A 40,434-nucleotide genomic window follows, 5' to 3' on the forward strand; every position below is an offset into this window, starting at 1 on the left:
TGTCAGTCACTGAGTTTTCAACTGAACCACCGCTTTCGCAGGCAAGCCAGCTCCCACATTAGCCATGCATTGCCCACAGGATCAGCGCCTGGCACAGATCCCCTGTGGGAGCGGGCTTGCCCGCGAAAGCGGAGTGTCAGTCACTGAAGCTTTAACTGAACCACCGCTTTCGCAGGCAAGCCAACTCCCACTTTGGTTTTACCCGCCCTAGCGGATCTGGTGTTTGTGCAGCAACCGGTAGAACGTCGGCCGGGAAATCCCCAGCACGCGGGCCGCGACACTGAGGTTGTCGCTGTGCCGGTTGAGCACATCGCACAGCGCCTGGCGTTCGGCACGGTGCTTGTAGTCTTCCAATGTCGCCATCGGCGCCGAAATGACCTGCTGGCCCTGCAGCCCTAGGTCAACCGCTTCGATCTGCCGCCCTTCGGCCAGCACCAGGCCGCGCCGTACGCGGTTGGCCAGTTCACGCACATTGCCCGGCCACGGGTGTTGCCCCATCGCCACCAAAGCCTCTTCGCTGAAACTGCGCGGGCGCCGTCCGGTTTCCTGGCTGTAGAAACGTGAAAAGTGGTTAGCCAGCATTGCCACGTCGCCATGACGTTCACGCAACGGCGCGGTGACCACTTGCAGCACATTTAGGCGGTAATACAGGTCTTCGCGAAAGGCGCCCTTCTCCACCGCGGCCTCGAGGTTGACGTGGGTGGCAGCCAACACGCGTACATCCACCGGGATCGGCTGGCTGCCACCAACGCGTTCGATGTGTTTTTCCTGAAGAAAGCGCAACAGGTTGGCTTGCAACTCCATCGGCAGATCGCCGATTTCATCGAGGAACAGCGTGCCGCCGTTGGCCGCTTCAATACGTCCGATCTTGCGCTGGTGGGCGCCGGTGAACGCGCCTTTTTCGTGGCCGAACAACTCGGACTGGATCAGATGTTCAGGGATGGCGCCGCAATTGATCGCGACAAACGGCTTGGCGTGCCGCTGGGATTGGCGGTGCAAAGTCTTGGCCACTAACTCTTTGCCCGTACCGCTGTCACCGCGGATCAGCACCGGGGACTCAGTAGGCGCCAACTTGGACAACAACTTGCGCAACTCTCGGATGGGACGGCTTTCGCCCAGCAATTCATGGGGCTCATCCACCGGGGCGTAGCCCTTGCCACGCAGGCGCGCCATGCCGAACGCACGGCCCAGGGTCACCTGCACCCGGGACACATCGAAGGGCAAGGTATGAAAGTCGAAAAACCATTCGCAGACAAAATCGCCGACGTTCTGCAAACGCAGTACATCCTGGCTGAGCACGGCGATCCACTCGGTGCCGCTGCGACCAATCAACTCTTTGACTGCTTCAGGGCGTTCCAGGTGATCGCGTTGCAAACGCAGCAGGCCCACATCGCAGGAGCGCTCACCTACCGCCTCCAAGGCACAGCTGTCCACTTCCCAGCCGGCGGTGCGTAAACCGGGTAATAACCCGTGGCAATCGTCACAGGGGTCGACCACCAGTAAGCGGCGTTGAGCGGGTGTCGCAACCATGACTGTTCCTTGGCGCCAATATTGTTAAAGTTATTTAGAAACAACAGTTTGTGTCGACTGTTGGTAACCCTAGCAAGATCTTGACGCTTACCTTGTACCCTTTCGCTATAAGCGTGGGCAAAAAGCCATGCCTGTTTCGTAGCGCGCCAGAAGTTGCTCGCCAGTGAAAGGTTTATTGCGCTTTCAAAACAGCCGCTTACATGACGTCAATCAGGGAACGTTAAAATTTCTTGCCCTAGCATGTGACCCGCACCCCACCATCGTGCATCAGTACAAGTAACCCACCGCACGGTCAGCCCAACCGCCGGTACTCACTTGAATGGGCATACAGAGAGAAGACCCAAATGAACGCTCCGCTGCGCATCAACGAAGCTCTTTTGATTGCAGACCGTGCCTTCCAGCCTTTTCAATGCGTGGCCTGGCACGATGGCGTTGGCGCCCTCAGCCTGAGCGTCATCGACCGCACCAACACCCGCATCGGCAGCAAACAGTTGCCGTCGACTGCCTATACCGACCCGGCCCAACTTGAAAACCTGCTATTGCAGGCCCGTGCCGAGCTCGATAAAGATGGCCACCAGTTGCAACACTGGGCGATGCCAAAGTAATGCAATGCAGCAACTTCCAGCCCAAGTAAAACTTGAGCTGGAAGTTGTACAGTCATACGTGCACGCTTAACGTGCGGCGAGAATAAAGCGTTCGAACGCCTCGGCAGCGCCGTCTTCGACATTGCTGCCGGTGACCACATTGGCCTGGCGCTTGACGGTTTCTTCGGCCTGGCCCATGGCAATCGACAACCCCGCCACATGAAACATCGCCGGGTCATTGCCACCGTCTCCAATCGCAGCCGTTTGTGCAAGCGGTACGCCCAGGTGTTCAGCCAGGGTTTTCAAGGCTTCGCCTTTATTGGCCAGCATCGCGGTCACGTCCAGATACACCGGCTGCGAACGCGACACCTGGGCCAACCCCTGCACTTTCGGCTGCAATTGCGCTTCCAGCTCCACCAACAACTGGGTGTTGTTGCTGGCGGCGACGATCTTGTCGACCCTGTCCAGGTAAGGCTCGAAACTCTCCACCACTACCGGCCCATAGCCCAAGCCATCGGCTTCGCGCTGCACCATGGGCCCGGGCGGATCACGGCGCAGCCAGTCGCCATCGGCAAACACCCAGACTTCCACGTCCGGCTCGCTGGAAAACAGCGACAGGGTGATCAGCGCCGCTTCCGCCGGCAGATGATGAGCAACCAGGATGCTGCCATCTGGGTTGACCAACGTACCGCCATTAAAGCCAGCCACTGGCACATCGATGCCAAAGGTCTCGATCAAATGCCGCATGGCCTTGGGCGGACGCCCGCTGGCCAGGCTGAAAATCACCCCAGCCTCGCGCATAGCGCGAATGGCATCGGCGGTGCGTTGGCTGAGGCTGTGGTCGGGATGCAATAGCGTCCCGTCCACATCACTGAGGACAAACCGGACGGGATGAATCGTCACGTCACTCATCCGAGGCTATGCCAGGCGCGGCCATCGCGGGCCAGCAAGGCATCGGCCGCCGCTGGGCCATCTTCACCGGCCTTGTAGGCCTGGATACCATCATCTTCCTTCCACGCATCCAGGAACGGCTGCACCGCACGCCAACCGTTCTCGATGTTGTCGGCACGCTGGAACAAGGTCTGGTCGCCGGTCATGCAGTCGTAGATCAGGGTTTCGTAACCCGTCGACGGCTGCATTTCGAAGAAGTCCTTGTAGTCAAAGCCCAACTCGATATTGGCCATCTCCAGGGTCGGCCCAGGCTGCTTGGCCAACAGGTCGAACCACATGCCTTCGTTCGGCTGGATCTGGATTTTCAGGTAAGTGGGCTTGAGCTCATCGACTTCGGTATCGCGAAATTGCGCATAAGGTGCCTGTTTGAAGCAGATCACGATCTCGGTGTCGCGGATGCTCATGCGCTTGCCGGTACGCAGGTAAAACGGCACACCGACCCAACGCCAGTTATCAATCATCACTTTTAGCGCGACGAACGTCTCGGTGCTGCTGTCCGGCGCGACGTTGGCTTCTTCGCGATAGCCGGGCAATGGCTTGCCGGCGATTTCGCCAGCGGTGTATTGGCCGCGCACCGAGTTGGCCCGCGCATCTTCCAGCGACCAGGGGCGGATCGCACCGACCACTTTGGCCTTCTCACCCCTCACCGCGTCGGCACCAAAGGCTGCCGGCGGTTCCATGGCGACCATTGCCAGCAGCTGGAACAGATGGTTGGGCACCATGTCGCGCAAGGTGCCGGTTTTTTCGAAAAAGTTGCCTCGGGTTTCAACGCCTACCGTTTCAGCAGCGGTGATTTGCACGTGATCGATGTAGTGGTTGTTCCAGAACGCTTCGAACAGCACGTTGGAGAAACGGCTGACCAGGATGTTCTGCACCGTCTCCTTGCCCAGGTAATGGTCGATGCGGTAGATCTGCTTCTCGCTCATCACCTTGAGCAGGCAGGCGTTGAGCGCCTCGGCGGTGGCCAGGTCGGAGCCGAACGGCTTCTCGATAACCACGCGCCGAAAGCCCTCGTCCGTTTCATTCAACAAACCGGCACTGCCCAGGCGCTGCACCACTTCACTGAAGAAGCGCGGTGCAGTGGCGAGATAGAACACCGCATTGCCGGTGCCGCTGTCAGCGATCTTGCTGGCGATATCGGCATAGGTGCTGTCGTCGAGGAAATCGCCCTCGACGTAGCTGATGCCCTTGGCCAGTTGCGCCCACAACGCGGGGTCGAGGGCGTTCTCGGCATTGCCCCTGACTTTGCTGGAGGCTTCGGTACGAATGAAGTCCTCGAGTTTCTTGGCAAAGTCCGCATCGCTGATGGCGTTGTGATCAACACCGACGATACGCAGGCCATCACCGAGCAAACCGTCACGGCTGAGGTTGTACAGCGCCGGCATGAGCAGGCGCTTGACCAGGTCGCCATGGGCGCCAAACAGAAACAATGTGGTGGGTGGAGCAGGTTCGGCCTTGGGTTTCTTGCCGTTGGCGGTCATTTTTTGGAAGTCTCCACATGACCACCAAAGCCGAAGCGCATGGCAGACAGCATTTTGTCACCGTAGGTGCTCTGCTGGCGGGAACGGAAACGCGCGAACAGCGAGGTTGACAACACCGGAACCGGCACCGCCTGCTCCATCGCTGCTTCGATGGTCCAACGGCCTTCACCGCTGTCGGCCACGGAGCCCGAGTAGCCGTCGAGTTTCGGGTCGGTGGCCAGGGCGTCGGCGGTCAGGTCCAACAGCCAGGACGACACCACGCTGCCACGACGCCAGACTTCGGCGATGTCGCCAACGTTGAGGTCAAAGCGCTGGTCTTCCGGCAAGTTTTCCGAGTTCTTGGTCTTGAGGATGTCAAAACCTTCGGCAAACGCCTGCATCATCCCGTACTCGATGCCGTTGTGGATCATCTTGACGAAGTGCCCGGAACCCGCTGGGCCGGCGTGAATGTAGCCCTGCTCGGCACGTGGGTCGGCAGAGGCCGAACGGTCCTTGGTGCGCGGAATGTTACCCAGGCCCGGCGCCAGGCTTTTGAAGATCGGGTCGAGGCGATTCACGGTCTCGGTGTCGCCACCGATCATCATGCAATAGCCCCGTTCCAGGCCCCAGACGCCGCCCGAGGTGCCCACGTCCACATAGTGCAGGCCCTTTTCAGCCAGGGCCTTGCCGCGACGCACGTCGTCCTTGTAGTTGGTGTTGCCGCCGTCGATGATCACATCGCCGTCTTCCAGCAGTTCGCTCAGTGCGTTGATGGTGTCTTCGGTGGGCGCGCCCGCTGGCAACATGACCCAGACAGCACGGGGCTTTTGCAAGCCGGCCACCAGCGCTTTCAAGTCGGCAACACCGGTGGCGCCCTCCTCGCTCAAGGCTTTGACGAAGGCTTCGTTACGGTCGTATACAACGGTGGTATGCCCATTGAGCATCAGGCGCCGCGCAATGTTACCGCCCATGCGGCCTAGTCCGATAATCCCCAGTTGCATGTGCTGATGCTCCTAACTTCTAAAAAATGTGTGACATAGTTTATAGCGCAATGAGGCTAATGAGGGTTAGTCCAGAGCGGATCCGTGTAGTTTCATGGCAAAAAAGTTGCCATCGTTTCACCATCACCCCGGCAAAAGTCACACGACCACCAAAAATAAAAAAGTTCCCTTGCCGCGAAAAAGAATTCAAACTTGCTTCCGACTGTTGCCAGAAACCTGTTTCGGCACCGCGATCTACCGGCTATTTGCGAGGTAAGCAATGAGCACAGCACAGATGACCCGCCCGCCACAGACCCTCTACGTCACCCTCCGTCGCGATGAACTGCGCCAGTTGAAAGACGAGCGCGATCAGTTGCAACAGGAAGTCCTGCGCCTGCGCTTGCACCTTCAAGCCCAGCTCGATCAGCCGTCGGATGCCAAGCCAGCCCTGTGCTGATGCCCGCGCCGAACGCGTTGTAAGGCAATACCTACAGAAAACTCACAAAGTTTTCACATTCCCCTCTTGATACTCCCGCTCCGCGATGCCGCTCACTTCCTGGGCGGCCCGATGTTGCGCGTCTGTGCGCGACAATCTATTTCTGATGGGGCGCTGGATGGCGATGTTCAAACGCAGCACGACGACTGCGAAAGGCTTTGATTGGGCCGGCCTTGGCTGGTTATTCCTGTTTTTCTGGTATTTCTCGGGTATTACCCAACTTCTTATCCAACTGACCGGCACCTCCGGCTTCAGTGGCTTCCGCCAGGCCTTCTTCATGAGTGCGCTGTGGCTGGCGCCGATGCTGCTGTTCCCGCGTCGTACGCGCCTGCTCGCCGCCTTGATCGGCGTGGTGCTGTGGGCTTGCTCCATGGCGAGCCTGGGTTATTTCTTCATTTACCAGCAGGAATTCTCCCAGAGCGTCATCTTCATCATGTTCGAGTCGAACATCTCTGAAGCCGGCGAATACGCCACCCAATACTTTGCCTGGTGGATCGTGTTGGCGTTCATTGCCCACACCGCCTTCGCCATCTTCCTGTGGACGCGCTTGCGCCCGGTGTATCTGCCTCGCGGCCAGTCGATCGTGGCAGCCATTGCCATCGTCCTTGCGGTGGTGGGCTACCCACTGGTCAAGCAGATCGCCACCAGCGAAACCATGGAATTGGCCATCGATCGTTTTGAAACCCGCATCGAGCCTGCCGTGCCTTGGCAGATGATCGTCGCCTATCGTCGCTACACCGAGCAGTTGGACAACATGCAAGGCATGCTCACCAGTGCAAGCAAGATCCCGCCCTTGAACAACCTCAAGGACAGCATGGCCGGCCAGCCGTCCACACTTGTCTTGGTCATCGGCGAGTCGACCAACCGCCAGCGCATGAGCCTCTACGGCTACCCGCGTAACACCACGCCGGAGCTGGACAAGCTGCGCGACCAACTGGCCGTGTTCGATAACGTCATCACCCCGCGCCCCTACACCATTGAAGCGCTGCAACAGGTGCTGACCTTCGCTGACGAAGAAAACCCGGACCTGTACCTCAAGACACCGTCGATTGTCAGCGTGATGAAACAGGCTGGCTACAAGACCTTCTGGATCACCAACCAGCAGACCATGACCAAACGCAACACCATGCTCACGACCTTTTCCGAACAGGCCGACGAGCAGGTGTACCTGAACAACAACCGCAACCAGAACGCCCGTCAGTACGACGGCGATGTACTGGCGCCGTTTTCCAAGGCCCTGGCCGATACCGCCGAACGCAAGTTCATCGTGGTGCACCTGCTGGGCACCCACATGAGCTACCAGTATCGCTACCCGCAGACCTTCGACAAGTTCACCGACCGCCAGGGCGTGCCGGCGGGTGTCAGCGATGCGCAGTTGCCGACCTACAACAGCTATGACAACGCGGTGCTATACAACGACTTCGTGGTCTCCAGCCTGATCAAGGACTACGCCAAGACCGACCCCAACGGCTTTTTGCTGTACCTCTCGGACCACGGCGAAGACGTGTTCGACTCCGCCGGCCACGACACCTTGGGGCGTAACGAAGGCAAGCCGACCGCGCCGATGTACACCATCCCGTTCATGGCCTACGCCTCGCCCAAATGGCGCGAAAGTCACGACTGGAGCTTCGCCGGCGACTTGCAGCGGCCTTACAGCAGTTCGCAGTTGATCCACACCTGGGCCGACATGGCAGGCTTGAGTTTCGATGAGCTGGACCACAGCAAGAGCCTGGTAAGCGACAGCTTCAAGCCTCGCCCCCTATTGATCGGCAACCCTTACGAGACCAAGCAGAAGGCGCTGATCGACTTCAGCCTGATCAAGCCCAAGAAGGCCGACGGCGCCGAAGTGGTGGCCAAGTAAGCCAGGGTCTTGTAACAGAAAGATAACAATCATTCTCGTTTGAGCCTAAAGTTCCGCAGTTCCTTTCGTCTTTGAACCAAGCCCTCCCTGCCTGGGGAGGTATCAAAGACGACAAGGAGTCTGCAGCGATGTTTGCGCCCTTCACCCGTTCCATGACCTTCACCTTCGGCTTGTTCAGCCTGGCGCTGAGCCCGGATTCGCTGGCCGACACCGCCCCCGATACAGCCCCCGCCAAAGCCCTGGAACTGGGCGCCACCACCATCAGCGCCGACGGCCTGGGCGCCACCACCGAGCACACCGGCGCCTACACTACTGGCTCGATGAGCACCGCCACGCGGCTGAACCTCTCCGTCAAGGAAACCCCGCAATCGATCTCGGTGATCACACGCCAGCAGATGGACGACTTCAATCTCAATACCCTGACGGATGTGTTGCGCCAGACCACGGGCGTCAACGTTCAGCATTACGACTCCGATCGTGTCTACTACTCCGCCCGAGGCTATGGCATCAGCAACTTCCAGGTTGACGGGATGCTCAACACTTTCGGCTACATGAAGACCGACGCCGACACCATCATCTACGACCGCATCGAAGTAGTGCGCGGCGCGACGGGCCTGACCACGGGCGCAGGCGACCCTTCGGCCACCGTCAACATGGTGCGCAAGCGCCCTACCGCCCAGTGGCAGGCCAAGACCGGCATCAGTGGCGCCAGCCATGACAACTACTACAGCTACGTTGACGTGGGCGGCCCGCTGGCGTTCGACGGCAAACTGCGCGGGCGTAGCGTGCTGGCTTACCGCGACAGCAAGTCTTTTCGTGACAACTATGGGCTGCAGCGGGCAGTGGGCTACGGCATTCTCGAAGCTGACCTTTCCGACGATACCGTGCTGGCCGCAGGCTTTGATTACCAGGACAAACAGGTGCAAGGCACGTCTTGGGGCACCGTGCCCTACTGGAACAGCCAGGGCGGCAAGGCCAGGCTGCCCCGCTCCACCAACATGGCGGCGCACTGGAGTTCCTGGCCGCTGACCGACAAGACCACCTTCGCCACCCTCGACCATCGGCTCGGCGGCGACTGGCACCTGAAGGCCGCCTATACCCATCGCCAGAGCGACACCGATGGCAAGGTGTATTACGGCGGCGCCGGCTTCCCCAACCCCGACCGCAGCGGCATGACGGCTTGGGCCAGCCATATGCGCGGTACCTCGCACATGGAGGCCATCGACCTCAACCTGGCCGGCAGCTACACGCTGCTGGGCCGCGAACACGCGCTGATGATGGGCTATGGCGAAGCCGCCCAACGGGATGTCTCGCCCTTCATGCGCAGCGACCTGCCAGCCAGCTATTACCCCATTCAGGACTGGAAGCACATGGGCGGCATCGGCAAGTTCACCGACCAGGTGACCGACCTGAAGGGTGAGCACAGCAAGAAACAACAGAAAGCCGGTTACCTGGCCACAAGGCTGAGCCTCACAGACAGCTTGCACGCCGTACTGGGCAGCCGTTACGGCAGTTGGGAGCTGGAAAGCGCAGAGCCCAAATACGATGCCAACGACCAACTGACCGCTTCGGGCAAAACCAGCCAGACCCACAATGATATGTGGACGCCCTACGCCGGCCTGCTCTACGACATCACGCCGCAGTACACCGTCTACGCCAGCTATACCGACATCTTCAAACCCCAGGACTACCGTGATGCCAACAAGAAGTACCTGGAGCCCGTGGTCGGCAGTAACTACGAAGTGGGCCTCAAGGGCAGTGTGCTGAACGAGCGCTTGAACCTGGCCGCCGCGTACTTCTGGAGTACCCAGGACAATGTCGCCGAGCGGGATGACTCAGTCCCGCCCAACCCGGTCACGGGCGAGGAGTACTACAAATCCGGCGGCAAAGGTAACAAGGTCAACGGCTTCGAGCTGGAAGCCGCCGGTGAAATCACGCCGGACTGGAACCTGTCCGCCGGCTACACCTACACCCATTCGGTCAATGGCTCTGACAAACGCAACAACACCAGCCAACCCTTGAATCTGGTGAAGATCTCCAGCGCCTATCGCCTGCCCGGCGCCTGGCGCAAACTGACGGTCGGCGGCGCCGTGAACTGGCAAAGCGAAACCTACGACTTCAGCAACCGCCCGACCGGGCAGCGCAACAGCGAAGGTAGGCCAATAACCACCCGGGCGAAAATCACGCAACAGGGCTACACCGTGGTCAATCTGATGTCGCGCTACCAGTTCGACGAACAGGTTTCGGCGTCGGTCAACGTGAACAATCTCTTTGATAAGAAATATTACGAGCGCGTTGGCTTTTATAACGGCGTGTACTGGGGCGAGCCGCGCTCCGTCACGCTGGCATTGGATTGGAAGTTATAGCCTCGCACGTTGAAGTTAACAAAACTGTTAACTTCAACGGCATCTCCCGTTAATTCCCACTTAATAAGATAACGCCATAGTCGCTCCATGATCTGATCACGAAGCGACCAGACACCTATCACTTTAATGGGGATACCACTATGAAACTCTCGACCTTGATGCTGGCCAGCCTGATGACCCTGACCTCTGCCGCTGCCTTTGCAGAGGGCGGCGCAGAGCGCTCCAAGGAGTTCTACAACAACTTCAGCTTCATTCAGGAAAAAACCCACGGCAAGGCTGAGCAACAAGTTGCCAGCGCCGATGGCAAGTCGGTCAAGGCCGACACGGTTGATCAGGCGCAACCGAACAGCTGAGTTAATGCTTACTTAATCCGTAGCACCCTGCGCCATTCTGCTCCGTTGGCAAAGGTTTATTGGGCGCCATTTAATGGCGCCTTTTTTTGCCGGTTATTTATTACAACGATTTATTCCAGAACAACATCCGCCCATGGGCCGGATCAAACACTGAGTCGTCAAAACCGAACTTGCGGTACGCCGCCTGCGCCAGAGTATTGCCTTCCAGCACTTCGAGGGTAATCTTGCAGCAACCGCGCTGCCGGGCGATTTCCTCGACCTTTTGCAGCATCTTCTGACTCAACCCCAACCCCCGAAACTGCTCTTTCACCACCACATCATGGACATTGACCAAGGGCCGGCAGGCGAAGGTCGAAAAGCCCTCGAAACAATTGACCAATCCCGCTGGCTCCCCCCCGACGAACGCCAGCACACTGAACGCGTGTGGGCGCTTGGCCAGTTCGGCTGGCAACTGCTGCAAGAGATCGGCTGGCAGGCTATGGCCGCCGCCCATCGGATCTTCAGCGTAATGGTTGAGCAACAGGCCAATGGCGTCGGCGTGCACGGCGTTGGTATAGCTGGCTTGCAGCACCAGGATGTCTGGGGTGTCCATTTCCTTCCTCGATAGCGACAACCAGGGAATCGTTTCCCTTTGAGAGCTGCGATTGTAAGCGTGGAGTCGGCAGTAGATGAAGGAGATAAGCGACAAATCGCTGACAGAAAATGCGAAGTTTGCGCGCATCAAAGCGTGCAAAGAGCTTTGGAGCGGCGATTTTTCCTAAGTGGCGAAGCGTTCCAACTGCATCTCTTGCAGACGGCTCAGGGTGCGGCGGAAAGGAAACTCCAGGTAGCCTTCGGTATACAGGCTGTGCAATGGCACCTCGGCGTCGATAAAGAGTGGCACTTTGCGGTCGTAGCATTCGTCCACTAACGCGATAAAACGCCGTACGCTGTCGTCATGCACCGACAACTGTGGCAACTCTCGATCCCCGGCTACTACGCGCTCGGCGCTGTCCTCAGTGCCACGGGCAATCCGGCCCGGGCGTTTCTGTGCACTGAGGTTCGGGACGTCTCCTAGCAGGATGGCGTGGAAGCGATCACATAAAAGCATGAAATCCATCGCGGCCAGGGGCTGCTCACACAGGTCGGCATAGCGACACCAAAGCACGGTGTCACTGGCCTGCACCGTCATGATGGTGCGGTACCCTACGCTTACCACCCCGCTGGTCACGGTTTGGCCTTGGCTCAACTGCCGGAACAGCGCCGCCAGTGCCTCGGGCTGACTCACCCAATAGCGCTGCATGCCCACGCCGGGATGCAAGCGATGATCCTCGCCACCGTCCACGGCCACCACCTGCATATGCTGCTTGAGCGCGTCGATACCCGGCAGGAAACGCTCACGGTTGAAGCCACCGGCATACAACTGGTCGGGCGGCTGGTTGGACGTGCACACCATCACCACACCCTCTTCGAACATCACTTGGAACAGGCGGCCGAGAATGATCGCGTCACCGATATCATTCACAAACAATTCATCGAAGCACAGCACGCGCACCGCCTGGCTCAGTTCCCTGGCCAACGCCTGCAAGGGGTCCTGGGTGCCCGTGAGCTGGAATAAGCGCTGGTGCACCCACGCCATGAAGTGGTGAAAATGCTGGCGCCGCGCAGGCACGCGCAAGCTTTGGTAGAACTGGTCCATCAACCAGGTCTTGCCACGCCCCACCGGGCCCCACAGGTAAACGCCGGCAATCGACGAACGCCCTTGATGCAAGGCCTCGTGACAGGTTTGCAAGGCTTGTACCGCCCGGCGCTGGGCGTCGTCGGCGACGAAACCTGGCTGGGCGATGGCATGTTGGTAAGCGGCGAGAGGCGAGTCAAAAGTCATGCTTGCCAGTATGACGGACGCAGAGCTGTCCAGGCGCGAAATCTTGGGCTGTTTGCCTGAGGCGAGCATGAGGAATGGATATGTACGGTCTGATAACCCTGTGTCGGCTGGCATGCCGTCATCGCAGGCAAGCCAGCTCCCACAGTTGGAACCCGGCGTGTCAGGTAGAAATGCGTCGGCTGGCAGGCCGTCTTCGCAGGCAAGCCAGCTCCCACAGGCCCCGCGTCGCATCGCGTTAGCGCAACACCGTGGCCCCCTTGCACGCCTGCCCCGCCCTCTCACAGATCTCCCACCCACCACCCAGCGCCTTATAGATCCCCACCACCGCCAAGCGCTGTTCCGTGCGCGCCGCCGTCAATGCCCGGCGGCTGGTGAAGTCCGCGCGTTCGGCCTCAAGCACATCCAGGTACACGCCCTCGCCTTGCGCAAACCGCTCACGCGCAAAGCTGGCTGCCTCACGGTTGGCGGCCGCCTCCAACAGCCGCAAACCCAGGGCGTTGCCGGCCGTACGGTTGGCCTGGAACGCATCATCGGTTTCCTGCAGGGCCCGCAACACGGTCTGGTCATAAGCGATCAACGCGGCCTGGGTGCGTGCCTCGCTGGCGGCAATCCGCGCTCGTACGCGCCCGGTGTCCAGCAGTGACCAGCGAATCACCGGCGCGATAAAGTTCGACTGCATGCCCGCATCGCCCAGGGCGCTGAGACTTCCGGCCAGCAAACCGATGGAACCCTGCACCTGGATATCCGGATACAAGCCAGCGGTTTCCACGCCAATCTGCGCGGTCGCAGCCGCCAGCGTGCGTTCGGCCGCGGCAATATCGGCACGGCGCGCCAGCAGGCCGGCCGGGTCTCCCACCTGCAACGTGCGCAGGTTCAAGGTTTCACGCCCAGGCCGGGCCAGCGGTGGCTTGAACCCCTGGGGCGCTTGCCCCAGCAGCACCGCCAACGCGTTGGTTGACTTGGCGCGACGTCGCTCCAGGTCAGGCGCTACGGCCTCAACATTGCGCAACAAGGCCTCGGCACGCAGCCGGTCGAATTCGGTGGCGGCGCCGACGCTGACCATCTGCCCTACCAGGCCCAGGCTGTCGCGCTGGCTCTGGCTGATATCCGCGACGACCGCCTGTTCGGCTTCGATCCCTTGTAACTCGAACCAGGTAGCCGCGACCGTCGCCGCGACGCTCGCTTGCACGCTGCGCAGCAACGCTTGACGCGACCCCGCCTGGGCCTGGGCCGCCTCCACCGAGCGACGCACGCGCCCAAACAAGTCGATTTCCCAGGCTGCATCCACCGCCGCCCGAGTGGTTTCAATGGAGCGCTGCTCGCCGAAGGGAGTCTCGACCTCGCTGCGTTGGCGGTGCTCGTAACCCAGGGCGGCGCCGCCGCTGGGCAGGAAGCCTTGGCGACTTTCGCGCAACAGCGCCTTGGCTTCGTCCAGGCGTGCGGCGGCGATGCCGATGTCGTGGTTGGCCGCCAATGCCTGTTGGATCAATTGGCTCAATGCCGGCTCGTCGAACACTTGCCACCACTGCACTTCGACCTCGCCCGCACCAAGCCCGGCGATGGGCGCGCCGAAGCTCGTCGCCCGCTGCGCAGCGGGCAGCACTGGCGCGGAATAGTCCGGCCCCACCGAGCCGCAACCGGCCAGCAGGGTCAACGACAACAGAAAAGCTGGATACGCCTGTTTCATGATGCGCTCTCCTTTAGCTGCACCGTCGGACTCGCCCCCTGACGCTGAACGCGCAGCGCCAGGCTGCGCATCACCACATAGAACACGGGCGTCAGGAACAGACCGAACAGCGTCACGCCCAACATCCCGGCAAACACCGCAACCCCCATGGCATGGCGCATCTCGGCCCCGGCGCCACTGGCAAACACCAACGGGACTACGCCGGCGATAAACGCCAGGGACGTCATCAAAATAGGGCGCAGGCGCAATTGGCAGGCGTGGATCACCGCTTCCAATGGGCTGGCGCCTTCGGCTTCAAGGCTGCGGGCAAACTCGACGATCAGGATGGCGTTCTTCGCCGCCAAGCCCACCAGCACCACCAACCCGATCTGCACGAACACGTTGTTGTCGCCCTCCACCAGCCACACGCCGAGGATTGCGCTGAGCAGGCACATGGGCACGATCAGCAACACCGCCAGCGGCAGCAGCCAACTGTTGTACTGCGCGGCAAGGATCAGATAAGCCAGCAGCACACACAGCGGGAAAATAAACAGGGCCGATGAGCCGGCGAGCTTTTGCTGGTAGGTCAGGTCTGTCCATTCATAGGTCACGCCCTCGGGCAGTACCTCCTGGGCCAGGCGCTCCATGAGCGCAACCGCCTGCCCGGAGCTGACCCCTGGCATCGCGCCGCCAGAGATATCCGCCGAGGGATAGCCGTTGTAGTGAATCACCCGGTCAGGCCCGGAGCTCGGCGTGACCGTGACAAACGCCGACAACGGCAGCATGTCCCCGTCGGCGTTGCGCACCTGCAGACGACCGATGGCTTCGGCCTGCATGCGGTGGTCCGCATCGGCCTGGGCCGTGACTTTGTAGGTGCGACCAAACCGGTTGAAGTCATTGACATACAGCGACCCCAGATAGACCTGCAGCGACTCGAACACATCCGCCAGGCGCACGCCCTGGCTCTTGACCTGGGTGCGGTCGATGTCGACATTCAGTTGCGGCGCATTGACGTCCAGGCTGGTCATCAGCCCGGCCACCTGGCCTGACTCAGTGGCTTTGGTCATCAGTACCTGGGTCTGCTGCACCAGCGCCTCCAGCCCGACGCCGCCACGGTCTTCGACCTGCAGCTTGAAGCCCCCGGTGACCCCGAGACCCGGTACCGGTGGCGGCGGGAACACGCCGAGGAAGCCGTCGGGGATGCTCGCAAACTTGGCCTGCAGACGCCCGGCGATGGCGACCGCCGCCATATCCGGCGAGGTGCGCTCTTTAAACGGATCAAGCATGACGAACATCACCGCCGCATTCGGAACGTTGACGAAGCCGTTGACCGACAGCCCCGGGAACGCCACGACACTCTCGACCCCCGGCTCATCCAGGGCGATTTTCGACATTTGCCGCACCACCGCATCGGTACGCTCCAACGAGGCCGCGTTCGGCAGTTGGGCGATACCGACCAGGTAGTACTTGTCTTGCATCGGCACGAAGCCGGCCGGTACCGCGTTGAAGCCGAACCAGGTCAATGCGAGCAAACCGCCGTAAGCCAACAGCGCTACGCCACGACGGCCGACGACCTTGCGCACAGTGTTGCCATAGGCTTGCGGCGCACGCTGGAACGGCCGGCCCAGCACCTCCAACAGGCGTGCGGCGCGACCACGCAGGCTGCGCGGGTCATGCACCACAGCGGCATGCCGTGGCCGCAGCAACAGGCCGGCCAGCGCCGGGCTGAGGGTCAACGAGTTGACCGCCGAGAGGATGGTGGAAATCGCGATGGTCAGCGCAAATTGCCGATAGAACTCGCCTTGCAGGCCACTGAGAAACGCGGTGGGAATGAACACGGCCGCCAGCACCGAGGTGATCGCAATGATAGGGCCGGTGACCTCGCTCATCGCCCGTCGCGCAGCCTGCATCGGCTCCTCGCCGTTTTCGATATGCCGCTCGACGTTCTCCACCACCACGATTGCATCGTCGACCACGATGCCGATCGACAACACCAGGCCGAACAGCGACAAGGTATTGAGGGAGAAGCCCATCAGGTGCATGACCGCAAAGGTGCCGATGATCGATACCGGCACGGCCATCAAAGGAATCAGCGACGCCCGCCAGTTGCGCAGGAACACCACCACCACGAGTACCACAAGCAGGATCGCTTCCATCAGCGTGATGGCCACCGACTCCAGCGAAGCGCGCACAAACACCGTGGGGTCATAGGCAATCCGCGACACCAACCCCTCGGGGAAGCTGGTTTGCAGGCGCTGCATGGTATCGCGCACCGACTGCGCCACATCCAGCGCGTTTGCCCCAGGGCTCTGGATGATTTGCAAGGCCACCGCAGGCTCGCCGTCCAACAGGCTGCGCAGCGCGTAGGCATCGGCCCCCATCTCGATACGTGCCACATCGCGCAAGCGCGTGACCTGGCCGTTATCGCCGGTGCGAATGATGATGTCGCCGAACTGCTCTTCATCCGTCAGGCGCCCCAGGGTATTGACCGTGACTTGGAACGCCGCAGTGGAGTCCGGCGCCTGGCCGACCGAGCCGGCCGCCACTTGCACGTTCTGCTCGCGCACGGCAGCAATCACATCACCGGCGGTCAAGCCACGGGCGGCGATCAGGTCCGGGTCGAGCCACAGGCGCATGCTGTATTCACCCGCGCCCCACACCAGCACATCGTTGATCCCCGGCAGGCGCGACAACTCATCGCGCACCTGCAGGTAGGCATAGTTGGAGATGTAGAGCGGGTCATAACGTTGGTCGGGGGACAGCAGGTGGACCACCATGAGGATGTCCGGCGAGGTTTTCTGCGTGACCACACCCAGGCGCTGCACCTCTTCGGGCAAGCGCGGCAAAGCCCGCGAAACACGGTTCTGCACCTGGATCTGCGCCATGTCCGCATTGGTGCCCTGGGCGAACGTTGCGGTCAGGATCATGCGTCCATCGGTGGCCGACTGCGAGGTCATGTAAAGCATGCCCTCAACCCCGGTGATCACCTGTTCCAGCGGCGCCGCCACTGTCTCGGCAATCACCTGCGGGTTGGCCCCCGGATACGACGCCGTCACTTGCACCGTGGGCGGCGTGACGGCGGGATATTCGCTCAACGGTAGATGGAAGAAGGCCACGATGCCGCCGATCATCATCAACACCGACAGGACGATGGCGAAGATCGGTCGGTCAATGAAAAAGCGTGGGAAGCTCATTGCACGCCCCCCACCGCCAGCGGTGCTTCAAGCGGCTTGCCGTCAATACTGGCGGCCAGCGGTGTCACCTGCATGCCGGGGCGCACCAGCCCTTTGACGACAATGCGCTCGCCCGGTTGCAGGCCCTGTTCGATGACCCGCAGGCCGTCGACCACCGGGCCGACTTCCACCGGGCGGTACTCGGTCTTGTCGCCCTCACCGACAACCAACACATAACGGCGGCCCTGATCGGTGCCGATGGAATGGTCGGCAATCAACACCCGGGGTTGCGCCGCGCCGGTATCCAGCTTGACCTTGGCGAACAGCCCCGGCGTCAAGCGCCCGTCCCGGTTTTCCACCACCGCACGCACGCGCACCGTGCCAGTCTTGCGGTCGGCCGAGTTGGCCAGAAAATCCACGCGACCGGCCCGTGCATAGGTGGTGTCGTTGAGCATCGCCACCATGACCTTGGCGGCTTGGTCGCCCTTGGACCCGGCGTGTTGCCGCGTCGCTGCCAACGAATGCAGATAGGTGCGTTCATCCACATCGAAATACACATGCAAGGGGTCGATGGAAACAATCGTGGTCAGCGCTGTTTCCCCACGGGTGACATAGTTGCCTTCCGTCACTAGGGCGCGGTCGATACGCCCGCTGATAGGTGCGGTGACGCGGGTGTAACTCAGGTCCAGTTGGGCCGTATCCAGCGCAGCCCTGGCGGCCTCCACCTGCGCTCTGCCGGCGTTCAACGAAGCAACGGCGGTGTCGAGACGATCACGTGCCACCACCTTTTTGGCATATAACTGCTCGGCGCGGCCATGCTCGGCCTGGGCCAGCAACGCATTGGCCTCGGCCTCGCGCAGACGTGCCTTGGCTGCGTTCACTGCCGCCTGGAACATACGCGGGTCGATCACAAACAACGGGCTGCCCTTGGCCACGAACTGCCCTTCGGGCACGCTGACGCTTTGCAGATAGCCACTGACTCGCGGGCGCAATTGAACCTGGTCGATGGCGGTCAACGAACCGGTGTACTCCACAAACGGCGTCACCGCACGCGCCACCACCTGGGCGACTGGCACGCCGGGTGGCTTGGCCGCTGCGGCTGGCGGCGCATTGTCCGAGCATCCGCCCAGCATCAACGCTACGGCCAACGCCCCGGTGATCAGGCTTACTGGTTTGGTGTACATCGTTCACCCTCCTTGGAATTTTCAAGACAAACCGACACTTGGGGTTTTTATCCGGCTTGCCATACTGGGAAGGTCAAGCGCTATAAAACCGGGGGGTGTGTTTTTGTCTGGGAAATACTTGGAGGTGAATCAAATGGCGGCCAGAGGGGCTTGGTAGCGCTCGGGGTTACCTGTCGAGGGTGGTTGAAGGTGGGAGCTGGCTTGCCTGCGAAGGGATCAACCCGGTTTGGCTGGTAGACCGAGGTGTCTGCATCGCAGGCAAGCCAGCTCCCACATTTGGATTGCGCGGTGTCAGCCAGGTATCTGTGGGCTCAGGCTCAGCTCCACGCCACCACCAGCAGGCCGGCGCCCAACACCAGGCACAACGGCGAATAGAAATAGGTATCCAGGCGAGCAAACCTCGACCCGCCGACCTTCTTGAAAAAACCCACCAGCTCCGAATCCCCGATCGCCCGGGCAAACATCAGCACGGCAATCGCGCTGATGCCCCATTGCAACGCCCCGTGGGACACCGGCGAGAAATACAGCCCGGCGCGCAGACACACGAGCAAGGCAATCGCCACCAGCCCCATCGCCACCAGAAAAGTCCCCAGCGCCGACGGCTTGAACGCCGGTCGCGGCCCGCTGGCAAACTCTCCGGGCAGTTGCGGGATAGCGGCCAGGCTGCCGAGCTTGCCACCCGCAGCCCAATACAGGTGCACCATGCTGATGAAGGTAAATACCCCGACGATCCATCGCGCAATCACAAAGCTCATGGTCGGCGCTCCATAAAAATGTGCGAATGAGGATAGTCGCCCTGAGTTTTTTTGCAGGCATTTCGTCGGTCGCTGATGATAAAGTGCCGCCCCATGAAACTCGCCCGTGCCGACCGCTCACTCATTGCCTGGATGCTCTACTGCTGCGTCCTGTTCAATGTGTTCGCCTGCAGCATTGGTCATGGGCAGATGGTAGGGATGCAGCTCAATGGCATCAGCGGCCAATTCTGTACGGTGGACCCACGTACCCAGGCGCCCCTGCCCAGCAATTCTACGGATGAGAGCCTGCCAACGCTGTCGAAGGCGTTTGGTTGCCCGCTGTGTTCTACCGGCGGCATGGGCCCGGCGCTCAACTCCCACCTGAATGTGGCAGTCCTGCCGCAACCCCATGCGCCGCCCGCAGCGGTGGTGCTCGCCACCGACATTCCCGCCCGCTTCACCTGGCCTGCGGCTAATCCGCGCGCGCCACCTGCCTTCGCCTGATCCCTGCGCGTTCTGATCTGCACCGCTTCGTTTCCGTAAGGAGTACGGGAGCAGTGCGTTGTTTTCGAGCCAAGTTTTCAGGATTCAACCATGAAACATTTACCCCTGTTGGCGGGCCTGTTCGGCTGCCTGCCTGTTTGCGCATCGGCCCTTGAGTTGGCGCCGACCACTATTGACGGCGAGCAAAGTGCCGAGCCTGGGCTGGCCCTGGACCAATCCAGCGGCATGGCCTCGCGCCTGGGCCTGAGCGTGCGGGAAACCCCGGCGTCGGTGGCCATTGCTAACCGCAACGATATCGAGCGCCACGGCGCCAAGACCTTCCGCGATGCGGCCAATACCCTGCCCGGCGTCAACGCCAGCGCGCCGCCTGGGTTTGGCGGGTTTGTCTCGTACCGAGGGTTTACCAGCAGCCAGATCACCCAGATGTTCAACGGCATCAATGTCGCCACGGGCCTGGCGCGGCCGGTGGATGCGTGGATCTATGATCGTGTCGAACTGGTAGGCGGCCCCTCCTCCTTGATCAACGGCGCAGGCTCAGTGGGTGGCTCGCTGAACTACGTGACCAAGCTGGCAAGCCGCGAGGAACAGGCCATCGAGGGCCAACTGAGCTATGGCAGTTACGACACCGCCGGTATGGCGTTCGGCCTCAACCATGCGCTGACCGAACCCGGCGCCGAAGTGCAGCACTACGCCCGCCTGGATGTGAGCCGCAACACCAATCACAGCTACATCGACCGCGACCGGCGCGATGCCTGGAGCGTGGCGTTTTCCCTGCTCAGCGACCTTACCCCGAACCTGTCCCACACCCTGGCGCTGGAATATCAGGACGAACATGAAGACAGCCCGTACTGGGGCACGCCGGTGCTCAACCCCAAGGCCGGTGAGCTGAAGATCGACAAGCACAACCGCTTCAATAACTACAACGTTGCCGACGGCCGTTATGAGCAACGCACGATCTGGGCACGCTCGATCATCGACTACCGGATCAACGACAGCACCACACTGAAAAATACCCTCTACCACCTCGACAGCCAGCGCGACTACCGCAACCTGGAGACCTATCAATACAACGCCGACAATAGCGCGGTGAACCGCTCGACGGCCTATCAGGTGCGGCATCAGGGCGAGCAGAACGGCAACCAGTTCGAACTGCGCCATGACACGAGCGTCTTCAGCCTCGCGACCACCTGGTCCGGCGGTTTTGAGTACAAGATCAACAGCACCACTAACAGCCCGTTGAACGTGCAGGGCAAAAGTACCGTAGACCCGAACCACTACGCCCCGGGGCACTTCTATGATATTCCCGGTACCCGGCCAGGTTTCGTCAAGGACAAGACCAACCAGGTGACGACCAAGGCACTGTTCGTGGAAAACCGTCTGGGACTGACGGATAAGCTCTCGCTGCTGACCGGCCTGCGCTATGACGCCATCGATCTGGACGTGACCAACCATCGTACGATCACCGCCACCAACCCGCGACACTTCAAGCGCAGTTGGGAGCCGGTAACGGGCCGGTTGGGCCTGACCTATCAGTTCATCCCCTCCGCCAACGTCTATGTGCAATACAGCACCGCCGTCGAACAGCCCAACACCACTACACAGGTGTTCGACGTGTCCACCGGCAAGCAATGGGAAATCGGCAGCAAGTTCGATTACCTGGAAGGCCGCGGTTCCGCCACGGTCGCCGCGTACAGGATCGAACGCAAGGACTTCGCCGTCACCGATCCGCTGGACCCGACCAGCAGCATCCCGGTGGGCGCGCAGTCGTCCAAGGGCATCGAACTGGCCAGTTCGTTGCGCATCACGCCGAGGCTATTGGCCGAAGGCAACTTCGCCTGGGTGGACGCGCAGTACGATGAGTTCAACGAGAAAATCGCCAGCGGCGCCGTGGTGTCGCGCAAGGGCAATACGCCAACCAACGTGCCCAAGCGCGTGGGTAACCTATGGTTGACCTATGACTTTGCCGAGGATTGGCAAGGCGGGGTGGATGCGCGCTATGTCGCCCAGGTGTATGCAGACAATGCCAACACCCAGACCGTACCGGCCTATACGCTGTTCGGCACCTTCCTGCGCTATAAGGTGGATGCGCATACCTCGGTAACCGGGCGCGTACGTAACCTGACTAACGAGGTGTATGCCGAGTTTGCCCATGTGTCGCCGGCGTACTATCTGGGGACGCCGAGGACCTTTGAGCTGGCCGTACAGACCAAATTCTAAAGCTTGAATACAGTCAAATGTGGGAGCTGGCTTGCCTGCGATAGCGGTGGGTCAGCATAAAAATATGTTGTCTGACACTCAGTCATCGCAGGCAAGCCAGCTCCCACATCTTGACCTTCACTCGATACAAAGACCGCCGGTTACTTGAGGCTCGCCTCGACCTTCCGCGCCACATCTTCCGTCAACCAGGCCTTCCACACCTGCGGATGTTCCTTGAGAAACGCCTGGGCCACCTCCCGAGGCGGCGTGTGGTGCTCGCTCATCGTCGCCAAGGCTTTGTTAAGCGGCTCGATGGGAAACTCGACCTTCTCGAAGAACTGGGCAATCTGTGGATGTTCCTGCTGGAACGGCGTCGACACGCCAATGCTCAGCTTGGAAGCCAATGAGCGTGTCGGCTTCGGGTTCGGGTTGTCTGCGTCAGTCAGGGTCTTCCACGCACCTGCATCAAATGGCGGTTCTTCCAGCTGAATCAATTTATAGCGCCCCATCAACGGGGTCGGCGACCAGTAATAGAACAGCACGGGCTTGCCCCGGCGAATCGACGAGGCAATCTCCGCATCCAGCGCCGCCCCCGAACCGCTGCGGAAGTTCACATAGCTGTCGTCCAGGCCATAAGCCTTGAGCTTCTGTTTGTTGACCACTTCGGAGGTCCAGCCAATGGGGCTGTTGAGAAAGCGCCCCTTGCCCGGAGACTCAGGGTCTTTGAACACGTCCTTGTAGCGCGCCAGGTCCTGTACGCTTTTGAGGTCTGGAGCCAGGGGTTTTAGCCCTTTGGAGGGGTCACCCTTGACCACGTATTCCGGCACCCACCAGCCTTCGGTCGCACCTTTGACGATATCGCCCAGGCCCGCCACCTTGCCTTCGGCTTCAGCCTTGACCCACACCGGGCTGCGACCGGCCCATTCCTCGCCAATCACCTGGATATCATTCTTGGCCAGGGCGGTTTCCAGGGTAATGGTGGTACCAGGCAAGGTGTCGGTGGGCAGGTCATAGCCCTTCTCGACGATAAAACGCAGTACTTCAGTGATCAGGCTGCCGCTTTCCCAATTCAGGTCGGCAAAATGCACCGGTGCCTGGGCAGCCGATACCGGCAATGACAGACTCAGGGTCGTCAGGCCCGCCGCCAGCAGTGACTTCAATCCTTTCATGCCTGTGCACCTCGCGTTTTCGCAGTCATGGCGAACGGCTTTGCTGCGAATGCGCGAAGCCTCTGAATAGTTAAGTCAACTCAACTGTAGTAGAGGTTCCAAAAGACAAAGATGCACAGCGTATTTATCGCCTACTCGCTGGCCTTGAAGGTCACCAGTTCACCCTTGCGCCATTTGGCGGCTTTGCCAGTCACGGCCTTCAGGGTCTTGGTCAACCCTTCCTGCAATTGCTCATGGGCGGCGAATACCAGCATTACGCTGTGGCCTTCCTTGAACACAATACCCTGGCCTTCGTTCGACGACACAAAGGCGTAGTCGCCGAGGCCGTACACGGTCAACTTGATATCGCGAAACCTCAATTCGAACTTGCCACCTTCGCGGCTGGGCAATACCGCTGCGCGAAAATGGTCACCTACTTTGAGTTCCAGACGTGGCTTGTCATCCACGACCAGCGCCGTTTCGGTATCGATTTCGGCGATATAAATACCTTCCGGCGTCTGTTCAGTGACGTAGACAAACCGAGATTGAAACTGCTTGACCAACTTTGCGCGCAAATCACCCAGCACGAATAACGCGTGCATATCCAGATTACTGACTGCCAAGGAAACGCCCCCACATCAAAAAAGCACTGGCCGCCAAAGCGAACAGCACAAAAAATGGCCGTTACGACACGATACAGAGTCATTAAAAAACTGAAGAGAACTCGTAAGGCTAGTACAAACCTCAACGGCGGACCTCATGGGAAGTCAACCGTGATACAGCAAATCACAGGTTCAACGACCCGAGAATACGGGTCTGCCGACTTCAGAGAATAACCCAATCAAAAATGCAGTTTTCCGACACCCCAACACAAAAAAACATCTGGGCATGGAACCAGTCACGAACTACCGACGACAATACTAGAACAGCAACCAGGGTGAAAACCACCCGAAACAACGCAGACAAGCTAACCGGATCGATCGACAGGAGCTGAGCATGCAACGACGTCAACACGACGCTACGTCTTTCCACACTCGTTCACCATGTCCCGACGAACAGCAATACTACTGCCTGCTGAACCTGAATGGGTACTCCAATTCGGTGCTTTACCAAGTTGTACCCGCAGGAAAGAACTTTTTTCATATTCTTGAAGTGCCCAGCGGCAAGATCAAGGGGTTTCGCAGCGATCACATCAAAGCCTGCGAACTGGCCAAGTCCCTTGAAGCCAAGCTGTACGCCTCAGGCGGCGGAATCGTTTCGTCGCCTGTATGACTTTACCGCGCCACAGCCCCTCAACAACTGCCATACTGGCCTGTCCATGGAAGTTTGCCCCCTCGCGGGTCAGGTTTCATCAACGCAGTTACCTTGAAGGGAAAGCCATACGTGACGGAATTTGATATTGGCGAATTTATTATCCACGGCGATGCGAGGGAAGTAGACGGTGAGTTTCAAGCGGTCATCATCATGCGAGCCAAACCACCGCTGAACAAGGTCACCGCGCACCAGGTGGAGAAAGACCGCTGGTTCAAAACCGCCGACGCAGCGGCCGTGGCTGGCAAAGAGGCGGCCAAGGCACTGAAGACCGCCGTGGATTGCGGCGCACTCAATACCTGACAACCCGATAGAACTCTAGCGTGCCCTGCCCCTCACATGTATGACGATAAGCCCGCATGGAGAACGCTATGGACACCACCACCCCAACCCTTGAAACCCTGTTCGAACAACTGGGGCTGGATTCCAGCCAGGAAGCCATCGAACGCTTTACCGCCGAACATCGACTGCCCGATGATGTAAAACTCATCGACGCGCCATTCTGGAGCGAACAGCAGGCGAACTTCCTCAGGGAACAATTGCAGGTCGACGCAGAATGGGCTCCCGCAGTGGATGATCTCAATGCGCTGCTGCATGAGCCTCCCCGCGCTTGATCAATGCAGGCTGTCTGACGCTTCCCTGCGCAACAGCGCTTGCCAGGCAGCCTGGCATTCCTGCGCCTCGTCCCGGCTGGCGAACGCAGTGCCGCGCTGCTCACCGTTGAGCAACACCACCCAGCAAGCTCGCTGGCCCAGGGCACGCAGGGTTTCGGGTACGCCACTGCCGATCATTACGGCCACATCGACTTTGTTTTGCATGGAACTTCTCCGCAGCATTAGTTAGCTGGCTAACAATGTTGGCCATGCTACGGCTTTATTCCAGTTGGAAAAAGCTATCCACGGAATAGCTTCATTGCATAAACAGCAACAATGCCGATCCAGGGCGGCCAGCTAGAGAGCCGCCCCCTTCACCGCATCAGGCTTGACGCTGGTGCTTGTCGATCTGCTCGTGGCGCTCTTGCGCTTCGATGCAGTACTTGGTGGTAGGACTGATCAGCAGGCGCTTGAGGCCGATAGGCTCGCCGCTGTCGTCACACCAGCCAAAGGAATCTTCCTTGATGCGTTCCAGAGCACGCTCAAGTTGCGGCAGCATGCGCTGGTCGCGGTCAATGGCGTTTACCAGCCAGGTGCGCTCTTCTTCGACAGAAGCCGCGTCAGCCGGGTCGGCCGGGGTGTCCAGGCTCTCAATGGCGATACGGTTCTGCTCAATGCGCTCGTGGTGCTCCACCTTCATGTCTTGCAGCAACTTCTCGAAAAAAGCGTGCTGTTCGGCATTCATGTAGTCATCCGCCGGCATGGCCAGCAACTTTTCCTTTGTCATTGATTTCTCTATAAAAAAATACGTGCATTAAGGCGAATTAGGGAGCGTTCCGGCCGACCTGTGCAGGTCTCGGAAGGGCGCCATCCATTCCAAGCGCCACCCGGCACTCAATTTACGAGGGGCGGCAGTCTAAGGCCGACTTGAGGGCGCAGCAACTGAAAAGACAGGCATTTTTTCCCGATCAACCCCCAAAGGCACCAGGACGGGCTTGGCGAATGGTCATCGGAGTGCGTTTATAGCAAGAAATTCAGTGTTGTGGAGCTATATAGAAGACAAACGGTTGTAGGAGCGAGCTTGCTCGCGAAGCACTCAAGGACACCGCGTTCAATCAGATAGCCCGCGTTATCTTTGCAGCTTTCGCGAGCAAGCTCGCTCCTACAGGGTTAGGTACTCAGCGCTTGAGCTTGCGCTTGTTGCGGTATTGGTCGATCACCACCGCCACCACAATGATCAGGCCCTTGATGATGTCCTGGATATACGCATCCACCCCGACAAAGGTAAACCCGCTGGCCATGACGCCGAGGATCAGCGCGCCGATCACCGTGCCGGTAATGCGCCCTACTCCACCGGCCAGGCTGGTACCGCCGATCACTGCGGCGGCAATCGCGTCCAGCTCGTAGGACATGCCCATGCCGGCCTGCCCCGTCGCTGCACGTGCCGAGGCCACCACGCCGGCCAGGCCCGCCAGGAGACCGGCGATGCTATAGACGATGATCAGGTGACGCTTGACGTTGATCCCCGAAGTGCGCGCCGCCTGCATATTGCCGCCGATGGCATAGGTGTACTTGCCATACTTGGTGTAACGCAGGGCAATGTGGAAGATCACCGCCACCACCAGGAAGATAATCACCGGCATCGCGCCATGGCCGATCGCTGTGTAGGAGTCCGAGAGCATGCTCACCGGCTGGCCTTCGGTGTAATAGCGCGCCAGGCCACGGGCCGAGACCATCATGCCCAGCGTTGCGATAAACGGCGGGATGCCGGTGACCGCGATAATGCTGCCGTTGATTGCCCCCGCTAAAAGCCCCACACCCAAGCCCATCGCCACCGGGATCCACACCGGCAAGTCGGTGAGGGACGGAAACACCGCCCGGGAAAAGTCGGAGGTCTGCGCCAGGCTGGCGGCGATCATCGCTGACAAGGCCAGCACCGAGCCGGACGACAAGTCGATGCCCGTGGTGATGATCACCTGGGTCACACCGATGGCCAGCAGGCCGATGATCGACACCTGCAGGATCATCAGCACCAGGCGCTGGGAGTTCATCAGAAAGCTCTGGTCGCGCACGATCCAGCCGAACAATTCAAACACCAGGCCGATACCGATCAGCACCAGGAAGATACTCAGCTCGGTGGGCATGCGTCGACGGTTCTTGACCGGCGCGGTTGCCGGCTTGTTGTCTGTTATTGCGTTCATAACCCATCACCTTCTTATTCTGTAGATCAGTGGACTGCGGTCATCCCGGAAGCCAACTGCATGACTTTTTCCTGGGTCGCCTCGGCGCGATCCAGGGTGCCCATCAGTTCACCTTCGTGCATCACCATCACCCGGTCGCTCATGCCGAGCACTTCGGGCAGTTCGGAGGAAATCATGATCACCGCCATGCCTTCGCTGGCGAGGAAGGCGATCAAGCGGTAGATCTCGGCCTTGGCGCCCACATCGATACCACGCGTCGGCTCATCCAGGATCAGCAAGCGTGGGTTGGTCATCAGCCAGCGCGCCAGCAAGGCCTTTTGCTGATTACCGCCGGATAAGGTGTCGATGCATTGCTCCAGGGACGGGGTTTTCACCCGCAGCTTCTTGCACATGTCTTCACACAGGGCACGCAAGGCTTTCTGCTGGATAAAACCGTTGCCCGAATAGTGCGGCAACACCGCCATCTCCATGTTCTCCAGCACCGACAGGCACGGGAACAGGCCGCTGAGCTTGCGGTCCTCGGTCAACAGCGCAAAGCCTTTCTCAATGGCCATATGCGGGTCGGTAATGCGCACCGCCTTGCCGTCCAGGGTGATTTGCCCGCTGGAACTTGGGGTGATGCCAAAAATGGTTTCCGCCACGTTGGTGCGCCCGGAGCCCATCAGCCCGGCGATACCGAGGATCTCCCCGGCGTGCAGGTCGAACGATACGTCCTTGAATACGCCGTCCAGGCTCAGGTCGCGCACCGACAGTAACAGCTCACCAATAGGTGTTTCGCGCACCGGGAACAGCTGGCTCAATTCACGCCCGACCATCATCGAGATGAGGCTGTCGCTGTTCATGCTGTCGGCCCGTTGCAAGCCGATGTATTGGCCGTCGCGGAACACCGCCACTTCATCGGCGATGGCGAACACTTCGTTCATCTTGTGGGTGATATAGACGATGCCTTTGCCCTGGGACTTGAGGTCGGCAATGATCGAAAACAGGTGGGCCACTTCCTTGTCGGTAATGGCCGAGGTGGGTTCATCCATGATCAGGATGTCGGAGTCGTAGGACACTGCCTTGGCAATCTCGACCATCTGCCGTTCGGCAATGCTCAGGTTGCCGACCTGTTCTTCGGGGTCGAGGTTGATGCGCAGACGCGCCAGCAACTCGGCGGTGCAGCGGTGCATTTCGCGGTGGTTGACCATGTGCAGGCTGTTGAGCTGTTCGCGGCCTATCCAGATGTTCTCGGCGATGCTCATATGGGGCATCAGGTTGAGTTCCTGGTGGATCATCGCGATCCCGGCCTTTTGCGCGGCCAGCGGCGTTTCAAAGGTGATCGGCTTGCCACGCAGGCGAATTTCGCCGGCGTCGGGCTGGTAGATGCCGGCGATGATCTTCATCAGCGTCGACTTGCCCGCACCGTTCTCGCCCATCAACGCCAGCACCGTGCCGGGGCGCACCCGCAGCTGCACATCGTCCAGGGCCACGACACCGGGAAAGCCTTTGCTGATGTTGAGGATTTCCAGCAGGTAGGGTTCGTCCAGCGCCAGCGCCGGGTGGGCGGCGGGCTGAGACGTGGCGGCTTGAGCAAGCATAGGGAGGTACTCCATCTGCAGGGCGGCCGTGACCGCCCTGCCAGCTTTTGTTGTTATGTTGGGCTACTTGAAGTCTTTGACGTTGTCCGGAGTGATCAACTGGAACGGGATCACCACGTTCTGCTCAACCGGCTCCTTCTTGGCCATCTTGCGCGCTGCCTCCACCGAACCCACCGCCTGGCCCTTGGCGTCCTGGAAGGCCGAGGCGGCCATGTCCCCCTTGGTGATCGCGTTCAAGCCATCGGGCGTGCCGTCGACACCGGCAATCAACACGCTACCTTTTTCCTTGCCGGCCGATCGCAGGGCCATGGACGCCCCGATCGCCATCTCATCGTTGTTGGCCAGCACCGCATTGAAATCACGCCCTTGGGTCAGCCAGTCGTTGACCAGGGTCATGCCCCGGTCACGCAGCCATGCGCCGGTCTGCTCCTGCTCGATCTTGATGTCCGGGTACTTGGCCAGCACTTCCTTCACGCCCTTGGTGCGGTTGGTGGTGGAGTTGTTCGCCAGGTCACCCAACAGGATCACGATCTTGCCCTTGCCGCCGAGTTTTTCGGCGATGTACTGCATTTGCAGGCGCCCGGCCTCGACGTCATCGGAGGTCACGGCCACCACGTCCTTGGGCAAGTCTTTCTGGTCGGGGCGGCGGTTGACGAACACCAGCGGTATACCCGCCTTGGTGGCGGCACTGATGATGTTCTTGGTCGACGCGGTATCGACCGGGTTGACGATAATCGCGTCGACCTTCTGGCTGATGAAGTTCTCGACCTGGCTCAATTGCTTGACCACATCGGCGCGGGCATCTTCGAATTGCAGTTGCACGCCATCACCTTTTGGATAGGACTTGGCTTGCTTGTCCATGTCCTCGCGCAGGTAGGTGAGGAAGGTGTCATCGAACGCGGACATCGTCACGCCCACCTTGAGATCGGCGGCGCCGGCCACACCGCTGGCCAGCAGCATGGACAAGGCCAGGGCGGTAAAACGGATCGGGGTCTTCATGAACGGTCTGTCTCCACTTTCTTGTTGGTTTTTTTCGACGTTGCGTTGATCAGGACTCGGCTGTCAGTCGCACCACCGGCGCGCCTGGAATGCAGCACACCAGCGCGCCCTGGTTTTCGACGCACAGCACATTCAGGAAGGAGAAGTAGAACGGCCGGGCGCGGGGCAGTCCGCGTGGCGCTTGGAGGGGGCGTAAAACTCGCAGTACAGCGTTGAAGATTTTCATCTGACGGTACCTGGTTGTTTTTGATCTTGTTTTTGTTGAGTCGCCCGTAGGTTCCGGGACGTACTTTATGCAACCTGGAAAAGACTGTATTAGAAAATAATTTCCATATCAACCTGTTTTAGAATTTTATTCTATTTTCGTCGAAACCACCTGCTGGCGCTCGTCACTCAGGCGCGCGGCGTCCAATATACGGGTGGTTTCCAGGGCATCATAGGCATTGACCGGCAGCGCCCCCTGCCCCACCACGGCAGCTAGCAACTGCCGATAGAATTGGGGCCAGCAGCCCTTCTCCGACGGCACCCGCTCACGCTCCGGCCCTTGCTCAAACCAGCCCCAGCGTCGATGCTCCTCAGCGCCCCAGTGTTCACCTTCGGTTTTCGGTGACTTGCCGGCCAGCAGCGCTTCTTCCTGGCCATCCAATCCGTCGACGGTGTAACAGCCCAGGCTGCCACTGACGCGAAATCGCGGTGCCTGGCTGTTCTGCAACGCGTTGCCCCACAGGTGCGAAATCACGCCATTGGCATGGGTGAGGGAGACAAAGAAGCCGTGATCCACCGTGGGATGTTCTGGCGTGTAGTGCAATTGGGCGAACACCCGCTCCACCGGGCCGAACAGTTGCAACGCCTGGTCCACCAGATGGCTGCCCAGGTCGCGCAGCCAGCCGCCACCACTGGCATTGCCCACGGCCTGCGGACTGTAACGCTCCACGCGGGATTCAAAGCGGGTGATGGTGCCCAGGGCGCCGGCGTCGATCAGTTTGCGCAGGGTCAGGTAATCCGAATCCCAGCGCCGATTCTGGTAGACGCTGAGCAGCGAGCCCTGGCGCTCGGCAGCGGTAATCAGGGCCTGGGCTTGTTCGGCGTTGGCGGCAAAGGGTTTATCGCTGACCACCGCGACCCCGTGCTCGATGGCTTCCAGCACCAGGGCCGGGCGACCTTTGAGGGTGGTGGAAATCACCAGGGCATCGACGCCGGCTTCGACGATCTGGCCGATGGAGTCGAAGGCTTTGACACCCGGAAGGTCAGTACTCAGTTGCTGGCGACGTTCGGGTGAACGCGTCACCACGCCGACAAAGGTGGCGCCAGGCAGGGTGGCGATCAACGGCGCATGAAAAAAGCGTCCGCCGTGGCCGTAGCCCACTAGTCCGATTCGCATGCTCAACTCCAGAATTGATTTGGAAACCCAATCAACTGTGGGAGCTGGCTTGCCTGCGATAGCAGTGAGTCAGGCAATCAATCTGTCACTGATAGACCGCTATCGCAGGCAAGCCAGCTCCCACAGTGTCAACCACTTTTCTGCAGTGAGTTAGCCGTAGAAGCGCGGGCGATCCGGCAGGCTGACTTTCACAATCTGCCCATTGCCCTGGGCTTCAATACACGCATCCGCCGCCACCGCCGCCGCAAACCCATCCCAGGCCGACGGCCCGCCAACCTGCCCGGCCAGCACGCTGTCGATAAACGCCTGCAATTCCACGTCATAGGCACCGATAAACCTATCCTTCCAATCCATCAGGATCGCGTTGGACAGCTTCGCGTCGCTGCGCAGTTGCACCTGAGATGGCTCCGGCAACCTGGCGATACCGCTCTCCCCCACCACTTCACACTGGATGTCGTAGCCGTATTGGCAGTTCACAAACACTTCCACGTCGATACGCGTGCCTTTGGCAGTTTCCAGCAGCACGATCTGCGGGTCGCGCAGGTGCGCCAGCGCCTTGCTGGTCTTGCGCGGGAACACCACCTGCACGGACACGTAGTCGTCATTGAGCAGCCAACGCAGCACGTCCAACTCATGGATCAGGGTGTCGGTGATCGCCATGCCGGTGTTGTAGTTCTCGCCCACCGTAGGGTTACGGTGCGCGCAGTGCAGCATTAACGGCTCGCCGATCTGGCCGCTGTCGATCACCGCCTTGAGGGCACGATAGCCTTGGTCGTACGGGCGCATGAAACCCACCTGGACCAGGCGCTTACCGTGTGCCACTTCGGCCTCGACAATGTTGCGACAGCCCTCGGCCGTCACCGCCAGGGGTTTTTCACAGAACACCGGTTTGCCGGCGGCAATCGCGGCCAGCACAAATTCTTCGTGGCTCGGCCCCCAGGACGTCACCAGTACCGCTTCGACCTCTGGCGCGTTGATCAACGCATGGCCGTCCGGGTACACCTCGGCGTCCAGCTTCAAGTCCGCCACCACCTGGGCCGCCTGCTCAAGGTTGATGTCGGTGACGGCCACCACCTGGCTGTTGAGCAAGGCCTGGCTGCAACGACGAATATGGTCCCGGCCAATGGCGCCCGTACCAATCACTCCAAGTTTCAAAGACATGCAAACACTCCTCTTGTTATTAGTACTGCCGGGCCTTGGCCAGGTGTTCATTGAGTTTTTTGGCCGCTGCATTCGTACGTTCACTGGTGGACACTTGCGCCACACCCACACGCCACCACGACAGGTAGCCGTGGACCATGGTCTTGGGCAGCACCTTGATATCGATCAGCGTGGAGACGCTTTGCGTGCGGGCATCGGCCAACGCCGCTTCCAGCTGTTCCAGCGTGCTGACCTTGTAGGTCTTGCAACCGTAGGCCGCTGCGCTCATGGCGAAGTCCACCGGCACCAGGCCACCGTCGAGCTTGCCGCTCTCGGGGTTGCGGTAGCGGAACTCGGTGCCGAAGCTGTCCATGCCATTGCCAATCTGCAGGTTGTTGATGCAACCGAACGCCATGTTGTCCAACAGCACCACGTTGATCTTGCGGCGCTCCTGGATCGAAGTGGCCAGCTCCGAGTGCAGCATCATGTAGGAGCCATCGCCGACCAGGGCGTACACCTCCTTGCTCGGCTCGGCCAGCTTCACGCCCAGGGCGGCATTGATCTCGTAGCCCATGCATGAATAGCCATACTCGACGTGGTAGGTGTTGATGCCCTTGCTGCGCCAGGCACGCTGCAAATCACCGGGCAGGCTGCCGGCGGCGGCCACGATGATTGCGTCATCGGCCAGGCGAGCATTGAGCACGCCAAGCACAGCGCTCTGGGTCAGGCACGAACCGGTCAGCTCGATGAATTCCCGCAGCACGGCACGGTCCAGGTGGTCGTCGACTTCGGGGACAAACTCATCGCCCTGGTAGTGCACCTGATGCACGCGGTCGACTTCGGCGTCGAGTTGCGCCTTGGCGTCGGCGATCTGCTCGCCCCAGCCCGAACGGTAATCGCCCAGAGCATCTTCCAGTGCTTCAAGGGCGACTTTTGCATCGGCCAGCACTTGCACACCGTCCAGCTTCAACGCATCGCAGGGGCTGATATTGAGGTTGAGAAACTTCACCTCGGGGTGCTTGAACAGCGATTTTGACGAGGTGGTGAAGTCGGTATAACGGGTGCCGACACCGATGATCAAGTCCGCCTCAGGCGCCAGCAGGTTAGCCGCCAGGCAGCCGGTTTCGCCGATGCCGCCGACGTTCAGCGGATGACTGGACACCACGGCGCTCTTGCCCGCCTGGGTTTCCGCGAAAGGAATATCGAAACGCTCGGCAAAGGCTTGCAGGGCCTGGTTGGCGCCGGAGTATTTGACCCCGCCGCCGCAAATGATCAGCGGCTTGCGCTTGCCGCGAAACGCAGCCAGCGCGTCGCCGATCATGGCGCTGGTGGCCGGGCGTCGGTCGATGCGGTGCACGCGTTTTTGCAGAAAATAGTCGGGGTAGTCCCAGGCTTCGGCTTGTACATCCTGGGGCAAGGCCAGGGTCACCGCGCCGGTTTCAGCCGGGTCGGTCAGCACGCGCATGGCATGGATCGCCGCGGTCATCAGTTGCTCGGGGCGGTTGATGCGGTCCCAGTATTTGCTCACTGAGCGGAAGGCGTCGTTGGTGCTGATGCTCAGGTCGTGGAACTGCTCGATCTGCTGCAATACCGGGTCGGGCTGGCGGCTGGCATAGACATCGCCGGGCAGCAACAGCAACGGGATGCGGTTGGCGGTGGCGGTGGCTGCGGCGGTGAGCATATTCGCCGCGCCCGGCCCGACCGAGGCCGTACACGCATAAATCTTGCGGCGCAGGTGCTGCTTGGCGAACCCGATGGCGGCGTGGGCCATGCCTTGCTCATTGCGGCCCTGATGCACCACCAGGTCGCCGCTGTCCTGCTCCAGGGCCTGGCCAAGGCCCAACACATTGCCATGCCCGAAAATAGTGAACACCCCGGCGACAAACTTGCTCTGTACGCCGTCGACTTCGATGTACTGGTTATCCAGGAACTTCACGAGGGCCTGGGCCATGGTCAATCTTGTTGTGGTCATCACTTGCACCTATGAATGCAATTGGAATGTTCAACACCGATCCACGGTGGGAGCTGGCTTGCCTGCGATAGCGGTCTATCAGTTGCACAGGTATTGCCTGACACACCGCTATCGCAGGCAAGCCAGCTCACACATTTTTGATCGCGTTATGGCAAGGGCTTTTGCAAATACGCCATGCTGCTGCCCAACGCCTGCCGGATATCCGCCAACCCGTGCACGCTTTCGGCAAACGGTTCGAACGACAAATAGCCGCTGTAGCCGGTGCTCAGCAAGGTGTCGATCTGCGCCGCGTTCCCGAGGATATCGTCCTCGCCCACCAGCACGCGGTGGCCGTCGCGGATCGAGTCCAACGGCGCATCGTGGTCTTCCACCCCGGAGATGTGCACCAGCCCGGTCAGTTCCGGGAAGAACTCATGCTCGCCGGCCAGGTGATGGTGAAAGGTGTCGTGCACCACACGAAACACATCCAGGCCACCGATGGCCTTGATTGCATCCACTGCCACGCGCTTGCGGCGCAGGGCGGATATGGTAAAGCCCAGGGGTTCGATGAAACCCAGAATCCCATACTCGCGCAGGATCAACGCCAGCTCGCTCAACGCCGTGCGCAAACCAGCCGCGCGCTGCGCGTCGTTGCGCATATCGCCAGGCTGATTGAACGGGCACATCACCAGACCCTGGGCCCCGCACTCACGAGCGTAGGTGGCCAGTTCGATTGCCTGGGCACGGCGTTCGTCGTTCCACACATCAAAGGGGTACAGCGCGTTGATCGACAGCACCTTGATGCCCTGCGCTGCACACAACTCACGCACGCGGCTGGCGGGTGTGCCGTATTCGATTTCACGGTTCTTGAGGTCGTTGCGGATCTCAATGGCCTCGCAGTTGAGAGCCGCCGCCAACTGGATGAAATCCGGCAGGGACAGGTTGGGGGCGACCATGCGGTTAAGGGCAAAACGTAGCGGCGACTTCATTGTTGTTGTTCTCCGTCCAACACCGTTTACAGGTCCAGCAGCCAGCTGTGCTGCGGGTCGTTATGAAAATGCCATGCACGCTTGGGGCCGGCCATCACGTTCAGGTAATAAGACTCGTAGCCGTACGGCACGCTGACCGGGTGATAGCCCTTGGGCACCACCACCAGGTCACTGTTTTCCACGGCCATGGCCTGGTCGATGCTGCGATCGTCGGTGTACACGCGCTGGAACACGAAGCCCTGAGGCGGGTTGACCTGGTGGTAGTAGGTCTCTTCCAGAAAGCTCTGGTGCGGCAGGTCGTCGGTGTCGTGCTTGTGCGGTGGGTAGCTGGAGGAATGCCCCGACGGCGTGCGCACTTCCACCACCAGCAGCGAATGGGCCGGCTCGCTGTCGGGCAGGATGTCGCACACATAGCGAGTGTTGGCGCCTTTGCCGCGCACACTGCGCTTGCACTGCTCGGGGCGGATCAAGCGCGGGGCAAAACCCGTAGCACCCGGCGCTGCGCAGACGGCAATCTGCACATCGCTCAGGGCCGTGACTCGGGCGTCAGTGCCCGGCGGCAAATAGGCGGCGAACGGTGACTTGTCTTCGAACACCGACTGGCGATCCCCCAGGTTCTGCCAATTGAAGCCTTCGCCTTCAATATTCACTCGACCGCTGAGCAGCACCAGGCACAGTTCCTGATCGCCCGCACTGACCGGCAGGGTTTCGCCCAGGCTCAGGCGATAGGCGGCAAAGCCTACGTACTCCAGGCGACCCGCCTCCAGGGCAACCATGGTTTGCCCGCGTTTGCTGCTTTTGACCAACAAGCTCATCACTCAAGTCCTCTGGTTGAGAAGCGCACGCAGGGTGTCGTAACCCTTCTTCGCGTAGATATAGCTGGGCGCCACGGCCGGGTCCTGCTCGGCTTCCACCACCAGCCAGCCCTTGTAGTTCGCCGCGAGCAACACATCCAGCAACGGTGCGAAGTCGATATCACCATCGCCGGGCACGGTAAAAGTGCCGTTGACAATGCAGTCCGGGAAGCTCCACATCTGGTTACGCGCCAGTTGCACCAAGGGTTTGCGTACATCCTTGAAATGCACATGGCAGACGCGGTCGATATGCTTGCGCAGCACCTCGATGGGTTCGCCGCCGCCCATGTAGCAGTGGCCCGAATCGAACAGCAAGCCGACTTCCGGGCCCGTGCGTTTCATCAACTGATCGATGTCCTCGGGGGATTCGACGTACGCGCCCATATGGTGGTGATAGGCCAGGCGCACGCCCTGGGACAAGGTGAAGCGCGCCAGCTCGGTAAGCTTGTCGGCGTAAGCCTGCCAGGCCTGTTCACTGTGAAAACGCGGACGCTCGATCAGGCGGATGCGCGAGCCCTGGATCGAGTCGGCCACTTCGCCGTATACCAGTACCGAGGCGCCGTTGTGTTTGAGCAGTTCGACATGGGCGGCAATCGCCTCGATTTCTTCAGCCCCCGAACGACGGGCCAGACGGCTGGAGTACCAACCGGACACCAGCGCCAGGTCATAAGGACGCAGCACGTCAGCGACGCCCTTGGCATCCTTGGGGAATTTGCCGTTGAGCTCAAAACCTTCGTAGCCGATGTCCTTGCCTTCGCTCAGGGCCGTGCTCAGCGGGGTCTCACCGCCGAGGGCCGGGAGGTCGTCGTTGCTCCAGGAGATCGGGTTGATGCCAATTCGGATTGCGGGCATGGCTGCACCTTTTGTTTTTATCTTCAGAATTCACTGGGATCTGCTTTGTGTGGGAGCTGGCTTGCCTGCGATAGCAGTGTGTCAGGCAGTACATTTGCAACTGACAGGTTGCTATCGCAGGCAAGCCAGCTCCCACATTTGATCGTATTTACCGTCGGGCGCTGAGCCAGGCATTGATGAGCTGTTCGAAGGTCGCCTGCACCTGCAGGATCAGCGTTTCATCATCAATCTCCCCCGCCATCCACGCCCGGCTCGGCTCGTGGAAGATCGTGCGGCCCACGGCAAACCCACGGCAGGTGCTGCTCTGGCTGGCTTGCTTGAAGCCATCGGCGAGAAACTCGGGGGAAGCATTCAGGCCCAGCAACACCACGCCACGGCAGTAGGGGTCGCGTTCCTGGATCAGTTCGTCGAGCTTTTTCCAGTCTGCGGCCGACTGGGTTTCGATCTTCCACCAGGCCGGGTAAATGCCCAGGTTGTACAGGCGCTTGAGGCTGCGGTAGAGCACGTCCGGGTAGGTGGAAGGGTGATCCTTGGGCGGGATGACTTCCAGCAGCAGTTCGTGGCCACTGACCAACGACGCCTCGTACACCGCCTTGAGTTGCGCTTCCTGTTCAAGGCGCAGCATCGGCTCGTCATCGGGGTGAAACTGCACCAGGCACTTGATGATCTGTTCCTGGGGCCAGGCAATCAGGTTGCTGCCGATCGAACGCCCGTGCTCGAACGCCAGGGGCCGCGAGTTCTGCACTTCCACCGGGCGAGCGATCCACCAGCCGCGACCGCTGGCGGCGTTGAGTGCATCCTGGCCGAAGCGTTGGTCGGCGAGCAGGCCCACATCCGCCTCGACGCCCTGCTCGCTGAGTTTTCGCTCCACGCGTTCGATGGCCTGGATAAACAACTGCTTGATGTCGCTGATACGCTCAGGGGCCTGGCCACCTTTTTGCGCCAGCTCCACCAATTGCCAGCGGTGGTCGAAGGCAAAGATGAACAGTTGCTTCCAGGCTTTGCGCGGCACCGTGACACGGTGCAGGCGTTGCAGGGTCACGTCCTGGTCCGGCCGGGTGATGGGCACGGGGCTGTTGAACAGGTAATCGAGTTCGGCGGGGGTCGGCATCGCTGGCGCACAGGCGTGGCGCGATACCACCAGGCCGCCACAGGCATTGGCCAACTGGCTGCAACGCTCATCGCTGGCGTCATTGATCCAGCCGCTGAGAAAGCCCGACATAAAAGCATCGCCTGCGCCCAACACGTTGAGCACTTCAACCCGCACGCCAGGATAGATGGCCCCGTCTTCCAGGCGCGCCGGAATTGCGCCGTGAATCACCGTGCAGCCCTGGGGGCCGAGCTTGACCACCAGAGTGGCCGGGGTCAGTTCACGCACGGTGCGCAGGGCGGTGAGCAGGTCTTCACTGCCGCCGGCAATCAGGAACTCCTCCTCGGTGCCGACGATCAGGTCGAAACGCGGCAGGATCTTCTGCACATGTTGGCTCACATTCTGGTCGGCGACGAAACGGGTTTCGCCATCCGCCTTGCCCGCCAGGCCCCACAATACGGGGCGATAATCGATGTCCAGCACGCGCTTGACGTTGTGCTTGGCCGCATAATCCAGGGCCTGCAGACTGGCCTTGTAAACGCCGTCGGTGGAGAAATGCGTACCGGTGATCAATAGCGCTTTGCTGGAGGCAATGAAGGCTTCGCTAATGTCTTCGGCGCGCAGGGCCATGTCGGCGCAGTTTTCGCGGTAGAACACCAGGGGGAAGGTTTCGCGGTCCTTGAGGCCCAGCAACACCAGGGCGGTGAGGCGCTCCGGGTCGACCTTGATGCCGCTGACATCACAGCCTTCGCGGGCCAGGGATTCCACCAGGAAACGGCCCATGTGGTCATCACCCACCCGGCTCAGCATCGCCGACTTGAGCCCAAGCCTGGCCGTGCCGAAAGCGATATTGGCGGAAGAACCGCCCAGATACTTGGCGAAGCTGGTCACATCCTCAAGCCGCGCACCGACTTGCTGCGCATAAAGATCGACGCCCAGGCGCCCGAGGCAAATCAGATCCAATTGACGCCCACTGGCAAAACGAGTCTGGCCCATGCTGGCTCCTGTTATTTTTATCAGCCTGCGTTGTGCCGCCGTGGCGACGGCAAACGCTCTTGGTGGGAGCAGACTAGAACGTCCGCTGGCAGCAATCAATATTTATTCCATAATTATTTTTAGTGGAATATTTTTTCCAATACCTCAGGATAGTGGCACGCCAGCGCCCATGCATCGTTTCAGCAGGCCACGCGGGCCGTGATGCCGGGGTATTTTTTTGCGCCTACCCTGTAGACTTGCGCCACCTATCAGCGCATCAGACGAACACGCCAGAAGGATTGCCCATGTCCCGCACCGATCCCGAGACTACCCTGGAAGAAACTATCGCCAGCCCTCCGATCAATGCCGAACGCCTGTTGCAGCTGATCACCGACGAATACGAGAGCCTGCCGCGCCAGCTCAAGCGTATCGCCAGCTACATGAGCCAGCAGAGCGACCGGATCATGGTCGACCGGATCAGCGACATCGCCCGGGAATGCGAAGTGCACCCTTCGGCCATCGTGCGGTTTTCCCAGCGCTTCGGTTTCAGCGGGTTCAGTGAGATGCAGGCGCTGTTTCGCGAGGCGTATACGCACAAGACCACGCCGGTGCAGAACTACCAGCAGCGCATCCGCAGCATGATCGCCAACAAGTCCCAGAAGGCCAGCGGCGGCGACCTGGCGCGCGAGTGCGTCAACGCCACCCTGTCGGGCATCGAACGCTTGGGGCTGGAGTTGGACGACGCTGTCTTCGAGAAAGCCGTGGACCTGGTGGTCAATGCCGACAACATCTACGTGGTCGGCGTGCGCCGCTCCTTTGCGGTGGCCGACTACCTGGTCTACAACCTGCAGCACACCAACAAGCGCATCCACCTGATCTCGGGGCTAGGCGGCAGTTATCGCGAGCAGATGCGCAGCGTGCGCGCCAATGACCTGGTGATAGCCATCAGCTTCACGCCCTACGGCAAAGAGACCCAGCACTGCCTGCGCATCGCGCAGCATCACCAGGCCAAGACCCTGATCATCACCGACAGCAACCTGTCGCCCCTGGCCAAGCGGGCGAATGCGGTGCTGTTGGTCAATGAAGGTTCCTCGTTTGCTTTCCGCTCGCTGAGCGCCACGCTGTGCCTGTGCCAGGCGTTGTTTATTGCGGTGGCGTATCGGTTGGAACTCAAGGTGGATGAGATTCACGAACAGGTTGGGTTCGACGACTGACCCGCCACCTGTAGGCGCGAGCTTGCTCGCGAAAAACGCAAGAACGCCGCGGCCATTTTGAATGAACGCGGCGCCCAGCAGTTCTTCGCGAGCAAGCTCGCTCCTATGTATGGACTCGCCCCCACTTTCAACCCGCTTTTCAAACATTGGTACCCGGTTGCATCTATGTATCAGGCCTATCCGAGGAAGCTCCAAACAGCTTCTGGCCAACATTGGATCAGCTCGCGATCTGCCCATTACAAAAAGGCCTCAAG

36 protein-coding genes are annotated in these 40,434 nt (G+C 60.3%); 11 read left to right on the top strand and 25 right to left on the bottom strand.

Annotation, left to right across the window (positions count from 1 at the left end):
* Nucleotides 1-207: 207 nt before the first annotated feature.
* Complete coding sequence (locus tag JJD66_RS23065; protein ID WP_034127717.1) at nt 208-1,530, bottom strand: sigma-54 dependent transcriptional regulator; 1,323 nt, start codon at nt 1,528-1,530, stop codon at nt 208-210.
* Between the two features lie 344 nt (nt 1,531-1,874).
* Here JJD66_RS23065 and JJD66_RS23070 point away from each other — a divergent pair, with 344 nt between their 5' ends.
* Nucleotides 1,875-2,135, top strand: a complete 261-nt coding sequence (locus tag JJD66_RS23070; protein WP_034127718.1) for a hypothetical protein — start codon at nt 1,875-1,877, stop codon at nt 2,133-2,135.
* 66 nt (nt 2,136-2,201) lie between these two features.
* Here JJD66_RS23070 and JJD66_RS23075 read toward each other — a convergent pair whose 3' ends face one another.
* From JJD66_RS23075 to gnd, 3 genes are read right to left on the bottom strand one after another with little or no spacing between them, the layout of a single operon-like run.
* Nucleotides 2,202-3,026: an HAD family hydrolase gene (locus tag JJD66_RS23075; RefSeq protein WP_200649126.1), complete on the bottom strand. Its 825-nt coding sequence runs from the start codon at nt 3,024-3,026 to the stop codon at nt 2,202-2,204.
* Nucleotides 3,023-4,546 (bottom strand): glucose-6-phosphate dehydrogenase, encoded by a 1,524-nt coding sequence (zwf, locus tag JJD66_RS23080; RefSeq protein ID WP_034127720.1) that lies wholly within the window; start codon nt 4,544-4,546, stop codon nt 3,023-3,025. Before zwf ends, JJD66_RS23075 begins: the two co-directional genes overlap by 4 nt.
* A complete protein-coding gene (gene gnd / locus JJD66_RS23085) occupies nt 4,543-5,526 on the bottom strand; it encodes a phosphogluconate dehydrogenase (NAD(+)-dependent, decarboxylating) (protein WP_019817573.1) in 984 nt (327 codons plus the stop codon). The genes zwf and gnd overlap by 4 nt, the downstream gene beginning before the upstream one ends.
* 259 nt (nt 5,527-5,785) lie before the next feature.
* On the opposite strand from gnd, the gene JJD66_RS23090 reads away from it, so the two are divergent.
* The 4 genes from JJD66_RS23090 (at nt 5,786) to JJD66_RS23105 (ending at nt 10,581) form a co-directional block, all read left to right on the top strand.
* Nucleotides 5,786-5,962 (top strand): DUF6026 family protein, encoded by a 177-nt coding sequence (locus tag JJD66_RS23090; protein WP_196492057.1) that lies wholly within the window; start codon nt 5,786-5,788, stop codon nt 5,960-5,962.
* 157 nt (nt 5,963-6,119) lie between these two features.
* On the top strand, nt 6,120-7,862 hold the full coding sequence (locus JJD66_RS23095; protein ID WP_032892095.1) for a phosphoethanolamine transferase CptA: 1,743 nt from the start codon (nt 6,120-6,122) through the stop codon (nt 7,860-7,862).
* 128 nt (nt 7,863-7,990) lie between these two features.
* Nucleotides 7,991-10,228: a TonB-dependent siderophore receptor gene (locus tag JJD66_RS23100; protein ID WP_200649127.1), complete on the top strand. Its 2,238-nt coding sequence runs from the start codon at nt 7,991-7,993 to the stop codon at nt 10,226-10,228.
* A 140-nt stretch (nt 10,229-10,368) separates the two neighbouring features.
* Nucleotides 10,369-10,581, top strand: a complete 213-nt coding sequence (locus tag JJD66_RS23105) for a hypothetical protein (protein ID WP_116665680.1) — start codon at nt 10,369-10,371, stop codon at nt 10,579-10,581.
* Nucleotides 10,582-10,681: 100 nt separating this feature from the next.
* Here JJD66_RS23105 and JJD66_RS23110 read toward each other — a convergent pair whose 3' ends face one another.
* The 6 genes from JJD66_RS23110 to JJD66_RS23135 form a co-directional block, all read right to left on the bottom strand.
* Nucleotides 10,682-11,173, bottom strand: a complete 492-nt coding sequence (locus JJD66_RS23110) for a GNAT family N-acetyltransferase (protein WP_105226683.1) — start codon at nt 11,171-11,173, stop codon at nt 10,682-10,684.
* Between the two features lie 165 nt (nt 11,174-11,338).
* A complete protein-coding gene (gene zapE, locus JJD66_RS23115; protein ID WP_198716530.1) occupies nt 11,339-12,445 on the bottom strand; it encodes a cell division protein ZapE in 1,107 nt (368 codons plus the stop codon).
* 235 nt (nt 12,446-12,680) lie between these two features.
* Nucleotides 12,681-14,132, bottom strand: a complete 1,452-nt coding sequence (locus JJD66_RS23120) for an efflux transporter outer membrane subunit (RefSeq protein ID WP_105226682.1) — start codon at nt 14,130-14,132, stop codon at nt 12,681-12,683.
* A complete protein-coding gene (locus JJD66_RS23125) occupies nt 14,129-17,305 on the bottom strand; it encodes an efflux RND transporter permease subunit (protein ID WP_198716528.1) in 3,177 nt (1,058 codons plus the stop codon). The genes JJD66_RS23120 and JJD66_RS23125 overlap by 4 nt, the downstream gene beginning before the upstream one ends.
* Complete coding sequence (locus tag JJD66_RS23130; protein ID WP_105226680.1) at nt 17,302-18,468, bottom strand: efflux RND transporter periplasmic adaptor subunit; 1,167 nt, start codon at nt 18,466-18,468, stop codon at nt 17,302-17,304. Before JJD66_RS23130 ends, JJD66_RS23125 begins: the two co-directional genes overlap by 4 nt.
* Before the next feature lie 317 nt (nt 18,469-18,785).
* Complete coding sequence (locus JJD66_RS23135) at nt 18,786-19,223, bottom strand: DUF3995 domain-containing protein (protein ID WP_034125683.1); 438 nt, start codon at nt 19,221-19,223, stop codon at nt 18,786-18,788.
* 93 nt (nt 19,224-19,316) lie between these two features.
* On the opposite strand from JJD66_RS23135, the gene JJD66_RS23140 reads away from it, so the two are divergent.
* Both JJD66_RS23140 and JJD66_RS23145 read left to right on the top strand, forming a co-directional pair.
* Nucleotides 19,317-19,706 carry a DUF2946 family protein gene (locus JJD66_RS23140; protein ID WP_200649128.1) on the top strand — a complete coding sequence of 130 codons (390 nt, stop codon included), beginning with the start codon at nt 19,317-19,319 and terminating at the stop codon, nt 19,704-19,706.
* Between the two features lie 90 nt (nt 19,707-19,796).
* Nucleotides 19,797-21,923 (top strand): TonB-dependent receptor, encoded by a 2,127-nt coding sequence (locus JJD66_RS23145; RefSeq protein ID WP_200649129.1) that lies wholly within the window; start codon nt 19,797-19,799, stop codon nt 21,921-21,923.
* A 140-nt stretch (nt 21,924-22,063) separates the two neighbouring features.
* On the opposite strand, the gene JJD66_RS23150 is transcribed toward JJD66_RS23145, so the two are convergent.
* Together JJD66_RS23150 and JJD66_RS23155 are read right to left on the bottom strand one after the other, a co-directional pair.
* Nucleotides 22,064-23,071 (bottom strand): ABC transporter substrate-binding protein, encoded by a 1,008-nt coding sequence (locus JJD66_RS23150; protein ID WP_198716526.1) that lies wholly within the window; start codon nt 23,069-23,071, stop codon nt 22,064-22,066.
* 131 nt (nt 23,072-23,202) lie between these two features.
* Nucleotides 23,203-23,652: a hypothetical protein gene (locus JJD66_RS23155; RefSeq protein ID WP_052199932.1), complete on the bottom strand. Its 450-nt coding sequence runs from the start codon at nt 23,650-23,652 to the stop codon at nt 23,203-23,205.
* A gap of 394 nt (nt 23,653-24,046) precedes the next feature.
* Between JJD66_RS23155 and JJD66_RS23160 the strand changes: the two genes are divergently transcribed.
* The 3 genes from JJD66_RS23160 (at nt 24,047) to JJD66_RS23170 (ending at nt 24,975) form a co-directional block, all read left to right on the top strand.
* Nucleotides 24,047-24,322, top strand: coding sequence for a hypothetical protein (locus JJD66_RS23160; protein ID WP_105226677.1), 276 nt, complete (start codon nt 24,047-24,049; stop codon nt 24,320-24,322).
* Nucleotides 24,323-24,433: 111 nt separating this feature from the next.
* Nucleotides 24,434-24,664 (top strand): hypothetical protein, encoded by a 231-nt coding sequence (locus tag JJD66_RS23165; RefSeq protein ID WP_034125688.1) that lies wholly within the window; start codon nt 24,434-24,436, stop codon nt 24,662-24,664.
* Nucleotides 24,665-24,732: 68 nt separating this feature from the next.
* Nucleotides 24,733-24,975, top strand: a complete 243-nt coding sequence (locus JJD66_RS23170; protein WP_034125689.1) for a DUF2789 domain-containing protein — start codon at nt 24,733-24,735, stop codon at nt 24,973-24,975.
* Here JJD66_RS23170 and JJD66_RS23175 read toward each other — a convergent pair whose 3' ends face one another.
* From JJD66_RS23175 to JJD66_RS23235, 13 genes are all read right to left on the bottom strand, one after another.
* The gene (locus JJD66_RS23175; protein ID WP_058410528.1) at nt 24,976-25,179 is read right to left on the bottom strand and encodes a hypothetical protein; all 204 of its coding nucleotides are present in this window, start codon (nt 25,177-25,179) and stop codon (nt 24,976-24,978) included.
* Between the two features lie 157 nt (nt 25,180-25,336).
* Nucleotides 25,337-25,741 carry a TraR/DksA family transcriptional regulator gene (locus JJD66_RS23180; protein WP_003191666.1) on the bottom strand — a complete coding sequence of 135 codons (405 nt, stop codon included), beginning with the start codon at nt 25,739-25,741 and terminating at the stop codon, nt 25,337-25,339.
* A 391-nt stretch (nt 25,742-26,132) separates the two neighbouring features.
* On the bottom strand, nt 26,133-27,155 hold the full coding sequence (locus JJD66_RS23185) for an ABC transporter permease (protein WP_003191668.1): 1,023 nt from the start codon (nt 27,153-27,155) through the stop codon (nt 26,133-26,135).
* A 26-nt stretch (nt 27,156-27,181) separates the two neighbouring features.
* Nucleotides 27,182-28,735 carry a sugar ABC transporter ATP-binding protein gene (locus JJD66_RS23190; RefSeq protein WP_034125691.1) on the bottom strand — a complete coding sequence of 518 codons (1,554 nt, stop codon included), beginning with the start codon at nt 28,733-28,735 and terminating at the stop codon, nt 27,182-27,184.
* A gap of 63 nt (nt 28,736-28,798) precedes the next feature.
* Nucleotides 28,799-29,734: a sugar ABC transporter substrate-binding protein gene (locus JJD66_RS23195; RefSeq protein WP_200649130.1), complete on the bottom strand. Its 936-nt coding sequence runs from the start codon at nt 29,732-29,734 to the stop codon at nt 28,799-28,801.
* Between the two features lie 49 nt (nt 29,735-29,783).
* Nucleotides 29,784-29,960 (bottom strand): hypothetical protein, encoded by a 177-nt coding sequence (locus tag JJD66_RS23200; RefSeq protein WP_003191673.1) that lies wholly within the window; start codon nt 29,958-29,960, stop codon nt 29,784-29,786.
* A gap of 126 nt (nt 29,961-30,086) precedes the next feature.
* Nucleotides 30,087-31,115, bottom strand: a complete 1,029-nt coding sequence (locus JJD66_RS23205; RefSeq protein ID WP_198716523.1) for a Gfo/Idh/MocA family protein — start codon at nt 31,113-31,115, stop codon at nt 30,087-30,089.
* Between the two features lie 150 nt (nt 31,116-31,265).
* Nucleotides 31,266-32,276 carry a Gfo/Idh/MocA family protein gene (locus JJD66_RS23210; protein ID WP_200649131.1) on the bottom strand — a complete coding sequence of 337 codons (1,011 nt, stop codon included), beginning with the start codon at nt 32,274-32,276 and terminating at the stop codon, nt 31,266-31,268.
* Between the two features lie 19 nt (nt 32,277-32,295).
* Complete coding sequence (gene iolD, locus JJD66_RS23215) at nt 32,296-34,227, bottom strand: 3D-(3,5/4)-trihydroxycyclohexane-1,2-dione acylhydrolase (decyclizing) (protein WP_200649132.1); 1,932 nt, start codon at nt 34,225-34,227, stop codon at nt 32,296-32,298.
* 146 nt (nt 34,228-34,373) lie between these two features.
* The gene (locus JJD66_RS23220; protein WP_200649133.1) at nt 34,374-35,195 is read right to left on the bottom strand and encodes a TIM barrel protein; all 822 of its coding nucleotides are present in this window, start codon (nt 35,193-35,195) and stop codon (nt 34,374-34,376) included.
* Nucleotides 35,196-35,221: 26 nt separating this feature from the next.
* Nucleotides 35,222-36,010 (bottom strand): 5-deoxy-glucuronate isomerase, encoded by a 789-nt coding sequence (gene iolB / locus JJD66_RS23225; RefSeq protein ID WP_019817190.1) that lies wholly within the window; start codon nt 36,008-36,010, stop codon nt 35,222-35,224.
* 3 nt (nt 36,011-36,013) lie between these two features.
* Nucleotides 36,014-36,901 carry a myo-inosose-2 dehydratase gene (iolE, locus tag JJD66_RS23230; RefSeq protein WP_200649134.1) on the bottom strand — a complete coding sequence of 296 codons (888 nt, stop codon included), beginning with the start codon at nt 36,899-36,901 and terminating at the stop codon, nt 36,014-36,016.
* A 148-nt stretch (nt 36,902-37,049) separates the two neighbouring features.
* Nucleotides 37,050-38,987, bottom strand: coding sequence for a bifunctional 5-dehydro-2-deoxygluconokinase/5-dehydro-2-deoxyphosphogluconate aldolase (locus tag JJD66_RS23235; RefSeq protein WP_200649135.1), 1,938 nt, complete (start codon nt 38,985-38,987; stop codon nt 37,050-37,052).
* A gap of 284 nt (nt 38,988-39,271) precedes the next feature.
* Here JJD66_RS23235 and JJD66_RS23240 point away from each other — a divergent pair, with 284 nt between their 5' ends.
* Nucleotides 39,272-40,180 carry a MurR/RpiR family transcriptional regulator gene (locus JJD66_RS23240; protein ID WP_200649136.1) on the top strand — a complete coding sequence of 303 codons (909 nt, stop codon included), beginning with the start codon at nt 39,272-39,274 and terminating at the stop codon, nt 40,178-40,180.
* Nucleotides 40,181-40,434: the final 254 nt, after the last annotated feature.

Source organism: Pseudomonas sp. MF6751 (assembly GCF_016613265.1).
Lineage (GTDB): Bacteria > Pseudomonadota > Gammaproteobacteria > Pseudomonadales > Pseudomonadaceae > Aquipseudomonas > Aquipseudomonas fluorescens_BV.

Bases quoted from the DNA above. Each gene is read 5' to 3' on its own strand.
- JJD66_RS23185 (WP_003191668.1), bottom strand. From the start codon at position 27,155: ATGAACGCAATAACAGACAACAAGCCGGCAACCGCGCCGGTCAAGAAC.
- JJD66_RS23240 (WP_200649136.1), top strand. From the start codon at position 39,272: ATGTCCCGCACCGATCCCGAGACTACCCTGGAAGAAACTATCGCCAGC.
- iolD (WP_200649132.1), bottom strand. From the start codon at position 34,227: ATGACCACAACAAGATTGACCATGGCCCAGGCCCTCGTGAAGTTCCTG.
- JJD66_RS23145 (WP_200649129.1), top strand. From the start codon at position 19,797: ATGAAACATTTACCCCTGTTGGCGGGCCTGTTCGGCTGCCTGCCTGTT.
- JJD66_RS23065 (WP_034127717.1), bottom strand. From the start codon at position 1,530: ATGGTTGCGACACCCGCTCAACGCCGCTTACTGGTGGTCGACCCCTGT.
- JJD66_RS23160 (WP_105226677.1), top strand. From the start codon at position 24,047: ATGCAACGACGTCAACACGACGCTACGTCTTTCCACACTCGTTCACCA.
- JJD66_RS23220 (WP_200649133.1), bottom strand. From the start codon at position 35,195: ATGAAGTCGCCGCTACGTTTTGCCCTTAACCGCATGGTCGCCCCCAAC.
- zapE (WP_198716530.1), bottom strand. From the start codon at position 12,445: ATGACTTTTGACTCGCCTCTCGCCGCTTACCAACATGCCATCGCCCAG.
- zwf (WP_034127720.1), bottom strand. From the start codon at position 4,546: ATGACCGCCAACGGCAAGAAACCCAAGGCCGAACCTGCTCCACCCACC.
- JJD66_RS23140 (WP_200649128.1), top strand. From the start codon at position 19,317: ATGAAACTCGCCCGTGCCGACCGCTCACTCATTGCCTGGATGCTCTAC.
- JJD66_RS23205 (WP_198716523.1), bottom strand. From the start codon at position 31,115: ATGCGAATCGGACTAGTGGGCTACGGCCACGGCGGACGCTTTTTTCAT.
- JJD66_RS23095 (WP_032892095.1), top strand. From the start codon at position 6,120: ATGGCGATGTTCAAACGCAGCACGACGACTGCGAAAGGCTTTGATTGG.
- iolE (WP_200649134.1), bottom strand. From the start codon at position 36,901: ATGCCCGCAATCCGAATTGGCATCAACCCGATCTCCTGGAGCAACGAC.
- JJD66_RS23210 (WP_200649131.1), bottom strand. From the start codon at position 32,276: ATGTCTTTGAAACTTGGAGTGATTGGTACGGGCGCCATTGGCCGGGAC.
- gnd (WP_019817573.1), bottom strand. From the start codon at position 5,526: ATGCAACTGGGGATTATCGGACTAGGCCGCATGGGCGGTAACATTGCG.
- JJD66_RS23105 (WP_116665680.1), top strand. From the start codon at position 10,369: ATGAAACTCTCGACCTTGATGCTGGCCAGCCTGATGACCCTGACCTCT.
- JJD66_RS23200 (WP_003191673.1), bottom strand. From the start codon at position 29,960: ATGAAAATCTTCAACGCTGTACTGCGAGTTTTACGCCCCCTCCAAGCG.
- JJD66_RS23135 (WP_034125683.1), bottom strand. From the start codon at position 19,223: ATGAGCTTTGTGATTGCGCGATGGATCGTCGGGGTATTTACCTTCATC.
- JJD66_RS23235 (WP_200649135.1), bottom strand. From the start codon at position 38,987: ATGGGCCAGACTCGTTTTGCCAGTGGGCGTCAATTGGATCTGATTTGC.
- JJD66_RS23100 (WP_200649127.1), top strand. From the start codon at position 7,991: ATGTTTGCGCCCTTCACCCGTTCCATGACCTTCACCTTCGGCTTGTTC.
- JJD66_RS23110 (WP_105226683.1), bottom strand. From the start codon at position 11,173: ATGGACACCCCAGACATCCTGGTGCTGCAAGCCAGCTATACCAACGCC.
- JJD66_RS23155 (WP_052199932.1), bottom strand. From the start codon at position 23,652: ATGCACGCGTTATTCGTGCTGGGTGATTTGCGCGCAAAGTTGGTCAAG.
- JJD66_RS23150 (WP_198716526.1), bottom strand. From the start codon at position 23,071: ATGAAAGGATTGAAGTCACTGCTGGCGGCGGGCCTGACGACCCTGAGT.
- JJD66_RS23120 (WP_105226682.1), bottom strand. From the start codon at position 14,132: ATGAAACAGGCGTATCCAGCTTTTCTGTTGTCGTTGACCCTGCTGGCC.
- JJD66_RS23090 (WP_196492057.1), top strand. From the start codon at position 5,786: ATGAGCACAGCACAGATGACCCGCCCGCCACAGACCCTCTACGTCACC.
- JJD66_RS23075 (WP_200649126.1), bottom strand. From the start codon at position 3,026: ATGAGTGACGTGACGATTCATCCCGTCCGGTTTGTCCTCAGTGATGTG.
- iolB (WP_019817190.1), bottom strand. From the start codon at position 36,010: ATGAGCTTGTTGGTCAAAAGCAGCAAACGCGGGCAAACCATGGTTGCC.
- JJD66_RS23170 (WP_034125689.1), top strand. From the start codon at position 24,733: ATGGACACCACCACCCCAACCCTTGAAACCCTGTTCGAACAACTGGGG.
- JJD66_RS23125 (WP_198716528.1), bottom strand. From the start codon at position 17,305: ATGAGCTTCCCACGCTTTTTCATTGACCGACCGATCTTCGCCATCGTC.
- JJD66_RS23070 (WP_034127718.1), top strand. From the start codon at position 1,875: ATGAACGCTCCGCTGCGCATCAACGAAGCTCTTTTGATTGCAGACCGT.
- JJD66_RS23190 (WP_034125691.1), bottom strand. From the start codon at position 28,735: ATGCTTGCTCAAGCCGCCACGTCTCAGCCCGCCGCCCACCCGGCGCTG.
- JJD66_RS23195 (WP_200649130.1), bottom strand. From the start codon at position 29,734: ATGAAGACCCCGATCCGTTTTACCGCCCTGGCCTTGTCCATGCTGCTG.
- JJD66_RS23130 (WP_105226680.1), bottom strand. From the start codon at position 18,468: ATGTACACCAAACCAGTAAGCCTGATCACCGGGGCGTTGGCCGTAGCG.
- JJD66_RS23180 (WP_003191666.1), bottom strand. From the start codon at position 25,741: ATGACAAAGGAAAAGTTGCTGGCCATGCCGGCGGATGACTACATGAAT.
- JJD66_RS23175 (WP_058410528.1), bottom strand. From the start codon at position 25,179: ATGCAAAACAAAGTCGATGTGGCCGTAATGATCGGCAGTGGCGTACCC.